The organism is Enterococcus sp. AZ077 (assembly GCF_051714965.1).
GTDB classification, from domain to species: Bacteria; Bacillota; Bacilli; order Lactobacillales; family Enterococcaceae; genus Enterococcus_B; species Enterococcus_B hirae.
Genome location: NZ_JBIOSX010000001.1, coordinates 230,686 through 288,356, shown reverse-complemented (window position 1 = coordinate 288,356; position 57,671 = coordinate 230,686). Strand labels below are relative to the sequence as shown.

The 57,671-nt window shown below is 35.5% G+C and carries 52 protein-coding genes, 1 pseudogene and 2 other annotated features (2 of these 55 only partly in view); of the genes and pseudogenes, 16 read left to right on the top strand and 37 right to left on the bottom strand.

From position 1 onward, the window contains the following. The 4 genes in view from IGL28_RS01350 to IGL28_RS01335 are tightly spaced (at most 18 nt apart) and all read left to right on the top strand, a layout consistent with a single transcriptional unit that may run on beyond the window. A protein-coding gene (locus IGL28_RS01350; protein ID WP_081128223.1) for a glycoside hydrolase family 65 protein crosses the window boundary here: on the top strand, nt 1-737 show its 3' portion. Its footprint begins 1,558 nt before the window's first position; 737 of the gene's 2,295 nt are visible here — the last part of the coding sequence; its start codon lies off the left edge, out of view; its stop codon occupies nt 735-737. Beyond that, the gene (gene pgmB, locus IGL28_RS01345) at nt 730-1,395 is read left to right on the top strand and encodes a beta-phosphoglucomutase (protein WP_010736920.1); all 666 of its coding nucleotides are present in this window, start codon (nt 730-732) and stop codon (nt 1,393-1,395) included. The genes IGL28_RS01350 and pgmB overlap by 8 nt, the downstream gene beginning before the upstream one ends. Next, complete coding sequence (locus IGL28_RS01340) at nt 1,388-2,410, top strand: aldose epimerase family protein (RefSeq protein WP_081128224.1); 1,023 nt, start codon at nt 1,388-1,390, stop codon at nt 2,408-2,410. The genes pgmB and IGL28_RS01340 overlap by 8 nt, the downstream gene beginning before the upstream one ends. An 18-nt stretch (nt 2,411-2,428) precedes the next feature. Next, entirely contained in the window at nt 2,429-3,451 is a 1,023-nt protein-coding gene (locus IGL28_RS01335; RefSeq protein ID WP_081128226.1) for a LacI family DNA-binding transcriptional regulator, read from the top strand. A 171-nt stretch (nt 3,452-3,622) separates the two neighbouring features. Here the strand turns inward: IGL28_RS01335 and nhaC are convergent, their stop codons facing one another. From nhaC to dhaM, 10 genes are all read right to left on the bottom strand, one after another. Further along, entirely contained in the window at nt 3,623-4,999 is a 1,377-nt protein-coding gene (gene nhaC, locus IGL28_RS01330; RefSeq protein WP_081128227.1) for a Na+/H+ antiporter NhaC, read from the bottom strand. A 322-nt stretch (nt 5,000-5,321) separates the two neighbouring features. After that, complete coding sequence (gene tyrP, locus IGL28_RS01325; RefSeq protein ID WP_010720263.1) at nt 5,322-6,740, bottom strand: tyrosine-tyramine antiporter; 1,419 nt, start codon at nt 6,738-6,740, stop codon at nt 5,322-5,324. Nucleotides 6,741-7,253: 513 nt separating this feature from the next. Continuing rightward, the gene (tdc, locus tag IGL28_RS01320) at nt 7,254-9,128 is read right to left on the bottom strand and encodes a tyrosine decarboxylase (protein WP_081128229.1); all 1,875 of its coding nucleotides are present in this window, start codon (nt 9,126-9,128) and stop codon (nt 7,254-7,256) included. Between the two features lie 289 nt (nt 9,129-9,417). After that, the gene (gene tyrS, locus IGL28_RS01315; RefSeq protein WP_010736915.1) at nt 9,418-10,674 is read right to left on the bottom strand and encodes a tyrosine--tRNA ligase; all 1,257 of its coding nucleotides are present in this window, start codon (nt 10,672-10,674) and stop codon (nt 9,418-9,420) included. A 94-nt stretch (nt 10,675-10,768) separates the two neighbouring features. Next, nucleotides 10,769-10,974, bottom strand: a binding site (T-box leader). 374 nt (nt 10,975-11,348) lie between these two features. Beyond that, nucleotides 11,349-12,005, bottom strand: coding sequence for an HI_0552 family protein (locus tag IGL28_RS01310; protein WP_081128230.1), 657 nt, complete (start codon nt 12,003-12,005; stop codon nt 11,349-11,351). Nucleotides 12,006-12,126: 121 nt separating this feature from the next. Continuing rightward, a complete protein-coding gene (locus tag IGL28_RS01305; RefSeq protein WP_081128232.1) occupies nt 12,127-12,960 on the bottom strand; it encodes a hypothetical protein in 834 nt (277 codons plus the stop codon). Between the two features lie 107 nt (nt 12,961-13,067). Further along, entirely contained in the window at nt 13,068-14,138 is a 1,071-nt protein-coding gene (locus tag IGL28_RS01300) for a hypothetical protein (protein ID WP_081128233.1), read from the bottom strand. Between the two features lie 224 nt (nt 14,139-14,362). Continuing rightward, the gene (gene dhaL / locus IGL28_RS01295; protein ID WP_081128235.1) at nt 14,363-14,965 is read right to left on the bottom strand and encodes a dihydroxyacetone kinase subunit DhaL; all 603 of its coding nucleotides are present in this window, start codon (nt 14,963-14,965) and stop codon (nt 14,363-14,365) included. 14 nt (nt 14,966-14,979) lie between these two features. Continuing rightward, nucleotides 14,980-15,963, bottom strand: coding sequence for a dihydroxyacetone kinase subunit DhaK (dhaK, locus tag IGL28_RS01290; protein ID WP_081128236.1), 984 nt, complete (start codon nt 15,961-15,963; stop codon nt 14,980-14,982). 1 nt (nt 15,964) lies between these two features. Beyond that, nucleotides 15,965-16,360 (bottom strand): dihydroxyacetone kinase phosphoryl donor subunit DhaM, encoded by a 396-nt coding sequence (gene dhaM, locus IGL28_RS01285; protein WP_010736909.1) that lies wholly within the window; start codon nt 16,358-16,360, stop codon nt 15,965-15,967. Between the two features lie 203 nt (nt 16,361-16,563). Between dhaM and IGL28_RS01280 the strand changes: the two genes are divergently transcribed. Then, the gene (locus IGL28_RS01280) at nt 16,564-16,884 is read left to right on the top strand and encodes a putative heavy metal-binding protein (protein WP_010720273.1); all 321 of its coding nucleotides are present in this window, start codon (nt 16,564-16,566) and stop codon (nt 16,882-16,884) included. 822 nt (nt 16,885-17,706) lie between these two features. Here IGL28_RS01280 and IGL28_RS01275 read toward each other — a convergent pair. The 6 genes from IGL28_RS01275 to pepV form a co-directional block, all read right to left on the bottom strand. Further along, entirely contained in the window at nt 17,707-17,943 is a 237-nt protein-coding gene (locus IGL28_RS01275) for a hypothetical protein (RefSeq protein ID WP_232088550.1), read from the bottom strand. Beyond that, nucleotides 17,933-18,232: a hypothetical protein gene (locus IGL28_RS01270; RefSeq protein WP_232088549.1), complete on the bottom strand. Its 300-nt coding sequence runs from the start codon at nt 18,230-18,232 to the stop codon at nt 17,933-17,935. Before IGL28_RS01270 ends, IGL28_RS01275 begins: the two co-directional genes overlap by 11 nt. A 129-nt stretch (nt 18,233-18,361) precedes the next feature. Beyond that, the gene (locus tag IGL28_RS01265; RefSeq protein ID WP_161298804.1) at nt 18,362-18,499 is read right to left on the bottom strand and encodes a hypothetical protein; all 138 of its coding nucleotides are present in this window, start codon (nt 18,497-18,499) and stop codon (nt 18,362-18,364) included. Nucleotides 18,500-18,887: 388 nt separating this feature from the next. Continuing rightward, nucleotides 18,888-20,156: a hypothetical protein gene (locus IGL28_RS01260; protein WP_081204161.1), complete on the bottom strand. Its 1,269-nt coding sequence runs from the start codon at nt 20,154-20,156 to the stop codon at nt 18,888-18,890. Nucleotides 20,157-20,628: 472 nt separating this feature from the next. After that, nucleotides 20,629-22,767: a hypothetical protein gene (locus IGL28_RS01255; protein WP_081128240.1), complete on the bottom strand. Its 2,139-nt coding sequence runs from the start codon at nt 22,765-22,767 to the stop codon at nt 20,629-20,631. A gap of 433 nt (nt 22,768-23,200) precedes the next feature. Further along, nucleotides 23,201-24,619, bottom strand: coding sequence for a dipeptidase PepV (gene pepV / locus IGL28_RS01250; RefSeq protein WP_010736907.1), 1,419 nt, complete (start codon nt 24,617-24,619; stop codon nt 23,201-23,203). A 147-nt stretch (nt 24,620-24,766) separates the two neighbouring features. Here pepV and IGL28_RS01245 point away from each other — a divergent pair, with 147 nt between their 5' ends. From IGL28_RS01245 to IGL28_RS01235, 3 genes are all read left to right on the top strand, one after another. Continuing rightward, complete coding sequence (locus IGL28_RS01245) at nt 24,767-25,615, top strand: NAD(P)H-hydrate dehydratase (RefSeq protein WP_081128241.1); 849 nt, start codon at nt 24,767-24,769, stop codon at nt 25,613-25,615. A 2-nt stretch (nt 25,616-25,617) separates the two neighbouring features. Continuing rightward, a complete protein-coding gene (locus tag IGL28_RS01240) occupies nt 25,618-26,049 on the top strand; it encodes an acyl-CoA thioesterase (RefSeq protein ID WP_034699323.1) in 432 nt (143 codons plus the stop codon). Nucleotides 26,050-26,181: 132 nt separating this feature from the next. Further along, entirely contained in the window at nt 26,182-26,349 is a 168-nt protein-coding gene (locus IGL28_RS01235) for a hypothetical protein (RefSeq protein ID WP_010720280.1), read from the top strand. 132 nt (nt 26,350-26,481) lie between these two features. Here IGL28_RS01235 and IGL28_RS01230 read toward each other — a convergent pair whose 3' ends face one another. From IGL28_RS01230 to IGL28_RS01215, 4 genes are all read right to left on the bottom strand, one after another. Further along, nucleotides 26,482-28,302: a DUF3329 domain-containing protein gene (locus IGL28_RS01230; RefSeq protein WP_081128243.1), complete on the bottom strand. Its 1,821-nt coding sequence runs from the start codon at nt 28,300-28,302 to the stop codon at nt 26,482-26,484. Between the two features lie 700 nt (nt 28,303-29,002). Beyond that, nucleotides 29,003-29,236, bottom strand: coding sequence for a 50S ribosomal protein L20 (gene rplT / locus IGL28_RS01225; protein ID WP_438843970.1), 234 nt, complete (start codon nt 29,234-29,236; stop codon nt 29,003-29,005). 129 nt (nt 29,237-29,365) lie between these two features. Next, a complete protein-coding gene (locus IGL28_RS01220) occupies nt 29,366-29,650 on the bottom strand; it encodes a hypothetical protein (protein ID WP_081128245.1) in 285 nt (94 codons plus the stop codon). A gap of 84 nt (nt 29,651-29,734) precedes the next feature. Continuing rightward, complete coding sequence (locus IGL28_RS01215; protein ID WP_081128247.1) at nt 29,735-32,446, bottom strand: ATP-dependent DNA helicase; 2,712 nt, start codon at nt 32,444-32,446, stop codon at nt 29,735-29,737. 270 nt (nt 32,447-32,716) lie between these two features. Between IGL28_RS01215 and IGL28_RS01210 the strand changes: the two are divergent. Further along, nucleotides 32,717-33,866: pseudogene (locus IGL28_RS01210) on the top strand (transposase). A gap of 87 nt (nt 33,867-33,953) precedes the next feature. Here the strand turns inward: IGL28_RS01210 and IGL28_RS01205 are convergent. The 6 genes from IGL28_RS01205 to IGL28_RS01180 all read right to left on the bottom strand — a co-directional run bounded on the left by IGL28_RS01205 (nt 33,954) and on the right by IGL28_RS01180 (nt 39,053). Next, nucleotides 33,954-35,108: an AbiH family protein gene (locus IGL28_RS01205; RefSeq protein WP_081128249.1), complete on the bottom strand. Its 1,155-nt coding sequence runs from the start codon at nt 35,106-35,108 to the stop codon at nt 33,954-33,956. 586 nt (nt 35,109-35,694) lie between these two features. Then, the gene (rplT, locus tag IGL28_RS01200) at nt 35,695-36,054 is read right to left on the bottom strand and encodes a 50S ribosomal protein L20 (RefSeq protein ID WP_010720283.1); all 360 of its coding nucleotides are present in this window, start codon (nt 36,052-36,054) and stop codon (nt 35,695-35,697) included. 54 nt (nt 36,055-36,108) lie between these two features. After that, on the bottom strand, nt 36,109-36,309 hold the full coding sequence (rpmI, locus tag IGL28_RS01195; RefSeq protein ID WP_002289309.1) for a 50S ribosomal protein L35: 201 nt from the start codon (nt 36,307-36,309) through the stop codon (nt 36,109-36,111). Between the two features lie 71 nt (nt 36,310-36,380). Further along, complete coding sequence (gene infC / locus IGL28_RS01190) at nt 36,381-36,905, bottom strand: translation initiation factor IF-3 (protein ID WP_010720284.1); 525 nt, start codon at nt 36,903-36,905, stop codon at nt 36,381-36,383. 44 nt (nt 36,906-36,949) lie between these two features. Continuing rightward, nucleotides 36,950-37,075 (bottom strand) — a sequence feature (ribosomal protein L20 leader region). 186 nt (nt 37,076-37,261) lie between these two features. Next, nucleotides 37,262-38,167 (bottom strand): magnesium transporter CorA family protein, encoded by a 906-nt coding sequence (locus IGL28_RS01185; RefSeq protein WP_081128399.1) that lies wholly within the window; start codon nt 38,165-38,167, stop codon nt 37,262-37,264. Between the two features lie 226 nt (nt 38,168-38,393). Beyond that, a complete protein-coding gene (locus IGL28_RS01180) occupies nt 38,394-39,053 on the bottom strand; it encodes a deoxynucleoside kinase (RefSeq protein WP_025480454.1) in 660 nt (219 codons plus the stop codon). Nucleotides 39,054-39,367: 314 nt separating this feature from the next. Between IGL28_RS01180 and mvk the strand changes: the two genes are divergently transcribed. The 4 genes from mvk to fni are packed head-to-tail and all read left to right on the top strand — an operon-like array spanning nt 39,368 to nt 43,426. After that, the gene (gene mvk, locus IGL28_RS01175; RefSeq protein ID WP_010720287.1) at nt 39,368-40,315 is read left to right on the top strand and encodes a mevalonate kinase; all 948 of its coding nucleotides are present in this window, start codon (nt 39,368-39,370) and stop codon (nt 40,313-40,315) included. Beyond that, nucleotides 40,308-41,285 (top strand): diphosphomevalonate decarboxylase, encoded by a 978-nt coding sequence (mvaD, locus tag IGL28_RS01170; RefSeq protein ID WP_081128251.1) that lies wholly within the window; start codon nt 40,308-40,310, stop codon nt 41,283-41,285. Before mvk ends, mvaD begins: the two co-directional genes overlap by 8 nt. 12 nt (nt 41,286-41,297) lie before the next feature. Continuing rightward, a complete protein-coding gene (locus IGL28_RS01165) occupies nt 41,298-42,383 on the top strand; it encodes a phosphomevalonate kinase (protein ID WP_081128253.1) in 1,086 nt (361 codons plus the stop codon). Further along, nucleotides 42,380-43,426, top strand: a complete 1,047-nt coding sequence (fni, locus tag IGL28_RS01160; RefSeq protein ID WP_081128255.1) for a type 2 isopentenyl-diphosphate Delta-isomerase — start codon at nt 42,380-42,382, stop codon at nt 43,424-43,426. The genes IGL28_RS01165 and fni overlap by 4 nt, the downstream gene beginning before the upstream one ends. A gap of 237 nt (nt 43,427-43,663) precedes the next feature. Here fni and IGL28_RS01155 read toward each other — a convergent pair whose 3' ends face one another. From IGL28_RS01155 to tgt, 4 genes are all read right to left on the bottom strand, one after another. Continuing rightward, entirely contained in the window at nt 43,664-44,800 is a 1,137-nt protein-coding gene (locus IGL28_RS01155; protein ID WP_081128256.1) for a hypothetical protein, read from the bottom strand. A 227-nt stretch (nt 44,801-45,027) separates the two neighbouring features. Next, nucleotides 45,028-47,625, bottom strand: a complete 2,598-nt coding sequence (gene adhE / locus IGL28_RS01150; RefSeq protein ID WP_010736883.1) for a bifunctional acetaldehyde-CoA/alcohol dehydrogenase — start codon at nt 47,623-47,625, stop codon at nt 45,028-45,030. Nucleotides 47,626-47,897: 272 nt separating this feature from the next. Continuing rightward, a complete protein-coding gene (gene yajC / locus IGL28_RS01145) occupies nt 47,898-48,287 on the bottom strand; it encodes a preprotein translocase subunit YajC (RefSeq protein WP_010720295.1) in 390 nt (129 codons plus the stop codon). Between the two features lie 92 nt (nt 48,288-48,379). Continuing rightward, nucleotides 48,380-49,525, bottom strand: coding sequence for a tRNA guanosine(34) transglycosylase Tgt (gene tgt, locus IGL28_RS01140; protein WP_010720296.1), 1,146 nt, complete (start codon nt 49,523-49,525; stop codon nt 48,380-48,382). 208 nt (nt 49,526-49,733) lie between these two features. Between tgt and IGL28_RS01135 the strand changes: the two genes are divergently transcribed. Then, a complete protein-coding gene (locus IGL28_RS01135) occupies nt 49,734-50,435 on the top strand; it encodes a DUF975 family protein (protein WP_010720297.1) in 702 nt (233 codons plus the stop codon). A gap of 101 nt (nt 50,436-50,536) precedes the next feature. On the opposite strand, the gene IGL28_RS01130 is transcribed toward IGL28_RS01135, so the two are convergent. Then, on the bottom strand, nt 50,537-50,746 hold the full coding sequence (locus tag IGL28_RS01130; RefSeq protein ID WP_368014327.1) for a PepSY domain-containing protein: 210 nt from the start codon (nt 50,744-50,746) through the stop codon (nt 50,537-50,539). Continuing rightward, nucleotides 50,712-51,164, bottom strand: a complete 453-nt coding sequence (locus IGL28_RS01125; RefSeq protein ID WP_160231394.1) for a hypothetical protein — start codon at nt 51,162-51,164, stop codon at nt 50,712-50,714. Before IGL28_RS01125 ends, IGL28_RS01130 begins: the two co-directional genes overlap by 35 nt. Nucleotides 51,165-51,543: 379 nt before the next feature. Between IGL28_RS01125 and IGL28_RS01120 the strand changes: the two genes are divergently transcribed. Then, nucleotides 51,544-52,722 (top strand): hypothetical protein, encoded by a 1,179-nt coding sequence (locus IGL28_RS01120; protein WP_081128273.1) that lies wholly within the window; start codon nt 51,544-51,546, stop codon nt 52,720-52,722. Between the two features lie 280 nt (nt 52,723-53,002). Here the strand turns inward: IGL28_RS01120 and IGL28_RS01115 are convergent, their stop codons facing one another. The 5 genes from IGL28_RS01115 to IGL28_RS01095 all read right to left on the bottom strand — a co-directional run bounded on the left by IGL28_RS01115 (nt 53,003) and on the right by IGL28_RS01095 (nt 56,609). Next, nucleotides 53,003-53,419, bottom strand: a complete 417-nt coding sequence (locus tag IGL28_RS01115; protein ID WP_081128275.1) for an Ohr family peroxiredoxin — start codon at nt 53,417-53,419, stop codon at nt 53,003-53,005. Between the two features lie 318 nt (nt 53,420-53,737). Then, nucleotides 53,738-54,409, bottom strand: coding sequence for a sugar transferase (locus IGL28_RS01110; protein ID WP_081128277.1), 672 nt, complete (start codon nt 54,407-54,409; stop codon nt 53,738-53,740). Between the two features lie 78 nt (nt 54,410-54,487). Next, entirely contained in the window at nt 54,488-55,342 is an 855-nt protein-coding gene (locus IGL28_RS01105) for a hypothetical protein (protein ID WP_081204159.1), read from the bottom strand. A gap of 15 nt (nt 55,343-55,357) precedes the next feature. Beyond that, nucleotides 55,358-56,029, bottom strand: coding sequence for a class D sortase (locus IGL28_RS01100; RefSeq protein ID WP_081128281.1), 672 nt, complete (start codon nt 56,027-56,029; stop codon nt 55,358-55,360). Continuing rightward, entirely contained in the window at nt 56,022-56,609 is a 588-nt protein-coding gene (locus IGL28_RS01095) for a cell wall protein (RefSeq protein ID WP_081128283.1), read from the bottom strand. The genes IGL28_RS01100 and IGL28_RS01095 overlap by 8 nt, the downstream gene beginning before the upstream one ends. Nucleotides 56,610-56,928: 319 nt before the next feature. Here IGL28_RS01095 and IGL28_RS01090 point away from each other — a divergent pair, with 319 nt between their 5' ends. Beyond that, nucleotides 56,929-57,671, top strand: partial view of a helix-turn-helix domain-containing protein gene (locus IGL28_RS01090; protein WP_081128285.1) — the 5' portion only. The gene runs 700 nt beyond the window's last position; only the first 743 of its 1,443 coding nucleotides appear in the window; its start codon is at nt 56,929-56,931; its stop codon lies off the right edge, out of view.

The window sequence follows — 57,671 nt, the reverse complement described above, 5'->3', positions numbered from 1 at the left end:
AAACTGCTGTAACGGTCACTGACGAAGAACTAACGAATTGGCAAACCATTGCAGAAAATATGTATTTTCCTAAAGATGAAGAATTAGGTATTTTTGTCCAACATGATACATTTTTAGATAAAGAATTATTGCCGGTATCAGAGCTATCTCCTAGCGAGCTTCCATTAAACCAACATTGGTCTTGGGACAAAATTTTGCGTTCTTGTTTCATTAAGCAGGCGGATGTGCTACAAGGAATCTATTTCTTCAACGACTCGTTTAGCAAAGAAGAAAAACAACGAAACTTTGATTTTTACGAACCAATGACCGTTCATGAGTCTTCCCTTTCACCAAGCATCCATGCCATTTTAGCTGCTGAATTAGGTATGGAGGATAAGGCAGTGGAAATGTATCAACGGACAGCCCGCCTTGATTTAGATAATTATAATAACGATACCGAAGACGGCTTACACATCACGTCGATGACTGGTAGTTGGCTCGCAATCGTCCAAGGATTCGCTCAAATGAAAACAGATCACGAACAGTTACGTTTTGCTCCTTTCTTACCAAACACGTGGACAGCCTACTCCTTCCATGTGAATTATCGTGGTCGTTTATTATTTGTTTCGGTGTCTAGTGAACAGGTGCAATTGACCTTAGTATCAGGCGAAAGTTGCCCATTAAAGGTGTACGAAAAAACGTATCTTTTAGAAGACCAGTTAAAGGTACCTTTGCGTAAGGAGGAATTAGATGTTTAAAGGAGTTTTGTTTGACTTAGATGGGGTGATTACAGATACTGCGGAGTTTCATTATCGCGCTTGGAAAAAATTAGGTCAGGAAATCGGTGTTCCCATTGATCGAACATTCAACGAACAATTGAAAGGGGTTAGTCGAGAAGATTCACTTCGCTTATTGCTTTCCTACGGACAAAAAGAAAGTGAGTTTTCCCCACAAGAATTTCAAGAATTAGCGCACAGAAAAAATGAGTACTATCTTGAAATGATTCAAGCGATCACGCCTACAGATGTTTTTCCAGGGATATTGCCATTACTTGAAGAATTGAGAGCAAACAAGATCAAGATTGCCCTTGCTTCAGCTAGTAAAAACGGACCTTTCCTCCTTGCTAAAATGGCATTAACGCCATTTTTCGATGCAATTGCCGATCCTGCAACGATCAAACTGGGTAAGCCGGCTCCCGATATTTTCTTATTGGCCGCAAAAGAAATTGGCTTATCCCCACAAGAATGCATCGGGATCGAAGATGCACAATCTGGGATCAAAGCAATCCGTGCTAGCGGGGCATTTCCAATTGGTGTTGGACGAATAGAAGATCTTGGAAAAGATATCCCAGTCGTACCTGATACGACTTGCCTTACACTAGACTATTTAAAAAATGAGTGGACACAGTATGTCTAAACCTTCCATCACTGTGATCCCCATTCCCAACACCAACTTGAAGCAAATCACATTGAAGAACGACGAACTCACAGTCGTTCTTCTCAACTACGGGGCAAGGCTTCATCAAATTCTGGCTCCAGATAAAAATGGTCACTTAGAAAATGTCTTATTATCTTATGATTCCTTAGAAGACGTTTTAAAAGATCAAAGCTATTTTGGGGCAACGATTGGACCAGTCGCTGGCAGAATTAAAAATGGCTCTTGGGCTGATCATCAGCTAGAAAAAAACGAAGGAAATCACCATATCCATGGTGGTTCAAACGGTTGGGCATTTCAGTATTGGGAGGTGGAAGTTTTTGAGACTCCTACAGCGATCGGTGTTGTTTTTTATTTGCAGGATACTTTTTCCGGTTATCCCGGTCCGATCACCGCAACCGTTACGTATCAGATTGTTCAAAATAATTTAGAAATGATCACCAAGACAAGCAGCTCGACTGAAACTATCTGCAACCCAACGAATCATGCGTATTTCAATCTTTCTGGCAATGGCAAACGAGATATCTACGATCATGAATTAACGATCCAAACAGATGGAATATTAGCCTTAGATCACGAAAAAATACCAACTGGTGAAGTGATCGCTCTCAGCGACTTACCGCTTAATTTTAAACACTCACATTCGCTAATGGAAATTTTAACGAATGATCCAAACGGACTAGATGATGCTTTTGTTTTAAGTACGCCTAAACGAACGAAGAAAATACTTACCTTGACCGAAAAGCAAGCTGGTCGCCAGTTGTCTATAGCAACGACGAGCAAAAGTATGGTATTATTTTCTACGACTGGATTTGAAGCAGATTTTTTAATCAATGGGCAAAAAATGCACTCAAATTATGGGTTGGCAATTGAACCACAAGAACTTCCTGATGCCGTTCATTTCCCTGAATTTGGGTCAATCGCATTATATCCAGGACAAGAAAAAATTTGCTCTACCACTTATCAATTTCATCGTTTAAATGAAAAGCAAGTCTAGAAAAGAGGTGTATCGTTTATGGCGATCACAGTGAAGGATGTAGCCAAAAAAGCTGGTGTTGCGACCTCGACTGTTTCACGGGTCATCAATGACCATCCAAGCATCTCAGAGGCAACCAAAAAGAAAGTACGAAAAGTCATGGATGAACTAGGCTATGTACCAAATATCACTGCTAGAAATCTAGGGAAAAGAATTTCTAGCGCAATTGGCGTCATTCTCCCACCCCTTGATTCAAAAGAACGGATTGGGAATCCTTTTTATCTTGAGATCATGGAAGCGATCAATGAAGAAGCACGCCGTTATGATCTGACAACTGCTATAGCAACAGCCAAAAATTTTGATACTTTATTAGAAAACGTGCAACGGATGCATCTGCAAAAACAAGTCGATGGGTTTATTTTAGTTTATTCCGACAGTGAAGATCCTGTCATAGATTATCTCTATACGAATGAGATTCCTTTCACTTTGATTGGTCAGCCTTACCGACATGAGAATGAAATCATTTATGTCGATAATGATAACCAATTATTAGGTAAACAAGCCACGGATTTCTTGATTCAAAACGGTCATGAAAGCATTCTTTTCGTAACCAATACAACCCACGAGAGCCTTTACTTCGAACGTTATTTTGGCTACCAAAAAGCCTTGATGCTAGCTGGACTTACAGTTCATCCTAGTGTAGTGATCGAACAACCCGAAGATTATTTAGCTTTTGATGCCATTTTGAAAAAGTCCCAAGCAACAGCGCTGGTAGTCATTGACGATATTTTTGCCTTACGAACGATGCAACTAGCACAGATGTATGGCTATCGAATTCCTGATACCCTATCGATCATCAGCTTCAATAACTCTATTTTCGCTACATTGACTCACCCTTATTTAACCAGTATCGATATCGATATTTCTGAATTAGGAAGGGTTGCGATGCAAAAATTATACGAATTGATCCATGATGAAATCAGCAGCGGTGTTCGTTTAGTCATTCCTCATCAACTCGTCAAACGAGAAACCGTCGTACCTCGCTTACAAGAAAAAAAATAAAACAACTGTTGAACACACAAATAAACTATTTGTAGTGTCTTCAGTTGTTTTTTTTACTATACAGGTTCATTTTTTAAGAATCTACACTCTTCAAATAACTCTTCCATGAAAAAGAAACTGAGTATAAAAAGCTATTTCGCTTCTCGTTCTCAAACCTTGATGGTGCCTAGACTATTCACTGGTACGTTTTTTCATCTTTTGATTAAGCCAGAAACCACTCAAAATCGTAAAAATCGGTGCTAAGATCGAGAAGAAAGTAAATGGTAGATATTGTAATGCGCTGACTTTCATCGTGCCCATAATAAAGGTACCACTAACTCCCCACGGAACGAGTGAATTAACGGTTGCTCCAGCATCTGCCAAAGTTCTGGTAAGATACTTTTTATTAACGCCCGCACGATCGAACGATCGCTTAAAGGTTTCGCCTGGTAAAATGATCGACAAGTACTGTTCGCCTACGATCAAATTGATCCCGATACAGCTTAATGCTGTAAAGCCAACCAAGCGAGAAGGCCGATCCATTTTTTCTCGCAATTCCTGAACAATCGTTTCCACAATCGTATATTTGATCAACAAGCCACCCAAAGCTAAAGCTAGAAGAATCAAGCTTGCTGAACCAAGCATACTAACAATTCCCCCTCTTGAAAGCAATTCATTGATTTTAGGGTCTGCTGTATGGGCAACATAGCCGTTCATTAAAATATTAGCTACTTTTGACATCGTTAAATGTGGTTGATTGATGAAGGAAAGAATGATCGCAGCAGTTGAACCAACTAGTAGTGTTGGAATCGCTGGAATTTTTTTAATCGCTCCACCAAACAAGATCACTAATGGGATCAACGTCCATGGAGAGATCCAGAAACCTGCTTTCATGTTTTGGATCATATCCGTGATCGCATGTAGATCCGCTGTGTGACTCCCATTCCCAAGAAAAACATAAAATAACATAGCAATTAAAAATGCTGGCAAATCAGTGTAACGCATTTGAGCGATATGCTCAAATAAGTTTACTTCTCCGATCCCTGCCGCCAAGTTCGTAGTATCAGATAACGGCGAACAATTATTTCCTAAAAAAGCTCCCGAAACAACTGCTCCTGTCGTCATCGCATCACTAAAACCTAAAATATGACCGATTCCTAAAAAAGCAATACCGATCGTCGAAATCGTTGTAAATGAGCTTCCAACAGTAATCCCGACGATTGCACAAACAAGAAAAGCAGTCGGTAAGAAAAATCGAACCGAGATCAATTGAAAACCATAAACCATGATCGTTGGAATCGTTCCAGATAAAATCCACGAAGCTACCAAAACACCAATCAACAGAAAAATCAAAATTGGGATGATCCCTGGAGTAATTCCTTTGACAATCCCATCATGAATCTCATCCCATGAGAAACCTCTAAACCGTCCGTAAAATAACAAACACATGAAAGCGATTAGTATAGGAATATGCGGAGACAATTGAAATCCAATAATCAGTATTCCTAATATCGCCAACAATATGAATAAAACTGCCATACTTTCTTTCACAGATATTTTTTTATTCATCGTATCTTCTCCTATTTTTTTACAAAAAAAGCCCTACCTAAAAAAAAGCGTTCTTTTGGTAGGACAACTGGTCATAGCATCATTTTTTTGTTTTAGCGGATAGACGATGCTAATGACGATTATTTTCTCAAATCCGCTGAACCTTATGATTAGCGTTATTTTCGCAAAGGTTCCCTGATTAAAAAGCATACATTTGGCAAACCATGCTGTAACAGACATGAGCTACTTCTGGAACACCGTTTGTTAGGAATAAGGGACTGTGACAAGATTTTTGTCATAGCCCCCTTCCCTATTTACATTTTTTACTTGCTTCTTATTTATTCTATTCTTTTAAACTCTTTTCTACTTCGCTTCCCCAAGAATCATTTTTAAAACGATTGATGATCAAAGGAATGACAAACATAACGATTGCAATAACTGCTACCAATAATGCATCCGTCAAGGTAGATGTTCCTAAAGTGGATACAACTACTGCAATGATAGAGAAAATCAACATGCAGCTAACTACCCAAGCCATTCCATTTCCTTTTTTACCAATTCGATAAGGACGTTCTAAATCTGGATGGCTTTTTCTCATTTTGATCAATGAAACAGCAATCAAAATATAGACGATACAATAAATAACAGTTGTAGCATTTGTTAATGTTAAGAATACAGCACTGACGTCATCCATTACGCCGTAAAGTAAAGCGAATAATGAAATAACGATTGATTGAGTTAATACGACATTACGAGAAACACCATATTCATTTTCTTTATGGAATCCAAATTTAGGTGGTAAGAAACCTTCACGTGCTACTTGGATAATCGTTTTAGATGGTCCAGTTACCCATGCAGATAATTGAAGTAACACACCGATAAACACCATAAAGCTGAAGATGTTCCCAATAATTGTTGGTAAGCCAAGGATTTGGCAATAAATCAAGATTGGTTGCGTAATGTTTGCTAATTCCATTTTTCCATTTGGTACAACATTGGCAACTAACATTGCATTGATCACGTTCAATAAAACAAGACCAATCAACGCAATAAAGACCCCTTTAGTGTAGTTTTTCGTTGCATCTTTTAAACGAGGCATGTAAACAGAACTCATTTCGATACCAACAAAAATAAATGTGATACCTGCAAGATATTTCAATGATTCACTATGTTGTAAATCTGGGAAAGCTTTTGACCAAGAAAAATCTCCTAAGTAACCATTAGATACTAGCCCCACTTTGAATGCGGCGAATAAACCAAGGACAAACATGATAACCACTGGGATATACACACCTAACCAAACGCCGATGTTCCCACCAACTTTGGCCATATCAAATTTCAAGTTCAAAATTGTAATGATCCAATAAATAACTAAAATACAACCTAATACAAATAAATGATTATTGCCTAATTCTACGTTCCCGAATGTATTTCCTAATAATGGACCTAATGTTGATGCAACCATAACCATCCCTGGGAACATTTGAACCCAAAGCAACCAGGCAACAACAAATCCCCATTTACTTCCTAAGGCAGTTTTGACCCATAATTGTGGTCCACCTTCTTGTGGAAGCATCGTAGAAAGCTCACCAGAAACCATCGAAATAGGACCGGCAAAAAACAGTACGGCAAAAATTGAATAAAAAATCAATGTCCAACCAACGGCTGCTAAAGTCGGAATACTCCGAACTGTCGCACACAAAGCCATCGTCAGACCGACAAAGGTCCCAAGACCCATTTTACTTACTTGTGATTTACTCACTGTTGACACGCTCCTTGTTTTTTTTGAATAAAAAAACGTTGTCTTCAAAGTAATCCCAAGTCGCAAGACAAAAGCCAAGAGGTTGTTCCCCACAACTTTTTTAGTATAAAAACGATGCTTAGTGACTGGATTTTATTAGTTATTATTTGCTAAAAAAGAAAAATCTGAAATAGTCTTGTGTTCCATTCGCTGTATTTGTATTGAAGCTTTTCGATCTTTCTCTTCATTCATACCAAATACCTAAAAGAGCGCAAGCTATTTCATTACAACCTCGGCTGTTTTGAACGGATTACTTGTATCGCTTCAAAGACAACCTGTAAAACAAAAAACACCTGAGCAGATAACAGAAGTGCTGAGCTCAGAAAAACCAGCAGAAGAATCTAAAAAATAACTTTTTGTATTTTAAAGATCCTTCAACTGTATTTTTCGATTGAGCTACCACCGTTTATTCGGTTTTATAGCATACAATAAAAGTGACTTCTACTTCTTATACTCAGAATGTTTTTTATTTTATTATTTTTCTTCGCTTGCTAGTAATTGATTTGCGTAGATTTTTTCTAATTTTTCTTGAAGAGCTGCTTTGATTTTTCCAGCATATTCTTCGAAGTTTTCTGCTTTATTCATGTATGGTGTCATTACACTTGCACGTAAAACAGTTACTTTTCCTGCACGGTTCCATTCTTCATCTGAGAAACCTAATTGGTTCACAAATTGTAATGGGCTGTTGCCATAATCTGGAATAGCAAAGTCAGTGTGTGATGTCAAGAATTCATTACCATAGATGCTACCTTTAACGTATGAAGAGTAGTCATAAACGTCATGATTCAATTTGTTCATTGCAACTAGATCGTCGTTGCCTTTTTCTTTAAATACATAGTCAACCATATTGAAATCTGGGTAAGTTAATGGATGTACTTCGATTTCTTTATCGCCAACTTTAAATGATAAATCTTGTAAGAAGTTATAGAAACGATGTGCTCCTTCGATTGAAGCTCCCATCAATTTACCATAACCAGTTACATTAAGTGGTAAGACATGATGTGCAGCCCAAACACTAGCAGCAGTTGCTCCTGCTTTTGAACCTTCTAAAATGTATGCACCAAGTAATGCTGGGATATCTGCGCCTTTTTCAAACACGTAAGTAGCAAAGTAAGAAATAACGTCGCGCATACGTACGTCTTTGATGACGATCCCACCAGCTGAGTAAGGAACATAACCCATTTTATGTGGATCAATTGTTACAGATTCTGCTTCTTCAATTGCTTTGAAGGCACTGTGTACATCTTCTAAGATATAATCTTTGTTTTCTGTAAATACATGATGTTTTGCATGAACATCTTTTAATTCTTCAAATGGAATAAAGTTATTTTCTTCGTCTAAGAAAATGGAACGACCATAACCGCCGTAAGCAGCATCAACATGCAAGTAGAAGTAAATACCATCTTTTTCTAATACTCGACGTAATGCAACGATTTTATCGATACCGTCAATGGCTCCTTCTTCTGTCGAACCAACAACACCGACTACACCCAAGATTGGTGTTTTTTCAGCTGCTAGTTGACGAACGATTTTTTCAAGTTCGTTGATATCCATTCGATAGTTGTGATCAACTGGTACAGGGATTACTTGATCTAACCCGATACCGATGATATCAGCTGCTTTTAGCCATGAATAATGTTTCGTTTGTGGTACTAACCATTTTCCTAATTGTTGTAAATGTTTTCCGCTACGTGCAGAATGTGCTTTGATGTCATCAATTTTTTCTGGAACACTATCTAACAAGTCCATGATTTCTTTTGTAGACATGTTCATCAATTCCCAGTCACTTTTTCCTGAGACTAATTCAGGTGCAACTTCTTTCATTGCAAGTGGAAGTGATTTGATGTTACGTGCATACCAAAGACCTTCTAAGTTAGCTAAAGAACCATCAGCAACGATGTGTCCCCAGCCATCTTTATAGCCCATTAATTTCGCAAACTCTAGTCCTACTTCTTCTTCCATTTGACTTGTTGCTGGAGAAGATTCGTAAGCAACGTTGTTACCATTCCATAGCATTGCGAAATTATATGCTAGTAAAGATGGCATTAATGTTTCAGAGTTCATATGACCCCAATAACGTCCAGCTGTATGCCATGGTACTGAGTGAGTACGCATACGAGCTGAGATTTCAGATAAAACATCTTTTGTTTTATTGACTGTGTGCTCAAAACTTGCACTACTTTGTTCTTCTGGTGTAATAACTGGCATGTCTTGTGGCATGTAGTTTTGTCGCCAGCCTAAATGTTCATCTACTAAATCGTTCAACAAATCTTTATAGAGTTGGCCGTTCTCCGCTTTGTCTCCGATAAATAGTGCATTTAGGTTTAATTCATTTGACAATGATTCCATGTGAAACCCTCCTAAAAAATATTTAAATTTTGTCGAGCCCTACATTACACCTGTTTTTTATTTCTGTAAACTAAATCACAAGCGGTTTTTTAATCATTTTGTAATATTTATCAATTGTGCGAATTGTTTACACATTTAAAAAAATTAAAAAAAACGAGGGAATTTACAAAAGTAAATTCCCTCGTAAAGATTGTATTAACGAGATCCCACGTCACCCTTTTAGGTTGGGTTTCAAAATTGGAATCTTGTAATAGAGTTGACCATTTTCAAGCCAAAAAATTACTAAATTCTAATCAACTACTTTGGCCAAAAAGTAATTTTTCTTACCCTTTCGAATAACCACAAACTTACCATCAAATTCCTTCGATGGATCTATGACAAAATTTAAATCGGTAACACGGTCACCGTTAATACTTATAGCTCCGTTTGAAACATCTTCACGCGCTTGACGTTTTGATGGTTCAATTTTTGTGGAAACCAATAATTCCACGATATTTTCAGGTTTACTTGAAATTTCAACGTTTGGCATTTTACCAAATCCTTGAGCGATCTCAGCTGCATTTAATTCTTTGATGTTTCCAGAGAACAATGCTTCTGTTATTTTTTGTGCTTCTTTCAAGTCTTCTTCACTATGAACGAATCTCGTCACTTCTTCTGCTAAACGTCGTTGTGCTTCACGTTTTTCAGGTTCAGTTTCAACTTTTTTCGCCAAATCTTCAATTTCTTCTTGTGATAAGAAAGTAAAGAATTTCAAGTATTTCACAACATCTCGGTCATCTTGGTTCAACCAGAATTGGTAGAACTCAAATGGTGATGTTTTCTCAGGATCTAACCAGATAGCGCCACCGGCAGTTTTACCAAATTTTGTCCCATCCGCTTTTAACATCAATGGGATCGTTAAACCGAATGCTTCTGCTTCTGGTCCTTCTAATTTACGGATTAAGTCTAATCCAGCTGTGATGTTCCCCCATTGATCAGCACCACCGATTTGTAGTTGAACATCATATGTTTTGTGTAAGTGTAAAAAGTCAATTGATTGCAAGATTTGGTAAGTAAATTCTGTAAATGAGATACCGACTTCCAAACGACTTGCTACGATATCTTTCGCTAACATCGTGTTAATATTGAAGTTTTTACCGTAATCACGTAAAAATTCAAGTAATGAGATTTTTGATAACCAATCGTAGTTATTTACAAACGTGATGTTTGCATCTTTCCCAAATAATTTTCTCATTTGGTTAGATAAAGCATCAACATTATGTTGGACTTGTTCCATTGTTTGTAAGACACGTTCTGTCTTACGGCCACTTGGGTCTCCAATTGTACCTGTTCCGCCACCGATCAGAATGTATGGATGATGTCCTGCCAATTGAAATCTTTTCATCATCATAAATGGAATCAAATGTCCGATGTGCATAGAATCCCCAGTTGGGTCAACTCCGCAATATAGTGAAATACTCTTTTCGTCAACAAGTTCACGAAGTCTTTCTTCATTCGTTTGTTGGTTAATGGCATCACGCCAAGTTAATTCGTCGATAATATTCATGTTAAATCCCTCCGTATCATTTTATTGTGAAAGCAGGAACCTGCTATCATTCATACTAATTAAAATCAATAAAAAAAATCCCTTGGTTAACTAACCAAGGGACGAAATCTCGCGGTACCACCCATTTTATATGTTTCATTCAAAACATATCACTCAAACATTTAACGCTGTCACGTGACAAATCAATGCCAAAGGCTCCTAAAATGTAATTCGTCTTAAAGCTTGTACTAGTTCTCAGCAACCACTAGCTCTCTGAAACATTGGCTTTAATAACTACTGCGTTTTGATCATTGCCTGTTATCAAGTTAATATGTGTCTATCATAGAACGCTATTTTTTCTTTGTCAATAAAAAAGATAAAATTTCTTTCTATACTTCTTCAACAATGGAATAAAACAGTAAAATCCGAACATTCTTTTTTTAAAATTATTTGCATCCAATTACCTAAAATAACTCATTGATCCCTTTATTTCATCCATTTTTTCTAAGATGAATGATCCATTCAATGGCGCTCATTTGACCATCAAATGAAAATTTTAAAAATTTTTGAAGCTTAAGAAAATTTTATAAACTAGTATTTATCAACGACAAATTTACTTCTTTTATTTTATTATTTTAACGTTTTCAATCATCTAAGCGATCAAATACCTCTTTCTCTCACCCTAATTAATGTTATTATTTCCCATTCAATCGAAGGTATAAAGGCATCAATTCCTGCATACCATCTAAAATCAACTTTTCAGCATCTTTTAATTCATTCGGATAAAAATAAAGCTTACCAAGTTGGAAGGTTTTATCCTCCATTGCTTTTTTTAATTCGATTTGTTTTTGCTTATCCGTCAAATAGGTGGCTAACGGCAGGTGATCCACCAGTTCATGTTCTGGTTGCGGCCAAATATAATACTCTTCAACTGAGATGTGCTTACTCCATTCCTTTAAAACCGTTAGTAGATGATTGAAGGACGAAATACTTCCTTGGCGTTCTTCACTTTTATAATGTTGAAACATCAAATAGATTTGAAATTGTTTTTTATTTAGCAAAGTAGCTAAACAAGCATTTTCCTGTTGGCGTCCTTCACTACGGTACGCACACCAAAAATGGCTTCTGAGATTCCAACCATTCGTCCAACTTTCGATTTTTGGTTTTCTCATCTGCCATTGCAAGGGGGTTGCTTTTGCCACTTGTTCATTCATTTTTTTCCACTTTTGCCAGTGTGTTTGATACCTCACCTTAAGCTGTACTAATTCTTCAGTAGTATAACTTTCTTTTAGCTGCTTAAAGGTATACATCGAACGATCAAACAATTCATAATCACTAGTTAATAAATCCATTCCGCCACTTCTTTCTTAACGATTTCCCTATCCTACATTGTAAAGACTATCAATGAGAGAAACAATAAAAATAGCAAGAAAAGAGTGAGCATGGAATTATTTCGGTGAAAATACTCGATAATCATCTTCCTTTATCATTTAGATCTTGTTTTGCTTGTGTAATTGGTTGTCTATTAACTGGATTCTGCTTTGTTGTCCCATTTTTCTGTACTTTGTCTTTTAATTGAGCTTTTTGTCGCTGTCCATTCCCTTGTTCTAATTCCATATGCTTTTCCAGAGAGGCGATCAGCTTATCTGTATATTCTATATCTTGTTTTACCAATCCTTTAAAACTATTAATCAAAGGCATCATTTTGGCAACCAGAAGTTGTGATTGACTCTGAGTAGTGTTTTCCAGTTGAACATTCAAATTTAAAAAACGCTCTCTTTCCTTGCTCACATCTTTCTTTAACTTTTCAAGACTTTTTGTTCCTAGAAGTTTTTTTCCTAATGCTAACTCAGCTTTTTGAGCGTCAATTTCTTTTTTCAACATATATTTTTGTAACCAATTCACACCTTTTGCTAATTTTTCTTCGTTTTTGTTCATACTATCCTGCAATTTATCGATTCGTTGAGTCAAATGAACTTTCATATTTTCCTGATCACGTGGTTCTACGTCTAATTTTTTTGCATGATTTAAATAATTTAATCGATTCATCCGTTCTTTTTTCAAATAAGAAACTCGAGCATACTGCTTTTGTCTTTGCTTATCTAACTCTAGGATCGTTTTATATGTATGTAAAAATTCCTTATCCAATAGCATGGGAATTTCCATCTTTATACTCTTTTTTTTATTTCCATTTACCTCAGTTAATTGGTAAATCTTGGCATTTTTTTTAGATACTACTTCTTGTTCAACAAGCTGATAAATTTTTTCTTTTGTTTTAACCTCTTTTGCTTTTGGTAGTATTGACATTTTTTTACTCCTTATCATTTAGTAATCGAGATATTTCGAAAACGAATGCGTTGTGCCTAAACTTAGACGAAACGCATTTGGACAAACGAAACTTTCCAAACATATTACTAATTACGTGAATCGTGTTCAGGCGTTGATCTTTGTTGTTTCTCTGGTTGGCTTTGTGGCTGCGTAACTCCTTCTATCAGAGTATATAATTCACGTGGACCATTTGTTTTTTGTTCATCATTTCTTTTCATTTCGGCTTGTACTTTATTCTGATATTCATGTAACTCCGCATTTAGTACTTGTGGGCGATAATTCTTGATATTTTCAAATCTCTGCTGTGTCTCTAAGAATTTTTTTTCGGTCGTATAAATTGAGCGAGCAAGTTCGCCTAATAGCGGTGCCACGTACGGAAATAGACTGGCTGATACTTTATTATTTAAATCTATAAAACCTTTCTTCACCATACTAAATTGTTCATTCATATTCAAATCAGAATATTCTTTCGTTATTTTATTTATCCATTTCTTCTTTATCTTTTTACTATCAACCTCCCCACTCAAACTATAGCCTTTCCCATAAAGTGATGATAGATCAGACTCTAGTTTACCTTTTATAAGCTTTTGTTCATTTTCCAATGAACGCTTCTCTTTTTCCAATGCTCCTATTTCACCTGTAAAATAACTTAAAAATCTTCTAAACGGTGAAGCTTTGATCTTATCGATTTCATCAGTCTTCTCCTTGATTAGTACTGGTATTGCATTTAACCGATCCAATTTGTTATCCATGTTGTTTTTTTCACTAGTGTAGCTAGTCAATTCTACGCCTATCTCTTCTTCCAACGACTGAATTTTTATTTTTATTTTGTCTTCATCACTCTCTAAATTGTTTTGCATACTAATTACTGACCTCATGTCTTTATTTAGTTCAAAACACTTTTGTACTTCATTTTTAGGAACAACTAATGATTCCTTATATGAACCAAAAGAATATTCGCTCATTAGACGTAGATCTGATTTTTCGTGTTTTTTCAACAGGTTTTGTTTGTTTTGTTCAATTGACGCAATTTTAGCTTGGTCGTTAGTGACATACGCTGCTATACATTCCTTTTTATATTTCTTAAATTTATCTTCCTGTTCCATTTCTAAACTAGATACTGTCGCATTTTTATTTTTGTTATTTAAATCCCCCATATCTGCTTATCTCCTTTATTACTTTAGTGTGTTAAGAATAACACGCGCGACAACTGTTATTTCTCCGACATTTTCTCAGTTTGGAAATTTTTGTTTTAAAATTGTTTATCCTTTGTTTTTTTGATTTGAAAGCATATTCTCATAAGTGTTCTGGAATAGAAAAAAACTGACTTTTGTTCCCATTTTTACTGGTTAAAAAGTCAGCTATATAAATATTTTGTTATTTATGATTCTATATTAGTTAATAAAGTTTCAAAGAAAATAGCACTAGAAGCTGCTCCGGGATCGATATGGCCAATGGCTCTTTCCCCTAGATAAGAGGCACGTCCTTTTTTGGCTACTAAATCTTTTGTATGTTCCTTCGCTTCTTCAATCACTTCTTCTGTTAATCGATTATTCTTCAAGGCTTCAGTAACAGGTAACCAGACATCTAGCATCGTTTTCTCTTCTGCTTCTGCTTTCCCCCTAGCTTGAATCCCATTTTTTCCTTCTTCAATGATTTTCCCTAATTGTTCTTGTAATGTAATCACATCAATGTCTTTTGTAGCCTTCATCATATTCATAAAGGCAGAACCATATAATGGTCCAGAAGCACCTCCAACTTTTGAGATCATTGCCATCGAAAGAACCTTGAACGTGTCACTGATCGTTTTCGGTTGTTCTTTTTGAAACGCTTCTTGATAAGCCGTCATCCCTCGCCCCATATTATTGCCATGATCGCCATCACCGATCGGCGTGTCGAGCTCACTCAGATAACTTTTATTTTCATCGATTTTCTCTGTAAAATCCGTTAACCACGCTTGAATTTCTTTGACCGTTAGTTCCATTATTCTCCCACCTTCTACCACGAAATTGTGTGAACTTCACTTTCCAATGCTTCCTGCCATTTCTTAGTTGTTAGGTCAATCATCGTCAGAGATAATCCTTGCATGTCTAAAGAAGTCATAAAATCACCGACTTTATGAAATGTCACTTTGACTGCTTCTTGATCGAGTAATGATTGGACATCATTCATAAAAACAAAGAGTTCCATCAATGGCGTGCCACCCATCCCATTAACTAGCACTCCAACTTCTTTTGGTTTCTCTGGGTAGTCAGCTAAAATTTTTGTTACTAATTCTTCAGCTAATACTTTAGCAGGTTGCAACTTTTCTCTACGATAACCAGGCTCGCCATGGATCCCTACTCCGTATTCGATCTCATCTTCGGCTAATTCAAATCCTGGCTTTCCTACTTCAGGAACCGTGGCCGCACGCAATGCCACACCAATCGTCTTGATCGCTGGAACTAGTCTATCTCCTAGTTCCTTCAATTCTTGCAAGTATGCACCTTTCCTAGCGGCATCCCCTAAGATTTTATGCACAAGAACTGTTCCAGCCACTCCACGTTTTCCAGCAGTATATGTGCTATTTTCCACCGCAATGTCATCATCCACTACAACACTTTCTACTTCAATCCCTTCCATAGCCGCCATTTCTTTAGCCATGTCAAAATTGAGTACATCTCCTGTATAATTCTTGATGATCAATAAAACGCCTTTTCCTTGATCCGCTTCTTTGATAGCTATCTGAATCTGATCAGGTGTCGGCGAAGTAAAAACATCTCCTAAAACTGCAGCACTCAACATCCCAGCACCAACAAAACCTGCATGCGCTGGTTCATGACCACTTCCTCCCCCAGAAACCAAGCCAACTTGTTCTACTTGATCATTTTTTGCTACTACTCGAGAATCAGCTACTTGGTGAATCATTTCTGGATAACTTATCACTAAACCAGACAACATTTCTTCTACGATCGTACTAGGATTATTCATGATTTTTTTCATTTCACGTCCACCCTTTCTTTCCCGCATTCTGTGCTTCCGTTAGTATTTGTTGAGGATCATCCGTGATACCTGCTGTGATCGCTCCAGCAAAAGCCCCTTCAACAAGTGGCGCATCTACAAGGTAGTATTTCTTTTGTTGGTCTTCATCCAACATTTCCTTGGCCATTTCAGCGTTCAAAACCGCACTCCCGATATCCGCAAACACAAAATACATGGCGGAATCAGCTGATTGGTTGATCGCATCGATGATTTTCATCGGATCAGAACCAATTCTTCCCTCTACTCCTCCTAAGGAAAAAAGTAACACATCTTCTGATTGTTGCATCTGTTCAATCATTTCTTTGAGTCCATCCGTTAACTGTTGACTATGGGAAACAAGTAAGATACTTTTTTTCATGCCATTTCTCCTTCTTCCTTTTGTGGTCACGTCAAGTTTGCGCTTTCATTCTTTTGATCATCAACTACATTCTTTTGCATAGTTCCAGTATATAATAGAATGTCCATTTTTTGGAAATGATGCGCTGTAATTGACTAGCTAATTCCAATTGCGACTTAAGAAATAAATTTTGATATACTATTTTTAAAGAAAGGAGTGATCAAATGATCATTACAACAACAAACAACGTGGAAAATAAAGAAGTAACAGCATATAAAGGCATTGTTTTTGGTGAAGTCATTACTGGAATCAACGTATTAAAAGATATCGGGGCAGGATTTCGCAATGTTTTTGGCGGACGTTCAAAAAGCTACGAGGATGAATTGCTTGCTGCACGTGAAGAGGCCTTAGCAGAAATGCAAGAGCGTGCTCGATCATTAGGTGCAGATGCAGTCATTGGGATGAAAATGGATTATGAAGTATTGGGGAGCGATAACGGAATGCTAATGGTCACCTGTAGTGGGACAGCGGTGACAATAAACTAGTTCAGACATGAGGTTGTGAAAAGAGCGTCTTGACCTGAGCGCTCACTAAGTAAAAACTGCGACGAGTAATCGCAGGAGCATTAAGGATGAAAATCTCGAAACAGCTCCTCATGTTTTGAGATTTTTTGACTTATCGCCGAAGGTCAGCTCTTTGAACACCGTGAATCAGAGGTCGTGAAAACATCGGGTAGCTCTGATGACAATAAGAAAGAATTTTTTGAAACAGCTTCTCATGTTTTGAAAAATTCAGGCTTATTTCAAGGAGCTGATGTTTGAACACCGTTTAGCAAGAGGCTGTGAAAGAAGCGTTCAGCTTCGAGCGAATAAGCGATGATTTTTTAAAATAGCTCCTCATATTTTAGAAAATCATCGCTTATTGTTGAGGAGTTGCTTCTTGAACGCCGTTTAGCAAGAGGCTGTGAAAAGAGCGTCTTGACCTAAGCGTTAAGGATGAAAATCTCGAAACAGCTCCTCATGTTTTGAGATTTTTTGACTTATCGCCGAAGGTCAGCTCTTTGAACGCCGTTTATTCGTTTTTAGAGATACTAGAAGAGACTGAGATAGAACTCTCACTTAAAAAACATTCCGAACCTGTTCTACCAATACACTGATTCAAAAAACAGATTGATATAAAATAAGGTGTTTCCTAAAAAATATACGTAAAAACGTTAAATTTTAGGGAACACCTATGCTCTTTTTTCCTAAATTTAATTGATTATCCAAGTAAGATACTGCTATCTAATTATTTATGTACGTTGCTCTTTTCATCAATGGATTATTTTCTGCTTTACTATCTATGATTGCTGGCATTTCACCATCCGATTATCCTCTTGAAGTTCGATTCGTTTTATTGCTATTTTGCATTTGATCTTGTTTATCACCTCGGTTGTTGAGCTTTTCTACCCGCTGTTGAGCATTCTCTTTTAATTGGTTTATCTCTTGCTTTCTCACTAGAAGCTCTTCTTTAAATTTTTCATGTTTTCCTTTCCAACCTTGTACATTTCTTTCCAGGTCCTCAACCTTTTGCTCCATGATGTTTAATTTTCCACTAATTTTCAAGTTGTTCTCTTCTGTGTTTACTAACATCTCGTAGTCCCTTTGTCTTCACTTCAACAACATCGTACTCTGCTGACAGTTCACTAAGTTTCGCTTTAGGAACGTTAATTTCACTTTTCACCTGATCACAGACAGCTATATTCTTATCTAAATTCCCAGTGACCATTTTTTCTAAGTTACCCTTCTGATTAATATCTTCAATCAGTTGATTATTCGTATTTTTAATATCCTCAGTAACTGTTTTTACATCTTGTGTTAATTTAGTTTTTTCTCCTGTAAAGATGTTAAACAACTTCCGTACAAAAGGATTGTTGGAATCAGTGACGGCTTGGTTCTTAGTAACGAGATCCGTATCTTGTTTTTTTAATCTCGTATTTACCTCCCCAATAGATGTATCTACCTCACCTATTTCAGCTATTTGTTAATCGTCTTTTTGAACAGGCGATAGTTTTTGCTCTATTTGGCTAATCTTATCTTTAAATTGGGATTCAAATTTATTTACCTTTTTCTCTAAATCATCAATTAGAGGATTATCGAGTTGTTCTGATGCTGCAGCCATTCTCTCCAGAGTTTTTTGTTGTGCTGATTTTATATTGTCTACTTTTTTTATGTCTTTAGAAACTTTTTCTTTAATTCTTTTATTGTTCTCTAATGCATTATTGTATTGTTTTTGTGAACCTTCAAAAGCTTTTTGATTCGGTATAGTTTTCTCATCTGTAAACTTTTTTTGCTTCTTTAAAATTTCCCTTTAGAGTTTCTAACTCCTGATCGCTGTACCGTGCGGTTGATGGTACTTGAGTAACTTTTTTTATCGTGACTTTCCATATTTCATTTCACTCCTCTGTTTTTCGTACTAACATATGTAATACAAGAGTATCAGGAGTTTATTCATGTTATTTACTAATAATTTTTTTGTTTGAGAATTTTGACGATGCCTTGCTAAGTTACTATGCCCTTGAATGTTTTTTACTATTAAGCTTCTGACCATTTTGCATGTTTAGTGAGTCCGGTTGATCCAAGTATATAGTAGCTTTTTGTTGTGCTTGATTAATCTTTTTACGGATTTTTTGAGGTTTCTTCGAGTTGTCGTTAATTAGTTTTCGGGCTTCAAGTTGTAGTGGTTCTATTCCATCCTTTAGCGTTGTCACCTTCCTAATGATTTCAGCATATACTTTCATTGCATAAGGTTTAACTGCTTTTACTTTTTCCTTTTGTACTTTATCTAACTCTTCTTTGAACATTTTTATTTCTTTTTCTAAGCCTTTTTTTACTTGTTTTGCAATTTCATCTGTAGATTCTATTGTCTTAAAACATTCCTTAAGATTATTCGGAAAGCGTGCCTTAAGTTCTTCTGGAAAACGTTCCCCAAGTTTTTCCTGAAAGCGTTCCTCAAGTTTTGCCTCAAAGCGTTTCTTAAATTCTGCCTCCCAATCCTTAGTTTTCAAGGTTGTTTGCTGTATGGGGTTCCTTGGTTGCTCTTTTTTTCCAGTAAAAAAATTAAGCAAGCGTTTGAAGAATGACGGTTTCTCACCAACTTTACTACTTAAGCTATCTACTAGATTGTTATTTACGGGTTCTAAGGAAGATGTCTTCAATTTACTAAGCTGATTCTTTCTTTCTTTTTTTATTTCTTTTTTTATTCCTTCTTTTATTTCTTTTATTTCTTCGATTTCTTCTTCTACTTCTTCTTCGATTTCTTCTTTTATGTCTTCTTCTGTTTCTTTTTTTATTTCTTTTAGTTCCTTAATAACATCCCTATTTGGAAACAAGTCTTTTATAATATTTTTTACTCTAGTCTCTGATTCCTTGATTTGTTGATCTATTTCCTCCTTTTGCTTCCGTGCGTTAGGACCAAACTCCTCAGGTTCTGGATCTCGCTTACTATCGTCAATTTCACTTTTTGGTTTTGTTTCCTGTTTTATTTCCTGTTTCTTTGGTTTGGAAGGCATCACTTTATATTCTTTTAAAAATTCATCCACCATTTCAGCGTGTTTATTTTCTGCAGCTACATGGATAATCTTCGCAACCTTAAACTCATCTGAAAAAGGTTGATATGTTTCCATATGATCCAATACCTGCCATGCATCATTAACTTTATTTTGTTGTAGGTCAATTTCTTTTATAGCTTTATCCATCGCTTTTTTCTTTTCAGCTTCTGCGGCTACTTCTGCAGCTGATTGCTGAGTTATTCCTTCCTGAAAAACTGGCCTTCCCATTCTTATTTCACTCCTTCGTTATATTGATAAATTAAGCGTAACATGACAATAAAAACTTTATTTTTTAATAATTTCTTTGTTTGGAAATTTTTAAAAAAGTTTCATTCTTCTAGAATAAAAAGACACTTCATCGCACCCTTAAAAATTCTGCGAGATCAAACTAACGTTTTTTTGAAACAAGTAGTATTTAGTATCCTCTATCTGTACTTACTCGTCAGCATTTACCAATCGTTGACTTCACCTCCGAAAGCAAACAAAAAATCAAGAAGATCAAAAGCAATTTTTGCTTTTCCATTCTTGATTTTAATGCCAATCCTATATTTTTCTTATTTACAGATTCAAAAGATGCTCCTTCAATAACAGACCACTTTTTTCTTCAGAAATCTCTTGTATCACTTGATACGTATATCATATCTTAGTAAAACATCAGGCAAGATACCGCCACATATTAGAGAGTACAAAATTTTATTCTCTATAATGTATGTACTTCTCTGCCAATTGATTGATTCGTTTGGTTATGTACTTGTTGAGATTGCCGGTTGCGATTTTTGTTATTTTTTAACAACTCCTTATTCCAAGCATTCGTTACCAATATTCTAGGATTTTGATAATCAACAGATTTTTTCTGTGACTGATCCACTTTTTCTGAAGGTTCCTTATCTTTAAGTTCCAGCATCACCCAAAAACCCAATTGTTCTTTTATCTTTGGCTGTTGCTCCTTAATAAATTTTAAACTTTTCTTTATTTGAGCAGCTAGTTCATTATTAATCTTTGGTTGTTCTTCTCCTGTTGGATATTTATTTTTCAGCTGTTTCAACTGGCTTTTTAAATCTGCCAATTCATTGTTAACATGATCAACTTCCTTTTTCGCCTTGATAAAAATTCTCTCAGCCTGCTCATTCTTTTCTGTTTCAATCCTTTTTCGCTCAATGAGTTCCTTTATTTTATCCTTAAAAGTTGTCGATAACCCGCTTTTTTTGGCAGTGTACTTTTCTCTAGCTTTTATATGTTTTTTAGTAAATCGACTAAGAAATCGTTTTACTCTCGGCTGATCGCTATTAATTATTTTTTTCGTTGATTTTTCCCAATCCTTATGTATCTTCGTAATTTCTTGGGTAATATTTTTCACAGAATGAGTTGCCTTATCACGCTCTTGTATCGTTAAGTCATATAATTGTTTAAAGTCACTGGAAAAGATATTTTGAACTTTCATATCTAATTCGGTGCTTTTATGGACTAAATATTGATACAAACTAGGAGCATTTAATTCTTCAATACGTACATTTTTATTTCCCAATTCAGCCGAAAGTTGATTGGTAAAGATATTTTCTCTTTCATTCAAATGTTTGCTTTTAGCATTTTGTTCCCTTCTTTCATTTGTTTGATTTACTGTTTCGATTACTGTTTGATCTATCGCTTTGCTTATCAGACGAATAAATCCTTGTTGATCTTTACTTTGTTCTTGCTTACGGTATTCGTCTATTTTTTGCAGATTTTGTGTTATACCTCCCACGGTACCTTTAACTTCTTCTAAATTCTTCTGTAAATTTTCTATTTTTTTCGTTAAAGCTTCCCTATTTACCTCTTTTGGTATATTTTCCTTTACTATTTCATAATTCTGATTTAAATCATTCAAAGTGGATCCTATATTTGCACACTTTTCTTTCCACCCCTCAAATATTTCATTACTAGAGAAAACTTCATTAAGGATATTCTCATTTCTTGTGTAAACTGTTTGTGCTTCTTCTATTTTAGAAATCATAGTATTAATTGTAGCTTTTTTTGTATCTAACTCTGTTCGTAATTCAGCCTGTTCCTTAGTAAAAAAATTAATGATTTTTCTAAAGAACGACTGATCAATCGCTTTAATTTTCGAGTCTATTTGTTCAGCATCTGATTGTAGAGATAACTTTTCAACATAGCTATCCAAAAAATTTTTTTTGGCTTCATCACGTTCTCTTATACTATTTAAGATATTTTTAGTTTCTTCGTCTAGTTTAGATAACTTTGTATGTGCTTCTTCCTTTTTACTTTCTAACGGGCTTAATTTGTCGATAACTTCAGTTTCTACTGTCTCATAAAGAGAAGAATCTTTTTGTTTAAAAAATTCTCGTTCTTCATCTACTGCTAAACTACCTTCTTGGACTATTGATTGAGTTTCTTGCTTACTTTCTGGTATCCTCGCTTCTTCATTATTAGGAGAATGTTTTATTTTTGCACGTTCTCTTTTATCTTGAATTTCTCCATTTGTTTCTTCCATAATATGTAAATCCCACTTTGCTTTTAAGTAGTCATTCTCTACTTTTCTTGCTTTATCATTATGAGGATGGGTTGAATAAGCGTCATAAATTGAGAAGAGCTGTGCTTTTAATTTTTTTTGCGCCTTCAATTCTTCACGACTATATTCCTTATCTGTTGCTTTAATTGGGTGTCTTAGCATCATTGCTAACTTTTCCTCTTCTTTTTCATGAATACGAGCTGCGTTTTTATAATTTTCTCCGTGAGGATAGGTAGCGTGACTATCCATTGTTTTATAGGCGTTCTCTACTATTTTTTTTTGCTTATCAATCTCTGCTTTTGTAAATCCTCTACCTTCTGCTATTTCTGTCATTAGATCCCCTTCTCTTATTTGATTAATAATCTGAATGTAACACAAATGTAGAGTTTTTTTAGCCAAAAATTTCTAAATAACAGATTTTTTGTTCTATGCTAATGATATTTATTCCTAGCGACTTTCTTTGTTGATGAGAATCGCTGAATCAATAACTGTTTTTTATCTTTATCTCCTCATCATTAACTACAAATATTATTTTTTCCTTCATAAAAAATATCATTCATTTGTTTTTTTGGAACAATCTTCGATGTTGAATATTTAGAATATTATTTAGCAAGTAAAAAGGATGTGATTTTTCGCCTCATCAAGCAAAAAATCACATCCATATCATGTTAGAACATCTTTTTCATTCACTTTTCCAACGATCCTTTTCAAAAATTATCTTTTAGAACAAGGATATTCGCTGAATCAGCATGAGTTTCATTCACTATTACTTCGCCAAACGGTAGATGGCATCTGCATAAATGGCAGTTGCTCTGAAAAGATCATCCAGACTCATAAATTCGTTGGCTTGGTGCATTGTATCTGTATAGCCTGGGAACATTGCGCCGTAAGCTACACCACGTTTCAATAGTCGGCCATAGGTTCCGCCGCCAATGATTTGTTCATAGCCTTTTTCGCCTGTATGGTCTTCATAAACTTGCAATAAAGTTGCTACCAATGGATCTTCCATTGGTACATAGTGAGGTTCCATGACACGTGCGCCACGAGTAACTGTTGCTCCTTCTGCTTTCATCGTTGTTGCAATGTCATTTTCTAAGCCGTCAACGGTAACCCCTTTTGGAAAACGGAAGTTCATGTTGATATAGTTATCTTCTTCTGACCCATTTTCTTTAAAGGCAAACAATCCAGCGTTCATGGTCAATTTACCCATTTTTTCGTCTTCATGGGCAACCCCTAATTTTTCTCCATAAAAATCTTCATGGACATAGGCTGCTGCTACATGGATGAATTGTTTAGCAGAACCGATAAATTCATAATCGTCTAAGAATAATGCTAAGAATGAACCGGCATTGATCCCTGATTGAGGACTTGCACCATGTGCGCCCTTTCCGATCAATTCGATTTTCACATAGGTATTATCCGCTTCGATCGAACCACTTACTGGGTTTGCTTCAACAAAACGATAAAAAGCTTCTTCCATTTGGATCGCAGCTTCCGCACTTGGTACTTCAAGAGTCGCTGTTGCTGTTCCAGGCACCATGTTTTCACGTAACCCTGAAGTAAATGTCTTCAAGACATAATCTCCTGCGTTATCTCCTTGGAAACGTAGTGCGAAAGAAACATTTCCTTTTTCACCATTGATGATTGGAAATTCTGCATCTGGAGAAAATCCAAAGTCAGGTTCTTCTTCATGTTCAAAGTAGTAAGCCATGTCTGCCCAACCACTTTCTTCATCGCTACCAACTACAAAACGAACTTTTTTGGATAATTCCAAGTCAAGATCTTTGATGATCTTCATGGCATAGTAAGCAGCCATGCTTGGTCCTTTATCATCACTAGAACCACGAGCAAAGATTTTCCCATCTTTGATTACTGGTTCATAAGGATCTGTATCCCAACCATCCCCTGCTGGTACTACGTCCATATGACCAAAAATACCTAAAGTTTCATCGCCTTCACCAAGATCAATATGTCCTGCATAGTTATCAACATTTTTTACGACAAACCCATCACGTTCGCCATAAGCCAACATATGTTTTAGCGCATCTCGAGGTCCAGGTCCAAAAGGTGCATCAGGAGTTACTTTTGAATCATCCCGTTCACTGTTCACACGTAAAAGATTTTTTAAATCTTCAAGTAGTTCTTCTTTACGTGCTTCTACTTCTTTTTGCCAATCGATTGTCATAAAATCAATCCTCCACTCATTAAGTCTACCTGTCCATCATACCATAAATCCTGCCAAAAAAACGTGCAAAAAAATTTGTGGTTCCTTAGCCAAACGGTATTTTATTTAAAAATACTCAGTTATAATACAAGAAAGGAGGCGGAGAAATTGTTAATAGATAGCGATTTATTACAAAAAGTAATTCAACCACGCCCAGAAAAGTCACATAAAGGAACATTCGGTCGTACTGTCTTGATTGGCGGTAACCATCAATTTGGTGGTGCGATCATCATGAGTGCACTAGCGGCTGTACACAGTGGCGCAGGATTAACGACTGTTGCTACAGACCAGCGGAATCAAGCACCGCTTCACACCCATTTACCTGAAGCAATGTGCATCGACTGGCAAGAAAAAGAACAACTGTTAGCAGTGATGGACACGGCAGACGTTCTATTGATTGGTCCAGGATTAGGGGACTCCTCATTGAGTTTAGAATTATTAGCATTCACTTTAGCACATCAAAAAAGCCATCAGTGGTTAGTGATGGACGGTTCAGCATTAACATTATTCGCTAAAGAAAATCTAACCCTCCATTTTCCCGAGCAAACCGTCATGACTCCTCATCAAATGGAATGGCAAAGAGTAAGCTCACTTAAGATCGAGGAACAAACACCTGAGAACAACCGCAAGCAGCAAGCCAAATTAGGCGCAACGATTGTTTTAAAAAGTCATCGAACCACGATCTACGGGCAACAAGAATGTTATCAAAATACTACTGGCTCTGCCGCAATGGCCACTGGAGGTACTGGTGATACATTAGCTGGTATGATCACTGGATTCTTGGCACAATTCCCTAAAAACGATGAAACAATCGCAGCAGCTGTCTACCTGCATAGTTTTATTGGGGATCAACTGGCAAAAAAACAATATGTTGTTTTACCGACACAAATCAGTCAAGCAATCCCTCAATGGATGCACTATTTTAGTCAGAAAAAAGATGGAAACAAGGAGTTCTAATGATGGAAAAATTTACTGGATACACGCGTGAGCCGTTTTACTATGAAACCGATCAAATGGGGATCATCCACCACAGCAACTATATCCGTTGGATGGAAGAATCTCGTGTTGCTTTATTGGATCATTTAGGTTTCAGCTATACAAAAATTGAAAAACTAGGGGTGATCATCCCTGTTTTAGAAGTCACTTGCCAGTACAAAGAAATGATTCGTTATGGTGAAACTGTTCGTATTTTGCCTAAAATCGAACAATATAGTGGAACAAGATTAAATTTTAGTTATGAAATCTACGGTTTAGATGACGGAAAATTACGAACAACTGGCTCTAGCAAACATTGTTTTTTACTCGCTGACAATCAGAAGTTAACCAAACTTGAACGGGTAAATCCTGCATTAGATCGCTTATTCCACGAGTATGCACAGTTGGATAGCTGAAGAATAGTATTTACCTCTTGTATTTTTTAGGATTTCCATTACGGATTTTCTTAAAAAAAATCAAAAAAGCTGCCTTTTTTCTTGTGTTGGCTTGATTCATCCGTATAATAAAATAAAAAGCAGGTGATCATCATGTATGTTGTGAAAGTATTGCACGGTTACATTGATAAAACAGGCTGCCGCACAAGAGAAAAAAATCCAGATAACTTATTGATTTTCAAAGAAAAAAAAGCATCAGAAGCTTTTGCTAAATCGATCGGAGGGCGTGTCAAACAACTGCACGAAGTACGCCCTGATTGAAATAAAACCTCAATCATTAGTTAGTCAACATGGTTGAGGTTTTTGCTTGTCCAAAAAATTTCTTTAAAAAACGAGCTTACCAAAAAGAGTGATCCTTTTGGTAGGCTCGTTTTTCTTACTATTTTCTCTCTTCTATCTTGAGAGGGTTAGTTTGTCACCAGTTAATTGAATATTAACAGCATCTACTATTTTTCCTTCTTTTGACAAAACAGCAATATTTATGCCCGCTTTATTTCTTGCAACATTTATATCACCCACTTTTATCGCAGCAAACTGTTGGTCAGCATACGGTGTAAAACTTGAAGATACTGAGATCTCTTTCCCATTGATTTCTTGGCTAACAGAATTATAGTTCTTTGTCTGTGAAAATTCAGGATTTTTTCCTAACAGACGGATACCCGAAAAATTCCAAGAACTTTCTGAATCCCCATTTTTAAACTCAGGGAACAGCTTACGGATCTCTTCAGCTAACTGTTGGTTCATTTGTGTCTTGTCTCCTGCACCTGCCATCACAATCAAATGATCAGTTTGACTTAATGCTTCAAAATAGGCGTTAGCATTCCAAATACTCATCCATTTTGGATCTCCCTGTTGATAGATTGTTTCCCAAGCCTCTTTTGGTACTGAATGAATGGACTCTAAACCAAAATATTTTGCATTCGCTCGATTGACTTGTTTCGTTATATCCGTTTTTACGTGGGATAGTCCTCCCGAGTAAGCAGTATGACCAGTTTGATTATAAATCGTAAAGTTGGCAATCACCGGATTCAAATTCCCTTGTTTTTTTTGCTCTCTGACGTAATGGTATTGTTGATTGATCTCTCTATAAGAAAGTGCGATGTCATTGACTCCTAAAGCAAAAGTAAATAGAAATTGGGTAATCAATACGCCACTAATCACCCCATAAAACGCTCCCTGGGTAGATTTCAACACTTTATCTGGCCATTCAAACGCCATCGCCATAATGATAAATAAAACACCACCAAAAAATGATCTTCCCCAATCAAGTCCAGCTGGTGAAAGAGATAATACATAGATCGTGGCTATCCCTGCAAAGAGATAGATATAGGATAGTCTCAACCATTCTTTGTGTTTACTAAAGAAAATTCCCAACACGATCAGAATCGCCATCAACACAAAAAGAGCTAAACTATTTTCATATAGCGTTTTTGTGATTGAAAAAACGCCCGAATACAATTTCCGAGGTAAAGACCACTGGCTACGAGCAAAATAAGTAGCTCGAACAGCATTTCCAGGGGCTGTTACCATCATGAATAAGCCAAAAATTGCTCCTAACAATCCTGTGAACATCCATGGTCGTAAAGGCTTTTTCTTTTGATAATAAAAATAGAGGTAGCCAAGAACAATCAAGATCATCCCACCAGAAGTGTTTTCATTACACCAGCCAGCTAAGATTCCTAAAATGAGTAGCAATATGCTATTTACTATAGGATTAAAAGACAATTCTTGCTCTTTCTCATAATAGCGGTGGTAAAGAAATAGGAAACTGACAACGATGATACCTCCCCATAAATAGTTAGCAGCACCAGTTTCCCATAAAATTGTTTGACCGAAAGCTGGGACAAATAACCATAAAAATACATTAATTAAAAAATATTTGAAGGAATAAAACGTAGTATTATCTTTTGTGGTCATTTTATAAATCAATAATGTCAATAAAACATAGATCAGTGGATTGACCAAATTAAATACTGTTTTAGGCATCAACAAAAACAAACGTGCAATGATATGGACAACGGATCTTCCCGTCCAGGTCATATATTGTGTGTATTCATCATGTAAAATAGACGAAAAACTACTTGTTTTATACATATACTCAATATCATCCGCAATTAACGGTGTTAAAAAATTTAAAACAGCCATGATAACATAGGCAGAAATAAGAACTAAAATTTTTTTATTATTGCGGATAGTCTCTTTTATTTGTTTCACTTCGCTCCTACTTTCTTCTTAAATTTTGCTATAAAAAGGGTTCCTGTGATTCACAAAGAAAATTATAGCATTTTTTGATTCAACTTACATTCTTACTTTTGTATTCGACTGCCACATAGATCAAATAAGGAAAAAACCATCAGTAATCATGAATGCGTGTTATGTACGAATAATCAAAGGACTAACCCTATTCTCCGCCCCTGAAAAAGGGAGATAAAGACCAAGCACCTGACCTGTTCGTTATTCGAAATAAGACAGCATAAGCAAGATTATCGTAATAGCAAGAGGTCGTGAAAACATCGGGTAGCTCTGATGACAATAAGAAAGAATTTTTTGAAACAGCTTCTCATGTTTTGAAAAATTCAGGCTTATTTCAAGGAGCTGATGTTTGAACACCGTTTAGCAAGAGGCTGTGAAAGAAGCGTTCAGCTCCGAGCGAATAAGAGAGGATTTTTTAAAATAGCTCCTCATATTTTAGAAAATCATCGCTTATTGTTGAGGAGTTGCTTCTTGAACACCGTTTATTCGTTTTTAGAGATACCAGCGACTGAGGCAAGTTTTGGTTCAGTCCCCTCTCGTTAAAGATACTAAATAAGAGATAACCTTCTATTTTTGAAAAAGTTTGGGCCAATTCTGAGACAAAAGAAAAACCCCGCTCGATAAAAGCGGGGTATGCGTTGGTTTAACAACGTTTACTTGATTATTTAGCTAAAGCATCTTTAGCTTGGTCAGCTAATGCAGTAAATGCTGCTGCATCGTGGACAGCTAAGTCGGCTAACATTTTACGGTTGATGTCGATTTCAGCTAATTTCAAACCGTGCATCAATTTTGAGTAGCTTAAGCCATTCATACGTGCTGCTGTGTTGATACGAGCAATCCACAATTTACGGAAGTCGCGTTTCTTTTGACGACAAGACAACTTATTAAAAAGAATTTAATTTTAATATCGTTGCTCCATTCCACTTAATTTAGGGGTATTCAATCAAAATAAACAGGCATAGGATAACGTTGATTTTTATTTAGAAAATAAACAAACAGAAATTAAATAACAAATATACTTGGTTTAATGAATGAAATGTCGTTTATTTTTAGGAATTAAATCTATCAACAAGATTGCTGAAGGGTAATGTTTTTGCATATATTCCATTGCACCTAATACGTGTGCATCTTCAGAAGCATACAATTCTCCCTTCAATTGAGCCATATCTATTACAATACTTCCGCTCAGGAAATTAACAGCATCTGAAAATTCTGTATCTCCATGATAATCATCATAAAAATAGGCAAGCTGTTCACACGTAACTACGCCATCTATGGAAAGTTCTAGCATCGTACGTTTAATATTCATAATTTTTTCTACTAATCTTTAATTTTAAAATAGCTCGAACGCATATCATTTACTTTAATAAAAATTGAAACTTTTTGAATAATATCATTTTAATTTTCTTTTCAAAATCGATTCATCTTTTCTACTCTCGTCTATCCTAATATGTTCTATTACTTTCTTTTCTGTTTCTGGAGTCCAATATATTTTTAAATTCTTTTTAGTCCTTGTAATAGCTGTATACAAAATATTATGCGTTATTAATTCGTCAATTTCGTCAGTTATTATTAATTTTACCGAATTAAATTCTAAGCCTTGAGCTTTATGAATAGAGATAGCATAAGCTATTTGGAATGGAACAACTGTATCATCACTATCATTATCATTATCACTCATATTTGGATACTTATAAACACTTAATCGAACTATTGAGCTATTTTTAGTTGATGAAATCAATTCCAAATCTAAATCTACAATATCCATCTCATTAATTACCGTTTCTATCTCAATATCAAAAATAATTTCAGTATCTAATTTCTCAATATTAGAAATTTTACCTTTTAAATTATTGAACAGTACTGGAGAAAATCTTGATGTTTCATTAAATAGCACAGGGTCACCAATTTTATATGATACAACTCCCCAATTCACTGATTTATTAGGGTTATTGCTTTGCAGAAAACAATTGATATTATTTATTCCGTATAAACCATCATAATTTAAACACAAAATTATTTCATCTAAATCATCAGTTAAAAATACACTTTCATCTAGTCTAACAGAGTAATTATTCGCAGTTAGATATTCAATCAAATCATCTTCATTTTTTCTTACTTTTGTCCATAAGTTTAGTAAAGGCTTATCTTTTGTTCTATAGGGTTCTGTCAATTCAAACAAAGACGTTCTTGACACATTAGTCTTTGCCAATTTAAACCAGTTTCCAAAAGTAATTGATTCAATTTGATAAATATCACCTACAAGGATTAACAATTTAAAATCTGCCTTTGATAAAATTTTAATCATATCAGAATTACTAACAGTACTACACTCGTCTATTATCAACAAATCACAATCTTGTTTCTCTTTGCTGTATAAATATTTTGCAATAGTTTTAAATTCACAATTAGGAGCAGAAACTTTCCTTTTCAGATTATCCACTGCCGGATTTGTATTAGCTAAAAGTAATTTTTTTTGAAGTCCAAAAAAATTACTAGCATGGTTAATCATTGTTGATTTCCCTGTACCTGCTGCACCATAAATTAAAGACACCTTAGAATTAGAAAACATCGTCTTCAGAATTTCCTTTTTATCCTTACAATCAATAATGTAGCTTCCTGTGTTTAGCCAAGATTCAACTGAGTTTGCATAATTATCTATTCCTTCTTTCGAAATTTCTTTTAATTTCTCTAATATATTAATAACATCATCTTCAAAACCTTTGATATAGTAGTTTTTCCCAACATTGCCTATTCCTCTAGTTTCCCTATGCTTCCAATATAGATTGGAATTATACTTCTCTATCAACAAATGGATATCTTCAAAAGATTCAAGTTCATCGACAGATGTATATAGTTTACCATTAGTTTGAGAATTAATTTGAATTTTTCTAGCCAACAGCTCATGTTCTCTACCATTAGTTTCTATACACCATAATAAATCATATATCTTAGGATTGTGACCTATTAGTGAACTGACAAATGGCATCTCATCAAAAGGTATACATCCATATGCTACTCTTAAATTTGATAATCTTTCACAATAATTTCCATACCTATCTTTTTGCAACTTCATAATTTTATTATTAAAATGGTAGGATAGATACCTTAACACATTACACCCAGGTCGATTATTAATAATTATTTCTCTACACTTATCAAGTGTTTTAAATATATAGATTTTTTGTGATTTAGCAGTAACATATGCTTTAACTTTTTCATAACTGCTTATATCTAATAAGAGAATATCTAATACATTTAATTTGCTTTTTTTTATGAAAGACATTAATCTTTTGTATTCATTATGACTTGATTGAATTTTTATAGAATTGTTTAAAATTTCCGAAAAAAAATCTATTTCACATGGACGAATGGAAACTTCCCAGTCACTAATAATTAAAATTGGCATGTATTTACCATGAATATTTACCGTATCATGTTTGATTGATAGTTTCACAGCATAATTTGATAATATATCTTGTTTAGTAAACGCAATATTTCTGTCAAATTTACTTGTTTTATCATTTGCCTCCCTAAATGTAATCTCATAATAAATTTCATTGTCAATAAAAAAGGGTTTTGTTTTCTGTATATAGTATCTATCTTCAGACATTTCGGAGACATATGTCAATTCTAATTTATCAACTATTTTTTTATAATAATCACTCAACTGATTATCTAAATTAACTGGAAACTTATCAATATTTGTAAGCACATCTAAATCAAAATCTGTTTTCAAATTTTTCTTTATTTTCAAAAGGTATTCATAATACTTTAACATTAAACGCTCAGAGTTTTCTTCACTCATAGTATAATGTGATGCTGATTTTTGAATCATTTGATGGAATTTAACTAAAAAATGGAATTTAGAATTACCTTTGATAAATTTCAATCCCTGATTAATCTCATTAAATTTTTCCTCTGGGATGCCACTTATGTCTCCACTAATTGAATGAACATAGTATTTTATTGAAATATGTTCTATAAAATTTCTCAATTGTGCTAATATATTTTGAGATAAATACCCTCTATCATCTTGACTTTTATCAATATTCTTATATATGTTTTTATCAATATCTAATATGACTACATCAATTTTTTTCAAATTCCTTCACCCTTAACATTCAAATATACTGTTTTTATTAATATTATCATAATAATAGTTTACTGTTTTATTAAATATGGAATTAGGTTTTTAACTATCAAAATATTTGATTTAACCTAAAAATTCAACTTAAAATTCTCTTCAAAACACACTAAAAAAGAACAGAAAGAAGAAAAACTGGCTCTATACTTTTTGATGTAAAAACATAGAAAAGACACCCTGAAATCCTTTAGAATTAATTTGGCTAACCAATTCATAGGAGGATTCAAGATGTCTTATACTCAGCTTATCAAAGATACCCTAAATATTCTAGACCTAAATATCTATTTCGAGGAAAATTGTTTAACCAAAGAAAGATATAAAGGGCAAATTTGCTTGATTTACAAAGGTACTCTTCAATACACGTCCGAAGAGTGTCCTCATTGTCTTTGTGTCGTACCCTCTAAGATCATTCGTTGGGGGACGACAACCGTCCGGTTGTTATTAAATGAAGTGTCTGAATATCGGACCTATCTGGAATTGAAGAAACAACGATTCAAATGTAAGACTTGCCAACGCACCTTCGTAGCGGATAGCTCTGTCGCTGAGAAACACTGTTTTATTAGTCAAAAAGTTGGTTGGTCTGTCGTTACTCGCTTAAAAGAGAATACTTCGATGACGGAAATTGCTCGTCAGAAAAATATTTCCACTTCTTCGGTTTATCGTGTCATGAAGAGATTTTACCGCCCATTGACCCCTTTCAAACAGACTTTACCAAAGGTCTTATGCTTTGATGAATTCAAATCAGTTCGAAGTGTCGCAAGTGCCATGAGTTTTATTATGATGGACGGACAAAGGCACGAACTACTAGACATTGTTGAAAATCGACGATTACCTTATTTAGAACGCTATTTTTCTCGATTGTCCTTAGCGACTCGAAAAGCTGTTGAATTCATTGTTATTGATAGGTATGTGCCTTATGTTTCATTGGTTAAAAAGCTTTTCCCAAATGCTCAGTCAAAAAGAAGAAGCAAAGTTGAACGATGAAAAACGAGTTTGGCGTGCCAGTTTCAAAGATTACTTAACTGAAAGTGAGATTGTCGACCGATTGTTAGATACTTGTCCCAATCTACGACAAGGCTATCAGTTATATCAAGATGTTCTTTATGCAGTAAAGAAAAGAGATCATTTACTATTTGAGGACTGTTTATCCAGAGAAGTCAGCCAGCTACCTGAAACTTAGGCGACAACTTTGCGAACATTTAAAAAGTTTCTGCCACAGATCCGAAATGCCCTCCGCTACAGTTATTCAAACGGACCACTAGAATGTTTAAACAACCATATTAAAGTATTAAAACGCAATGCTTATGGGTTTCGAAATTTTTATCATTTCAAACGTCGGATCATGATTCGACACGGTAAAACTATTTTAACCAAATAAAAAGAACAGAAAGAAGTTTTTCTTCTTTCTGCCCAAATTATTCTAAGATTTCTCTTTACCAACATCATTTGACAAAGAACCGTTTTTCTAGGTGGCTGTTTCAGATAATTTGTTATCTTGTGTTTCAAAATCAATTATATTGTCTTGTTTACTCTCGAATTGATTCAAATATTTTCTTAAATCCGCATTAATAATATATTCACTATTCGTCACAATATAGATTTTCTTTCTTAATTGAGATATTTTTTCATCTGATAAGTCTAAATTGTCTAAATGAGATAAGAACTCATCTTCTTTTTTCTTTCTTCTTAATCTTACTTTTCTACTAGATAAATAACTAGGTTCTTTTTCATATAGATGAATAATTAGTTTTTTATTTTTAGCTTTTAATAAAACCTCAGCAATTTTTTCCCACCAATGTTTATCTGTTGAACCAATGGACATTCCAAAAATTACAATAATATCACTATTCTCAATAACATTTTCAGCGTTTCTACGTCTATACTCTCTAGAATTTGCGAGTGAGTCAGGCTTTAATAAATCAATTAAATCATCTCTTTCAAAAAAATCAGTTGCTAATTGGCTCTCATCATTCAATCCTAACGTTAAAAATCGATCAATTACTCCATGCACATTGATAATTGCTTTATTAAAATTTTGATTGAGATTTGAATTATTGAAACTATTTCTCTTTGTATCCTTACTAGAATTTTGAAGTACTAATTGTAAACTATTTGTGTAGTTGAAAGATATGAACCGATAATTAAAATGACTATTAGTATTTTCACTTAGCATAGATTGGATTTCATCATGTTCTTGTTCTAATACACCATTAAAAAATTTATCCATAGTAGTAAATAGTATTTCTGAAAAATCCGCATTAATTTGAACATTATCTTGTATTTGAATACCTTTAAGATATTCATTTAAGTCTTCTCGTAGTGTTTCAAAATCGTCTAAAAATCTCTCGGCTATACCGGTTTCCTGATTTTCTTCTTTTAAACGTTTCGTAAATGCCCCCAACTGAAATTCCAAATCAGCCCAAGTTTCGATACTATCTTTGGATTTATAAATTTCAGAATAAATCATATTATCAATCTTTGAAACAAATTTTTCATCCATTTCTTGGAACAATTCTAAAGAATACTTTTTCTTTAAAATATATTCATAAAAATTAATATATGAAGTTTGTAACCCACATTGAATATCAAAGCCATTCCCCAGCAAAAAAGTTATATTCACTCAATCACCCTCAATAAGTTATCTACTTTAGTATACAATTAAATTAATAATAAAAAAAGAAGGATAGTACCATTAAACAATTTGTAATAGCGAAAATCCCCAAACTTTACTAACTTTTTATTAATATCTAATCTTATTAGAATTTTCTTTACTGATATCAAATAATAGTCTCAACTTTATTCTATGCCATAAAAAGAAGATCTTTTATGATATAAATTAAACAATACAAAAAGCAGATAACACAATCAATTACATGTTTGATTACTATGTAGGCACTAGTCCTATAACTAGTAAGAAAATTAGAACCGAGTATAAAAAGAAGACTAGTAAAGACCTAACATTTATTACTATTCATAGTTTTAGGCATACGTATGTAAGCCTACTTTAGTTATCAGAAAGAAATCTAAAAAAAGTACAGGAATATTTCATTCTAATGTGAAAACTACACTAAATGGATACACGCATTTAAATGATAAGCACAATGAACAAACCGCTGATAAGCTAATGGAGTTTATGAGTTTAGATTAAATTTTAAATAACAAAAAAACCCACTAATTAAAGTGGGCTTGTGGGTATTGAATACCCTTTATTTAGCTAAAGCATCTTTAGCTTGGTCAGCTAATGCAGTAAATGCTGCTGCATCGTGGACAGCTAAGTCGGCTAACATTTTACGGTTGATGTCGATTTCAGCTAATTTCAAACCGTGCATCAATTTTGAGTAGCTCAAGCCATTCATACGAGCCGCTGCGTTAATACGAGCAATCCACAATTTACGGAAGTCGCGTTTCTTTTGACGACGATCGCGATATGCGTAGTTGTATGAATTCATTACTTGTTCTTTTGCTGTTTTAAATAAAGTGTGTTTTGAACCGTAGTAACCTTTTGCTAATTTTAGCATTCTTTTACGACGTTTACGAGTGACTGTTCCACCTTTAACACGTGCCATGTTTAATTCCTCCTAATAAAAATAAATCTTCAAATTTCGATCTTTTTGTTTTTTTTATTTCATTTTTGCTAGTTGTTGGCGAATACGTTTGAAGTCGCCACTAGAAACCATGCTTGCTTTACGCAATTGACGGCGTTGTTTTTTTGTTTTACCGTGGAAACGGTGACTTGTAAACGCGCGGAAACGTTTTAATCCGCCTTTACCAGTACGTTTGAAACGTTTTGCTGATCCGCGGTGTGTTTTTTGTTTTGGCATGACTATATTTCCTCCTCAAAATCTTTCGTTATCCGACTATCGACTGTCCAACAGTCAGTGAGTCATTCAAATTACTTACTGTCGTTTTTCGGTGCCAGCGTCAAGAACATGCTGCGTCCGTCCATTTTCGCTTTTTGCTCAACTGTCGCAATATCAGCAGTTTCTTCAGCTAAGCGATCCAAGACTTTTTGACCAATTTCTTTGTGGGTAATGGCACGGCCTTTGAAGCGGATAGAAGCTTTCACTTTATCGCCCTTCTCTAAGAACTTACGTGCATTACGAAGTTTTGTATTGAAGTCATTCACGTCAATTGTTGGACTTAAACGAACTTCTTTAACATTGATCACTTTTTGTTTTTTACGCGCCTCGCGGTCTTTCTTTTGTTGCTCGAAACGGTATTTTCCGTAGTCCATGATTCGCGCAACTGGTGGCTTCGCACTTGGGGCAACTAACACAAGATCTAAATTTGCTTGTTCTGCAATTTTCAATGCTTCTGCTTTTGTCTTAACTCCTAATTGCTCACCATCTGAACCGATCAATCGTAACTCACGTGCACGAATGCCGTCGTTAACCATCATATCCTTTGCTATGGTCATTCACCTCCAAATATTATGAGAGAAAGAAAAGCGTGCCGAATATTCGGCAATAAAAAAAACGAGTTCTCTTCCAGAACCCGCACGTACTTCACCTAATTCAATAGATGAAAACTATCTAGCCCAGTGACTGAATCAACTAAGGCGAGAAGCGGGTGCTTCTGCTTTTATTTCTCAACTTCAATAGTATAGCAAATATAGATTTCTTTGTCAATCTTTTTCACTAGAGACTCTCAAAACATTTCCCTATCATTTATTTGCTTTAGTTGGATACTTGCCTAAACCAAAAACCTCTTTTCACTATCAAAAAACACACTTCAGCGGACACTCAACTACTTTGGCGACTGTCTCCTTTGAAACTAACGAATCCTACGCCACAATGCGATCAGCATCCAAACTGACAATATCAGACTGATGAATAAGGCGATCCCCCAACCAAAGACAGAATGTGTAAAAGGCAATTGTAGATTCATACCGAAAAAGCCTGTCACAATGGTAGGAACAGTCAGAATCAACGACCAGACTGTCAAAAATTTCATTGTGTCATTTAAGTTGTTGTTCAACAAATTATTATACGTTCCCGAAAGTTGATCAAGGATCTGGGAGGCCAAATTGGTCATTTCCACTGCCTGTTTTGCTTCAATCAATGCATCATCCAATTGTTCCTTCTCTTTTTCAGTGAGCTTTCGATAAATCGCTAATGCTTTGATTTGTTCTAATAATACGACATTTTGTTTTGTACCAGTCACTAGATAAACTAAACCAACTTCGAGGTCAGATAAAGCTAGTAAATTGCGGTTCGTAGTTTTTTCTCGCAACTTTTGGTTTAAGCGTTGTCGTTCACTATTCACTTCTTCAATCAACGGGAAGAAGGAATCTGAAATCAGAAAGAGCGTACGGAAAAGTAAACTATATACATTTATCTCGGAATCTCGATCTAAGATTGAACGAATCAGGCGAATCACATATTCTGTATTTTGAGTCGTAAATGTAAATAGACCATTTTCTTTTAGAATAAATGCTACTGGACTTGTTTCATAGTGGTTTTCGATTTTTTGTTGATGAGGAACATTGGTGACTAAAAGTAAAATATCATCAAGAGTATCATATTCCACACGAGCACGTTCATTTTTGTCTAAAGAATAGGTAAGCATCTCATCACTAATGCCATACTCTTCCTTAAGATTTTTGATTCCCATCACATCATCTCTAGGTACGTTCATCCAAAAATTTTGATCAAAATTAAAAAAACGTTTTTCTCTCATACCTTCCCCTTCTTCCTGCACTGATAGATTCATTGAGTGTCTCATGGCTACCCTTCCAAGTATTCTTGGCGAATTTATAGATAGTTAGCCATTCCGACCGCTGTCTCGCTCTCAAAAAACAGAATAAGCCGATGAAAAGCGAAAATAGCTCTCCTATTTTCAATTTCTTCGGCTTAGATATCGAAGTTAGATCCTGTCTTCTTTATACTATCATTTTTTATTGAACTCAAGAAACAAAGACTTCTTGACGAATTTCTGCCAACTTTTCTTCAATCATGTTCAGCACTTCTACTTTTGCTTGGGGATCTTCCACAAAATTGAATCGATCGCCATCAATTTGGATTTTGGGACTTTCATTGTACTCGTCATACCATTGATCATAGCGACGATTCAATTCTTTGTAATAATCATATAAGCTTGGATCGAAGGAAAGTTGTTCATATGATCGTCCTCTTTTTTCGATCCGTTCAAGCATCGTATCAAATGAAACACGAATATGAACCAATAAATCCGGATGTTTTTTATGTGCGGCATACGGCAACTCTTCCATCATATTGGCTAATAGCTCGTCGTATACTCGAACTTCTGTTTCAGTTGCCCGCCCCAAATCAGCATTCAAATGAAAAAGCAAAGAATCTTCATAGATCGAACGATCTAAAACATTGTTGTCTTCTTTCATTGCCTGCTTGATACTTTCAAAACGTTTATTCAAAAAATAGATTTGTAACAAAAACGCATACTGCTCAGGATTGGCATAAAATAAAGGCAATACCTCATTATCCTCGATTGACTCATAAAAAGCTCGACTTCCAAAGTGTTCAGCCATCATTTCTGTTAAACTTGATTTTCCAGCGCCAATGGTACCTGCTAAAACAATCACACTCATTAACCTCCAACTCACTTTATCACTAAATGTTGTGTCTTTTTCCAATTCTTTTTAAATATACCCCCAATATCTGGTGGTGTCAATTAGGAATAACAGGATATTTCCATTCATAAAATTCAATAAAATCTTAAGAAAAAAGAGGTTTTTCAACAGAAAACGTATTCTTTATTTTACTTCTGGGAAGGTTTTAGTAAAATAAAGATGAATTGTTTTTTGAACTTCTATGTTATACAATCTGTTCGTTAGCGCAAAGGATCCAAGGCGCTTTATTTTTTGCTCAAAAAAGTTATGGGAATAAAAGAAGGAGTTAGATTATGGCAAATTATGGCCAAGGGGAATCAAATGGTAAAATTATTCTGATGGGCGAACATGCAGTTGTCTACGGCGAACCGGCAATCGCTTTTCCTTTTCAGGCAGCAAAAGTAGTTGCTTCCTTGAATGAACACATCACTTCGTCAGGAGATCAGCTTGTTTCTTCCTACTATACAGGAATACTGCGTGATGCCCCACATTCGTTAAAAAACATCAAGCAGTTAGTATTCAACTTAAAAAAGGAACTGCAAATTGAGCAATCATTAGAGTTAACTATTCACAGCACTATCCCTGCCGAACGTGGAATGGGCTCAAGCGCTGCAGTAGCTACGGCAGTTACTCGTGCCTTTTACGATTATCTCGAACAACCACTTTCTCGCGAACAGCTCTTGACAAATGTTCAAATTTCAGAAAAAATTGCCCATGGTAATCCTAGCGGTATCGATGCTGCGGCAACAAGCAGTTTAGAACCAATCTACTTTGTGAAAGGACACCCGTTTGATTATTTCTCTTTAAATATCGACGCTTTTTTGATTGTCGCTGATACCGGAATCAAAGGTCAGACGCGAGCAGTGGTCAAAGACGTTGCTCATTTATTTGAAAAAGATCAGCAGAAAGTTGGACAAAAAATCCAACAACTAGGATACTTAACAAGGCAAGCCAAAAAAGCCATTGTTAAAAATAACCCCGAGCATTTAGCCCAAGCGATGAATGAAGCCCAACTAATTTTAAAAAATTTAACGATCAGCAACGATTTTCTTGATGTATTGATCGAAACCGCTAGAGATTCAGGCGCTTTGGGAGCAAAACTAACTGGTGGTGGTCGAGGTGGCTGCATGATTGCGCTAGCTCAAACAAAAACAAAAGCCCAAGAAATCAGCGAAGCCCTCTTACAAGCGGGAGCAGCTGCAACTTGGATTCAAGGATTAGGAGTACATACCTATGTTTAAAGGCAAAGCACGAGCATATACGAATATCGCCCTTATCAAGTACTGGGGTAAAAAAAATGAATCGTTGATTCTCCCGATGAATAACAGCTTATCACTCACATTAGATGCATTTTATACGGAAACTGAAGTCAGCTTTTCAGAAGCTTACACAGAAGACCAATTTTATTTAGATAATCAATTGCAAGATGAAAAAGCAACCAAAAAAATCAGTACTTTTTTGGATATTGCGAGAGAAAAAGCGGGTACCACGAAAAAAGCAAAAGTGATCAGCCAGAATTTCGTTCCGACTGCTGCGGGTTTAGCTTCTTCTGCCAGCGGCTTAGCGGCTTTAGCCGGAGCATGCAACGAGGCATTGAAATTAGGATTAGATGATCAAGCTTTATCAAGACTGGCTCGTAGAGGATCAGGTTCCGCTTGTCGGAGTATTTTTGGTGGATTTGTTGAATGGGAAAAAGGACACGATGATCAAAGTTCGTATGCTCATCCAATTTCCTCAGACGGTTTTGAAGATCACTTAGCGATGGTCTTTCTATTGTTGAATGAACAAAAAAAGGATGTCTCAAGTCGTGATGGTATGCGCCGAACGGTTGAAACTTCAAGTTTTTATCAAGGATGGTTAGATTCTGTCGAAGCCGATCTTTATCAACTAAAACAAGCAATCAAAACTAAGAACTTTCAACTTCTAGGTGAAACTATGGAACAAAATGGGTTAAAAATGCACGGAACGACATTAGCTGCTCGTCCGCCATTTACCTACTGGTCTCCTGATAGTTTAAAAGCCATGCAAGCGGTACGGGATTTAAGAAATCAGGGGATTCCTTGTTACTTTACTATGGATGCTGGCCCAAATGTGAAAGTGCTAGTTCAAAAAGACCATCTAGATAAGGTCAAAACAACATTTAGTGACTTATTTAGTAGCCAACAAGTCATTTCGGCTTTTGCAGGTCCAGGAATGACTATTATTGAATAAAGGGAGATTTTTATGATTGAAGTATCTGCACCAGGAAAACTTTATATTGCTGGAGAATACGCAGTTGTTGAAACCGGACATCCGGCTATCATCGTAGCCATTGATCAGTTTGTTACTGTAACCGTTGAAACCGCACGAAAAGTCGGCAGCATCCAATCTGAGCAATATAGTGGCATGCCGATTCGTTGGACTCGGCGTGATGGTGAACTTGTCTTGGATATTCGTGAAAATCCATTTCATTATATCCTTGCTGCCATTCGTTTGACTGAAAAATACGCACGAGAAAAAAATATTTTACTTTCTTTTTATGACCTAAAAGTGACAAGTGAATTGGATAGTTCTAACGGACGCAAATACGGTCTAGGCTCAAGTGGCGCCGTAACTGTCGCAACAGTCAAGGCATTGAATATGTTTTATGCGTTAAATCTTACACAGATTGAAATTTTCAAAATTGCTGCACTAGCAAATTTAACGGTTCAAGATAATGGCTCTTGTGGAGATATTGCAGCTAGTTGTTATGGTGGTTGGATTGCTTTTTCAACCTTTGATCACCAGTGGCTCCAAGAACAAGAAAAACAACATACAATCGTTGAACTCATCGAAATGGATTGGCCTGGTTTATCCATTGAGTCTCTTCCGACACCGAAAGATCTGCGTTTACTGATTGGTTGGACTGGCAGTCCTGCATCAACTTCTGATTTAGTCGATCAAGTCCATCGCTCACGTAAGGAAAAAATGGTAGCCTATCAAAAATTTTTACAAGATAGTACCTTATGCGTTCATGAAATGATTAAAGGATTCAAAGAGAATAACATTGATTTGATCCAATCTATGATCAGAAAAAACCGACAACTACTCCATGAGCTATCTTCAATTACGGGCGTATTGATCGAAACGCCTGCTTTAAATAAATTATGTAGCTTAGCAGAAGAATACGAGGGCGCAGCAAAATCATCTGGAGCAGGTGGTGGCGATTGTGGTATCGTAATCGTGGATCAAAAATCCGGTATCTTGCCTTTGATGAGCGCTTGGGAATTAGCAGAAATTACACCCTTGCCATTACACGTCTATAGTAACCAACGAAAGGAAAAAGGATGAATCGAAAAGATGAACATGTCTCATTAGCTAAAGCTTTTCATAGTAAACAAAAAAATGAATTTGATACGGTTCGAATCGTTCATAACCCCTTACCTGAAGTTTCCATGTCAGAGATTGATCTACATACGACTGTTGCTGGCTTAACTTTAGACTATCCTTTATATATCAATGCTATGACTGGTGGAAGTGAAAAAACTAAAAAAATCAACCATGATTTAGCGAGGATCGCAAAAGAAACAAATTTAATGATTGCCACGGGTTCAGTCAGTGCAGCTTTAAAAGATCCTGCTTTAAGCGACTCTTACACGATCATGCGTGACGTTTATCCAGAAGGAAAGATCCTTGCCAACGTAGGAGCCGGCACCTCTTTAGCACGAGCAAAAGAGGCGATTGAACTATTTCAAGCCGATGCTTTACAACTCCATCTCAATGCACCACAAGAATTGGTGATGCCTGAAGGGGATCGTGATTTTTCCAATTGGAAAGAATTGATCAAAGAAATCAGCGAAGGCATTTCGGTTCCTTTGATCGTGAAAGAAGTCGGTTTTGGTATGACTAGAGAAACGATCGATGAACTAGCCGAGTTGGGGGTTCAGACAATCGATATCAGTGGCCGAAGCGGAACCAGCTTCACTCAAATCGAAAATGCTCGTCGCAAAAAAAGAGAGTTAGATTATTTAGTCGATTGGGGACAATCAACGGTTACTTCTCTGCTAGAGGCAAACGAAGCCCAACATCAAGTAGAGATTCTTGCTTCTGGTGGTATTCGCAATGCCTTCGACCTCTTCAAAGCACTTTGTCTTGGTGCCAATGCAGTAGGCGTTTCTGGAACGATCTTAACGCATCTCATGACACACGGCGTGGCAGAAACGATCCAACTAGTCCAACAATGGCAAGCAGAACTTCAACGGCTATTGACCATGGTAGGAGCTAAAACTATCCAAGAACTTCATCACCAACCCTTGATCTTATCTGGAACTACTAAAGATTGGTGCGAAGCCCGAGGAATCCCTCTGACCAAATATGGCACACGAAAGAAATAAACAAATCGATTCAACTCAAAAAGGTTGTCCAATCATCTAAAAGATGAATGACGACCTTTTTTGTCTACAAAAATACAAAGTTTTCTTAGAATGAGATTTTCTTATGGCGTTGACTCTATTTTATCCTTCACCAATCGTCTCATACGTTTGTTCTAGTTTTCATGCGATAAATAATAGGATACCAACTCTTTTGCATCTGATAAACAAAAATAAAACCTATGTATCTTTGACAAACGGCTATAATTCCATTCCTGGCATCATTGGCGGAGCGCTAGGTTTTATTATACCCATCCCCTTCCCTATCTCAGGATTACTCGTTTCACATACTTTCCCTAGTTCTTTGCTTATTAGATCAGTCAATTGTTTTTTCCCCTGCTGTTTTTCCTGAACTGCTGTTTCACGCTTAAAGTTATCTGGATTGGTTAGTAGATAACTATAAATATCTCTCCAACTCATCTGAAGATCTCGTTCTATTTTTTTTCGTTTTTTATCCACTTTACCACCACTAAATAGATTGAGCGTTTTTCCGCCAGGGTTAATCCTGAATCGTATAATTTTTTCTAGCTGCATAGATCTTTTAAGATATAAACGTATTATGACATAATAGTCTATTTTATTTTGATTAAAACAAGGATTCTTTACATTCCTTAATTTTTTTAACGTTTGATCTAGCTCCTTAAGATTGTGGAGATTATTTTTTAATTGTTGCTTTCGTTGTTTTTCAGTCAATTCTTTAGTAACCAGTTTTAGTTCTTTTGTTGTTACTTTTTCTTTTGCTGCTATATTTTTTTCGGTTGCTGCTTCCTCCTCTGTTACTATATTATTTTTTGTTGCTGCTTCCTCTTTTAGTTTGTCATCCTTCGGTGTATTTTTTTCATCTGCGACAACTTTAGTGTTCACCACGTACTTTAATAAAGAATGATCGATCCATTTTTCACCTCTCCTACCAGTTAAATACTGCATTTCCTTCGTCAGTTTTTTTATCTCAGACTTGCAATTTTTGATTTCTTTTGCTATTTCGTTAAGCTCTTTTTTTTTGCTCTTGATCGTTTCACCATGTACTCGCTTGGTGCTTTTATATAATGCATTTTTTTTTGCTTTCACTGCGTTTTGAAGTTCCTGCTCACAATCTTCCTTTTTTTTAATTTGAGAATGCTTTTTCTTATACCAATCCTCTCTTTTCTTAGCCCGTTCTTCAATTTCTCTCTTTAGTTCATTTTTCAACTCTATGTATAGCTCAGTGCATTTGTGTACGTTCTCAAGTGGTTCTAAGTTTTCCCGCAATTTGACTTCTAATGAATCAACGGTTGACATCAATTGTTCTTTTCCCATATTTTCTTGATTTTTTGTTTTCTCAAATAATGGTTTTGTCATCCTAACAACTTCCTTTCTTTTTTCATTTTTACTTATCTAAAGTAACATGGTTCATCGGTCTTGATAAAACTACTTTTTCTAAAAAAGCGAATTAATCGTTTTTTTCTAACAAAAGAAATTCCTACGCTAGTTCTAACGATATTGATCCCCTTTCCGACAAAAAAAGCCCCTCTTTCCAGATCATCTTTATCTGGAAAAGGGGCTTGATTAACTATACTTGTATTGAATTAACCATTATAAGCATCAATAATGATTTGTTTTAGCTCACTGATCAATGGCTCTTTTGGATTTGCTGTTGTACATTGATCTTCATAAGCAAGTTCTGCCATACGGTCAACCGTTGAATCTAAGGTTTCTTGTGTCACACCTTGAGCCTTCAAGCTCATATTGATTCCAACTGATTGTCCTAATTCATAAACTGCTGTTGCTAAAGCTTCAACTAATTCCGCTGTTGTTTGTCCTTTTAACCCTAAGAACTTAGCAATATCTGCATAGTCTGTATCTGCACGGAAGTAATCATATTTAGGGAACATTGCATGTTTTTGTGGATCTTTTGCATTATAGCGGATGATATGTGGTAATAAAATGGCATTTGTACGACCATGTGGGATACCATATTCTCCACCAATTTTATGCGCAACTGAGTGACAAATTCCTAAGAAGGCGTTCGCAAATGCCATCCCTGCCATTGTAGAAGCGTTGTGCATTTTTTCTCGTGATTCCATATCAGGAGTTTTCACTGATTTTTCTAGGTAATCGAAGACTAATTTGATTGCTTGTAAGCTCAATCCTCTTGTATAATCAGAAGCCATAACAGAAACATAAGACTCAATCGCATGAGTTAATACGTCCATCCCTGTATCTGCCGTGACAGAAGCTGGTACTGACATGACAAATTGTGGGTCGACGATTGCTACATCTGGTGTTAATGCATAATCTGCCAATGGATATTTCACATGTGTATCACTATCTGTGATAACGGCAAAAGGTGTTACTTCAGAACCCGTTCCTGAAGTTGTCGGAATACACACAAATTGTGTTTTTTCTGGTTTATCGATCTTATATGTCCGTTTACGGATATCTAAGAATTTTTGTTTTGCTCCAAAGAATGAAGTATCTGGGTGTTCATAGAACATCCACATTCCTTTAGCAGCATCCATTGCAGAACCGCCACCTAATGCAATCACTGTGTCTGGTTTGAAATCAGCCATCAATTTCGTTCCTGCATAGACTGTGTTTGTTGAAGGATTTGGCTCAACTTCTGAGAAGACTTCGATTTTCACATCATTCTTACGTCTTGATAGTACTTCGCGAACCGTATCACAGTAGCCAAACTGCACCATACCAGGATCACAAACGATCATGACACGCTCTACGTTTTCCATTTTTTCTAAATAAAGCAAAGAGTTCTTTTCAAAGAAGATTTTTGGTGGTAATTTGAACCATTGCATATTATTTCTCCGTTTCGCTACAGTTTTGACATTGATCAAGTTGATGGCACTTACATTTCTAGAAACAGAATTTTTACCATATGAACCACAACCTAAAGTTAGTGAAGGGATCATTTCGTTGTAGATATTTCCGATTCCACCTTCTGCTGAAGGAGTATTTACTAAGATACGGCAAGCTTTCATCCGTAGACCAAACTTCACATGCAGCTCTTCATCCTCTGAGTGAATCACTGCAGTATGGCCTAACCCGCCTAAGTTCAACATTCCTTCGCATAATTCAAAGGCATGTTCTGTATTGTTTGCTTTAACCATTGCAAGTACTGGAGAAAGTTTTTCACGTGAAAGAGGGTAATCCGCTCCGACACCTTCTAATTCAGCTACTAACATTTTTGTCCCTTCTGGAACTTTGATGCCAGCTAGTTTTGCAATGTCCATTGCAGAATGTCCAACGATTGCTGGATTTACTGCGTATTTACCTTCATTCATCACTGCATCTTCTAATTTTGAAAGTTCAGCTGGTTTCACAAAATAGACTTGATGTGCTTGGAATTCTGCTTTAACTGCAGCATAGACTTCTTTGTCAACGATTACTGCTTGCTCAGAAGCACAAATCATTCCGTTATCGAACGTTTTAGAAACGATCAAGTCATTCACTGCTCGTTTGATTTTTGCTGTTTTTTCAATATATGCTGGTACATTACCTGGTCCAACACCTAAAGCTGGCTTTCCTGTTGAATAAGCAGATTTTACCATTCCTGCCCCACCAGTAGCTAAAACAATTGCGATCCCTGGATGATTCATCAACATTGAAGTCGCTTCAATCGATGGATGTTCAATCCATTGAATACAATTTTCAGGTGCGCCAGCTGCGATCGCTGCATCACGAACGACACGTGCTGCTTCAGCAGAAGATTTTTGAGCACTTGGATGGAATGCAAAAACGATTGGGTTTCTTGTTTTCAACGCGATCATTGATTTAAAAATTGTCGTTGATGTTGGGTTAGTTGTTGGAGTTACCCCACAAACCACACCAACTGGTTCAGCAATTTCAATCAAGCCTTTTTGAACATCTTCATTGATGACACCAACTGTTTTATCGTGCTTGATGTTATTCCAAATATATTCAGAAGCATACATATTTTTGATCGCTTTATCTTCATAGATTCCACGACCAGTTTCTTCAACTGCCATTTTAGCTAACGGCATATGTTGATCTAATGCTGCCATTGCCATTTCATGCACAATATGATCTACTTTTTCTTGATCAAAGTTTTCCATCTCTTTTAATGCGACATTTGCTTTCGTTGCTAATTCATCAATCATTCCTTGAACATCAATAGTTTTTGGTTGTTCTTTCTCCATTACTTTAGCCATTGTCTTCCTCCTAATGGGTCATGGTTGTTTGTTAATTAATTCACATTCTCATCATACAACAAACCTTTTCAGATGTAAACCTTTATTGTGATTTTTTTCACAGTTTTTTAAATTTCGATTAAATCCTTTATTTATCAGTGTTTTTATTTATTATCCTAATGATCCAAAGTATTTTATCAAAAAAACAGTTTATTCAAAACTTAACAAAGTCAGAGATTTAGGATAAAAAAAGAGCCCGAGACACCGTCTCAGACTCAACTACTAAGCTTTACCTATTTGTTTTCTTTACTATCTTCAGGTGTTTCAACAGTTTCAGTAGCTTCTTCTTTCACTTCTACTGTTTCAGCAACTTTTGGTTCTGTTTTTTCTACCGTATTTACTGTCGAATCATTGGTTACGACAGTTCCAGGTTTAACCGTTTTGATGGCTGCTCGATCGTATTCTAGAAAAATCCCTTCACAATCTATAACGACTGTGCGTTTTTCATTGTCGATCTCTGAAACAACACCATGTAATCCGCCGATTGTAACTACTTCATCGCCTGATTTCATACTGTCTAGTAAATTTTGTCGTTCTTGTTGTTGTTTCTTTTGTGAACGTGACATAAAATACCACATTGCTAAAAGAGCAACGAACATGACTAACATTGGTAATGATCCCATTTTTTTCACCTCACTAACATGTATCTACACACTCAACTTTAGCAGAAAAAGGCGTGAGACACTAGTTTTTTACATAAATTTAGTGAAAAAGATTAGAAACTTTTGGCATTCTCTTTATTAAACCCATATTCCTCAAAAAAGGCTGCTCGAAATTCTAATAAATTGTCATCCATGATCGCTTGACGCACTTGTTTCATCAAGTTTAATAAGAAGTACAAGTTATGGTAAGACGTTAACCGTATCCCAAATGTTTCATCACATTTGATCAAATGACGAATATACGCACGTGTATAATTTTTACATGTGTAGCAGTCACATTTCTCATCGATTGGGCGGAAGTCATGTGCGTATTGTGCATTTTTCACGACTAAGCGTCCTTGTGAAGTCATACAAGTACCATTTCTTGCGATACGTGTAGGCAAGACACAGTCAAACATATCGACTCCTCTAATCACGCCGTCAATCAATGAATCTGCTGCACCAACACCCATTAAATAACGTGGTTTATCCTCAGGGATCAATGGTGTTGTAAACTCTAACACACGGTTCATTTCTGATTTAGGTTCGCCAACAGACAAACCACCGATTGAATAGCCAGGGAAATCCATTGAGATCAAATCTTTTGCACTTTGGCGACGTAAATCTTCAAACCCAGCTCCTTGAATGATACCAAATAATCCTTGACGATCAGGATTCAGATGGGCTTTTAAGCCTCGCTCAGCCCAACGTGAGGTCCTTTCCACTGATTTTTTGACATAATCATAGCTTTCATCAAAAGGAGGACATTCATCGAAGCTCATCATGATGTCTGATCCTAATTTATTTTGGATATTAATTGCTTTTTCTGGTGATAAAAACATCCGAGAACCATTTAAATGATTTTTAAAATGGACACCCTCTTCTTCGATGTTACGCATATCGCTTAGCGAGAACACTTGAAAACCACCTGAATCTGTCAAAATCGGTTGATCCCAATTCATGAACTTGTGTAAGCCGCCTGCTTCTTCTACCAAGTCTTCTCCAGGTCTTAACCATAAATGGTACGTATTACTTAAAATGACTCCCGCACCCATTGCTTTTAATTCTTCAGGTGACATGGTTTTGACAGTTGCTAGTGTTCCCACAGGCATAAACATTGGTGTGGGAAATGTCCCATGAGGAGTGATCAATTCACCAAGACGGGCACCGGTATGTTTTTCTTTTTTGATTAAACGATAACGAATGGCAGGTTGTGTCATTCAATTCCCTACTTTCTCTATAATAATCGCATTGACAACTCCCATCATCATAATCGTTCTAACTCTTTTTTGCAAGAGTTCATTGGGTAACAGGTGTTTATTTAACCTTCATTTTTTAAAGAAATTATAATAACAGATAAAAGATAAAGAAAGCCAAATTGTTTCTTCTTTGTTATACTTATGGCATAAATAAAAAGGAGTGAAACTCATGCTATCTTCAAAAGAACTGAAACAACAAGCAAAAGACAGTTTAAAAGGACGCTGGGGACAAGCTGTATTATTGAATTTAGTCCCAACGTTAATCACAATTGCACTCATTATGATCATAGCTATTCCGACCGCTTTATTATTGGCTCATACCTATAATGATCCTGCAGCTGTCCAAGATATGGCAAACAATACCAACGGAGGTGCTGCTTCTAGCGGTGGTGGTATTGTGTCTGGTATTATCAGCGCACTATTTATGAGTGGGATCTCATGGACCTATCTAGATATCCTGCGTGGAACCAAATCGACCATCGAACCATTTAAAGATGCCTTTCGTGGTTTTACAGGATTATTTCTTGGTGGTGTGATTTTACTAGCTATTTTGATTTCGATCTTTACTACTTTATGGGCGTTATTATTCGTTATTCCTGGTATCATCAAAAGTTATTCTTATTCCCAAAGTTACTTCATTTACTATGATGTTATCACTGAAACAGGGGAAAAACCAGGAGTGCTCAATACGATCACTGCTAGTCGTAAATTAATGGATGGCTACAAAGGTAAATTGTTCTGGCTTGATCTATCCTTTATTGGCTGGCATATCTTAGCCATGCTAACTGCTGGAATTGGTTATTTATGGTTAAATCCTTATATTACAGCAACTAAAGCAGCTTTTTATGAACAATTGCCAAAAAACGTATAAAAATCAATGTCCAATGAAACAACCCTCAAAAGTTAGACCAAAAATCTAACTTTTGAGGGTCGTTTCACATGCTTCAGCCGCAGTCGCTTTTTTCATTTCGCTCACTTCTGCTCAGCTTTTAGAACTTCGCCAGTATACGCATCAACTTTGACTGTCACTTTTTTTATTTTTTCTTTAATAGTAATTGTCCAATACGATTTTCCTGATTGTCTTTCAAGGAACCACTTTACCGCTTTTCCTGTCCCATTCGTTTTTTCAGCTACATTTTCAGCTACTTTAGTAACTTCCGATAAACTTTTTAAGTTTTTGATATTGAACAGATCTGCGGATTGCTCGGTAGTGGCTTGTTCGTGTTTGTTTCGTCTGCGATGTACTTTTTTTTTTGATGTTCGCTGTTTTAGTTGAAATTCTTACACTGCATTCTTCAGTTGCATCTCTACCAGTAATTTCGTAATAGTAAGGACCAACAGTCTGACTAACTTTCACAGAAGTAATCGCTTGATTAGGATAACAAGTCTGATAAGTTTCAAGTGCTTCTTTTAATGATACATTGAATTTTTCCGGCTCCTCAATTTCATCCGCAGATGTGGACGAACTAGAAACATTGGCAACCTTGATTTCTTTCGTTTCATTCCCATAATTTTCATAAGGATAATTAAAAACAAACATCACCAACATCCCCAAACTAAAACTAGTTAATACCGTTAAACACCATACAAACAACTTCATCTTTTCCGCTCCTTCACAATCAATTGTTAGATTCTTGAAATGAACGATTAATCGTTCTTTTTTTAGGAGTTTGAGGCTGGGACAGTTTCTTGCTCCAGCCTCGTGAGAGAATATTAAGAGATAAAAATTAGCAAATCATCTCTATGCACTTATTCTACTGAATCCAAACGAAAAAAATTTCTTTATTTTTTTTTCAAATAAATTTTTTAGAGAAATAAAAAGAAAATTTCTTTTACTAATCTTCCTATTGGCTTATTCATCAGAATTATAAAAATAATCATTTGATACTAAAAAAGAAAAAAAAACAGAACAAAAAAAATATTAAACTAACTTAGATAGTATAGGTAAAAAACTAATAAGGAGTTACTAAAATTATTCTATGAAAAAAAAGAAACAAATTCAGTCTTATCTTTTTCTTATTTTTATCTCACTGATCATCGTTGCTCTCTGTTTGTCTATCCCTGCTTTTTCCAAAACACTTTCTGAAGAAGAGACGTCAATTGTTTCTCAAACACTTGATCCATTAAATGCTTTTAAATACTACTTACCTGGTTTAACTACATCAGATGATGTGTCAGTTGAATTTTACGATGAGAACTTACAAAAGTTAGATGAACAAAAAGTATCAATAAAAAAAGAAATGTTGGAAGTAAGGAAAACAGAAAATCAAATCGAAGCTATCAGCCACTACGATCAGCTAAATGATTTGATGTTAACAATTGGAAAAGTTTCTAACAATCAAACTTGGCAAATTTCTAACGCTTATTTACTTCCTCTTTCGACAGAGAATGTCACCGATAAATTCGCTAGTAGAAAAGAAGTCTTGAATAAAGTTTACACAGATTATGTCTCGCCTTATCATGACTTGCGAGCCGTATCAGCTATTGATGGCGATGATCCTAACTATGATGGCTATACTGGTGGATGGCATACTTATGATGATTTAGTTGATACACCGACAGCTGCTTCTGAAAGTTTAGAAGTATATGCAGATGGGAAAAAAATTGTCGGAGATAGTACTTTTTCGACTAAAGAACTTAAAATAGTCACCACAAACTTAGTCCAAGCGGTCAATACAAAAAAAAGAAATGGTACTGGGCGCCCTGTGTTACGAGAAAAAGTCATCTATACGATCATTGGAGGGGAAATTGGTGTGGAAGTGGAAACGACTCCTTTAGAGGACGTAACATTAAAAGATTATGCTTTTTTGCAAGCTACAACAAATGATTTTAATAATAGTATACTGGCACTAGGCGATCCACTTTACCCTTATGAAATCAGGAACTTCACAAAAGATATCTGGGGAAGTTCAAGAAAAAAATCCCAAACTACTCAACTTGTTTTGTCTGATAGATCAAATCAATTGAGTTTGACAATTGATTCTACTGTTGGAATTGGCAATTATCGATATAATCCTACAGACAGTGTTTGGTTTTATCGTTCCTATGGTAAAGTATACTTTAACCCAATTGCTGCCGAAGACTTGGCTCCATTGCGCCTAGTAAAAGGACAAGGCTTTATAGCAAAAGGATCCTATCAATTTTCACCAACAGAATAATGATCAGAGCACTTCTCAGTCCAATAGCCGAATTATTAAAAAGTAGGTCAAAGCCATTTCTTAATGATTCGGTTTTTTTGGTTATATTTTTTGAACTCTTTTTTAAAGTGTTTTTAGGACTGAACAAGGTTTCCAAAATAGTTCTTCTCTTATTTTTTTCCAAATAAAAAACTAGAAGCTCTCCCCCAAGAGACTTCTAGTTTAAGATTAACTTGATATAAATGACTTGAAATAGATGAATGGATAGATGGATCCCTTTTATATATTAAAACTATATTTTTTAGAAATCTTCATTAACAACTTCTATGATTACTTTTGTATTCCCTCTTAGCGCTTTAGAGTAAGGGCAAACTTGATCTGCTTCTTCCACTAAGCACACAGCTTCTTCGCTTGACATTCCTTCAATGAATACCTCTAATAAAACTTCAATAGAAAAATCAGCATCTCCATGGTTCATCAGAGCAACAGTTGCCCGGACAGAAGTTGCATTATCAAGTTTCTTTCTGGACATTACTAGCTCCAAAGCTCCATTGAAACATGCACTGTACGCAGCAGCAAAAAGCTCTTCAGGATTTGTAGCATCTGCTACACCTGAGCCTGGTGAAGTTACATTGTATAGAAAGTTCTTCTCTTTTGAATAGATTTTTCCTTCTCTTCCACCAGTATTGATGGTTACTGCTTCATAGATTTTACTCATATGAATCAACCTCCTAAAATGATAAGTAAAATAAAAGATCCAGTAAATCTCTTATTTATCAAAATTCTACCTCATTGATTTACTACATTTTTTCTTTTAAAAGAAGCCGTGAATAACCAAACTGCAAAAATAAAAAACAGGCTACGTATTCGTTAACTAATTTATTGACAAAAAAGTGGCCATAAACAGCTTGTCCTGTTTATGACCTTATTCAAGAACATTCCCTTAAGAAATAAACCAAAATTTTAAAACCAGAGAAAGCTACTTAACCATGTGTTCTTATCTATCAGTGAAATACTCAGATGTGCTTCTTTGATCTTAACAAGCACCTTTTGTGTAGAGCATCTTCCATATGGTTTTTAAGATGATTTTAAAGTCAATTATGATACTACGTTGTTGCACATATTGGAGATCCATCGCAACCATCTCTTTAAAGTTGACATCACTTCTACCATTTACCTGCCATATACCCGTACACCCAGGCTTTATTAGAAGGCGTTGTTCATCATGATGGGAATATTGGCGTACTTCTCTAGGCAAGGGCGGTCTAGGACCAACTAAGCTCATCTCACCTTTTAAAACATTCCATAATTGAGGTAATTCATCTAAACTGGTTTTACGAATAAACTTACCAATCTTGGTGATACGTGGATCATCTTTGATTTTAAACATCGCACCTTCTACTTCATTCTTGTCTAGTAAATTCTCTAGTTTTTCTTCCGCATCCGTACACATTGAACGAAACTTGTACATTTTAAAAGTACGCTTGTTCTTCCCCACTCTTTCTTGAGAAAATAAGATGGGAGCTCCTGGTTCTTCCAAGTAGATCTTTACAGCAACCCAAAGGAGAATAGGAGAAGTGAGAATCAGTCCAATGATACTTAAAAGAATATCTAATAGTCGTTTGACCATTTCATAACATTTTTTTGGTTTTATCGTTACATAAACGTTATTTTCAAAAGAGATATTTTCTTTTAGTTTCAACTCCATATGACTAACCACCTTTTCTGATAATCAGCTAGATAATGGTCTATTTTTTACTTTTGCAAACCAAGTGCTACAAACAAGTTAGGTGTTCTGTTTTGTAGTTCCTGATTTGTTTGTCAATACAACAAAAGTAACAAAGAACAGTATCGATAGAACCAATAATATGGTACCCATCTTTATAAAGAGCAGATCAAATGTCCGTAAATAAGTTTGGACAAATTCATAGATACTTTGTGTCATGATCCCTATCCTACTCATCCAACCATTAAAATAGATGATTAAAGGTCCGACTACTAAAGAAATACCTGATCCAGCAAATATCAAACTAGCAAACTGGATTCTTTCTTTACTTGAACGACAGGTCACGAACAACATCCCGCTAATCACACACCAAGTGATTCCTGCCCCAATCATAAAAGCATTTAATGTTGACTTATATTGATTGACCTTTTGGACAAAATTAGCTAAATAGGGGATTTCTATGGCTTGTTTCACTACCTGCATTGAAGAATCAACAAATTGAGCAATTCCCTTATTTATCTGTTCATCTGTTTTCATTTTTTTATCTGCTGCATATTGGTTTATTTTTTTGTATAGTTCTTTTTTCACTTCTTCTTCACCTTGTAAAGTGAAAGAACGACCACTATATAATGTATTAACGTATTGCATCATATTTTTTTCGATCAGAGTGTAAGGAATCGTATCTTTGACTACCTCTGGCGGGATATTGCTTCCTCGTGCCAAATCTTGGATTTTGTTATTCATTTCTTTTTGAACATTGGATACATACTGCGAATGGTTTACTTGTTGCTGCATAAATGTTGGCCGCATCAGTGTCATTCGTATGCCAATCAGTGACAGAAAAACAAAGAAAACAAATGAGCACACAAACGCTAAAAACAATTGAGCGGTTCTTTTCGTCAAACTTTTCTTCATTGCTAAAGTCCTTTATTAGTTATTTTCATTGATTTTAGGTCCAGAAATTAAATTTGCTGTTATAAATAAACGCTCGTTTGTCAAACCGAGGCTATCGATTGGATAACACGTATAAAGAATTAATTCACGATTTTTTTGTTGCCTTAGTTCCTTTGCAATTTGCCAATCTGCTTTATTAGCCACTTTTTTATCGGTCACTGTATAGTGATAGTTTCCATAAGTTGTCTGGATGTCTATTTGTTCATTTGGTTGGAGATTCAATAGTTTTCCAAAAGAATCAATATTGTGTCCACCAATCAAAGTTGTCCCGATTTCTCCAGGAAAAACAGACCCCATATACTGACCCGCTCCTTCACGAAGAATGGATTCTGAATCGCCAAAGTAAAGAGGCACCTTTAATTTAAGGGTAGAAATACTAATCTCACCATAGTGTTCACCGTATTTAGGAAATTGAATTTGACTTGAATTGATTTCCGCTTGATTTGTCGAAGTTTTTTTAATGTTGCCGGTTGAAAACGTTCGTTCAAAATTAGGCGCCTCTGAGAGTAATAACACCTGAATAGACGATGAAACAAATTGAATCACTGGCCTTGCAACAAGATAAACAAAACAATAATTTAGGATAAAGAAACAGATCGAAATCAAACATCCTAGCCCAATCTGTTTCACTAATTGCTTTTTACACACGATACTCACGCCGACGCGCTACAACATAAGCAACAATAGAAACCATTCCTAATGCTCCTGCTGTGACCGCACTCATTGTATAATTCCCACCCGTTTGTTTAATTGCATTCCCCGTCGAATAAGCTGGATTGCCTGATGAGTCTACGATCGTTACACCATCTCGATAGAATGTAACAGTTAGATCTAGCAGTTTGCCAATTTCGATAACAATTTGTTTTAATTGTTCAACAATGGGTCTTGGCAAGGATTTAATCAATTGTTTTAATGAGTCAACAGATTGAACATCAATATTTTCCGCATTATCCATGATTAATGTTCGTGCTTGTTTTAAATAATTGGACACTTCAACTGCAACGTTATCTGACAAATCATGTACTTTTAAATAATTTTCAGCTTGAGTAATATCTGTCTGATCGAAATGAAAGGCTTTTCCTTTAACAGTGACCCCTTCTTGGAGTTCTTTCAGTATTCCATTTTCGGCATTGGTAATTGCCCCTTGCGTATCTGCATGAACCGCTGTTGGTAACAACAAACATAAAATCGTTGCAACAACACAAAGTGTATTTTTCAATTTTTCCATAGAATTTCTCTCCTTCTTTTCTATATTTATTACATTATTTATTCTATCTAGCATCTACAGATCCATTTTTCTTTGTTTTTTATAAAAGATGAAATTATCTTAAAATAACCTAAAAAAGTACTTCTTAATTAAAATCTCTCCCCAATTTCTAGAAACCCACTTATTCTTCTATTTAGATATGATTTCATTTTCATTCTCTTACAAAAATTATTTATTATTTCTTTAATTGGATAGAACGGTATAAAAAGTAAAAAAAACAACGTTATTTAAATAGCGTATTTTTATAGTTAGTAAATGAAAGACTTAGGGAGGTCCCAATGTGATTGAAGATTACATCGAAAAAGATATTATTAGAAAAGTTAAATTAATTGAATTTGCTTTTGAACTAAAACGAATAAATGTAGGAGAGGCCGCAGAGCGATTAGGGGTCACATTTAACACGATCAAATCAGATTTCCAGAAGTTATCTATTTTACTAGAAAATGAAATAAAATTTTACAAAATGACAAGTAGTCATATCCTGATTTTTTTTAAACCGAATATCCGCCGTTATGATTTGATCAAAATCATCTATCAAGATTCTAATTTTTTAAAGGTTTGTTCCCGCTACATCATTGGTGAATATGATTATTTAACGCTCGTTGATGAAGAGTTTTTATCAGTAACCAAAGCCTTTAAAATCAAGAAAGATGTCGAAAATTATTTTGCAGAAGCGCTTTTGCCCTTGTCCGATAATCCTGAAGAAACTTATGAATTACAATATCGTTTTTTGATTTTATCGATTTGGATGCGCTGTGATTATTTAAATTCAGAAGTTAATTGGGACATTATGGCTAAAGCAGAACATTACACAGATGTAATTCTAAATATCTTGTCAAATCGTCTTAATAAAACACAATATACCTTTTTAAAACTATCCGTTTATTTAGCCTTGTCTCGCCGAACAAGCAATCCTATTGTTATTCCTTCAGAAACAATGAACATTCTGGAAAATGCGCTTATTTTTAATATGTTCCAAGATATTTTCAATGAGTCTGAAGATGATGAAACATTGAAAAAAGA

Coding starts and splice junctions, on each gene's coding strand:
- IGL28_RS01220 (WP_081128245.1), bottom strand. CDS start 29,650: ATGAATATTAAACGTACGATGCTAGAACTTTCCATAGATGGCGTAGTT.
- IGL28_RS01110 (WP_081128277.1), bottom strand. CDS start 54,409: ATGGAGTTGAAACTAAAAGAAAATATCTCTTTTGAAAATAACGTTTAT.
- IGL28_RS01185 (WP_081128399.1), bottom strand. CDS start 38,167: ATGAGAGAAAAACGTTTTTTTAATTTTGATCAAAATTTTTGGATGAAC.
- IGL28_RS01310 (WP_081128230.1), bottom strand. CDS start 12,005: ATGGATTTATTAACTAGTGATTATGAATTGTTTGATCGTTCGATGTAT.
- IGL28_RS01305 (WP_081128232.1), bottom strand. CDS start 12,960: ATGTCAATACTACCAAAAGCAAAAGAGGTTAAAACAAAAGAAAAAATT.
- fni (WP_081128255.1), top strand. CDS start 42,380: ATGAATCGAAAAGATGAACATGTCTCATTAGCTAAAGCTTTTCATAGT.
- IGL28_RS01115 (WP_081128275.1), bottom strand. CDS start 53,419: ATGAGTAAAATCTATGAAGCAGTAACCATCAATACTGGTGGAAGAGAA.
- IGL28_RS01135 (WP_010720297.1), top strand. CDS start 49,734: ATGCTATCTTCAAAAGAACTGAAACAACAAGCAAAAGACAGTTTAAAA.
- yajC (WP_010720295.1), bottom strand. CDS start 48,287: ATGGGATCATTACCAATGTTAGTCATGTTCGTTGCTCTTTTAGCAATG.
- IGL28_RS01125 (WP_160231394.1), bottom strand. CDS start 51,164: ATGAAGTTGTTTGTATGGTGTTTAACGGTATTAACTAGTTTTAGTTTG.
- IGL28_RS01260 (WP_081204161.1), bottom strand. CDS start 20,156: ATGGGAAGGCCAGTTTTTCAGGAAGGAATAACTCAGCAATCAGCTGCA.
- IGL28_RS01165 (WP_081128253.1), top strand. CDS start 41,298: ATGATTGAAGTATCTGCACCAGGAAAACTTTATATTGCTGGAGAATAC.
- adhE (WP_010736883.1), bottom strand. CDS start 47,625: ATGGCTAAAGTAATGGAGAAAGAACAACCAAAAACTATTGATGTTCAA.
- rpmI (WP_002289309.1), bottom strand. CDS start 36,309: ATGCCAAAACAAAAAACACACCGCGGATCAGCAAAACGTTTCAAACGT.
- IGL28_RS01095 (WP_081128283.1), bottom strand. CDS start 56,609: ATGGAAAAATTGAAAAATACACTTTGTGTTGTTGCAACGATTTTATGT.
- IGL28_RS01335 (WP_081128226.1), top strand. CDS start 2,429: ATGGCGATCACAGTGAAGGATGTAGCCAAAAAAGCTGGTGTTGCGACC.
- IGL28_RS01155 (WP_081128256.1), bottom strand. CDS start 44,800: ATGACAAAACCATTATTTGAGAAAACAAAAAATCAAGAAAATATGGGA.
- IGL28_RS01240 (WP_034699323.1), top strand. CDS start 25,618: ATGGAAAAATTTACTGGATACACGCGTGAGCCGTTTTACTATGAAACC.
- IGL28_RS01255 (WP_081128240.1), bottom strand. CDS start 22,767: ATGACAGAAATAGCAGAAGGTAGAGGATTTACAAAAGCAGAGATTGAT.
- pgmB (WP_010736920.1), top strand. CDS start 730: ATGTTTAAAGGAGTTTTGTTTGACTTAGATGGGGTGATTACAGATACT.
- IGL28_RS01280 (WP_010720273.1), top strand. CDS start 16,564: ATGATCATTACAACAACAAACAACGTGGAAAATAAAGAAGTAACAGCA.
- IGL28_RS01180 (WP_025480454.1), bottom strand. CDS start 39,053: ATGAGTGTGATTGTTTTAGCAGGTACCATTGGCGCTGGAAAATCAAGT.
- dhaK (WP_081128236.1), bottom strand. CDS start 15,963: ATGAAAAAAATCATGAATAATCCTAGTACGATCGTAGAAGAAATGTTG.
- IGL28_RS01300 (WP_081128233.1), bottom strand. CDS start 14,138: ATGGGGGATTTAAATAACAAAAATAAAAATGCGACAGTATCTAGTTTA.
- pepV (WP_010736907.1), bottom strand. CDS start 24,619: ATGACAATCGATTGGCAAAAAGAAGTAGAAGCACGTAAAGAAGAACTA.
- mvk (WP_010720287.1), top strand. CDS start 39,368: ATGGCAAATTATGGCCAAGGGGAATCAAATGGTAAAATTATTCTGATG.
- dhaM (WP_010736909.1), bottom strand. CDS start 16,360: ATGAAAAAAAGTATCTTACTTGTTTCCCATAGTCAACAGTTAACGGAT.
- rplT (WP_010720283.1), bottom strand. CDS start 36,054: ATGGCACGTGTTAAAGGTGGAACAGTCACTCGTAAACGTCGTAAAAGA.
- IGL28_RS01235 (WP_010720280.1), top strand. CDS start 26,182: ATGTATGTTGTGAAAGTATTGCACGGTTACATTGATAAAACAGGCTGC.
- infC (WP_010720284.1), bottom strand. CDS start 36,905: ATGACCATAGCAAAGGATATGATGGTTAACGACGGCATTCGTGCACGT.
- IGL28_RS01120 (WP_081128273.1), top strand. CDS start 51,544: ATGAAAAAAAAGAAACAAATTCAGTCTTATCTTTTTCTTATTTTTATC.
- nhaC (WP_081128227.1), bottom strand. CDS start 4,999: ATGAATAAAAAAATATCTGTGAAAGAAAGTATGGCAGTTTTATTCATA.
- tgt (WP_010720296.1), bottom strand. CDS start 49,525: ATGACACAACCTGCCATTCGTTATCGTTTAATCAAAAAAGAAAAACAT.
- IGL28_RS01105 (WP_081204159.1), bottom strand. CDS start 55,342: ATGAAGAAAAGTTTGACGAAAAGAACCGCTCAATTGTTTTTAGCGTTT.
- dhaL (WP_081128235.1), bottom strand. CDS start 14,965: ATGGAACTAACGGTCAAAGAAATTCAAGCGTGGTTAACGGATTTTACA.
- IGL28_RS01265 (WP_161298804.1), bottom strand. CDS start 18,499: ATGGCTGCAGCATCAGAACAACTCGATAATCCTCTAATTGATGATTTA.
- mvaD (WP_081128251.1), top strand. CDS start 40,308: ATGTTTAAAGGCAAAGCACGAGCATATACGAATATCGCCCTTATCAAG.
- IGL28_RS01340 (WP_081128224.1), top strand. CDS start 1,388: ATGTCTAAACCTTCCATCACTGTGATCCCCATTCCCAACACCAACTTG.
- tyrS (WP_010736915.1), bottom strand. CDS start 10,674: ATGAATATTATCGACGAATTAACTTGGCGTGATGCCATTAACCAACAA.
- tdc (WP_081128229.1), bottom strand. CDS start 9,128: ATGGAATCATTGTCAAATGAATTAAACCTAAATGCACTATTTATCGGA.